The sequence below is a fragment of the Acinetobacter sp. WU_MDCI_Abxd143 genome (assembly GCF_025514195.1).
Taxonomy (GTDB): domain Bacteria; phylum Pseudomonadota; class Gammaproteobacteria; order Pseudomonadales; family Moraxellaceae; genus Acinetobacter; species Acinetobacter pittii_H.
In genome coordinates this window covers 1-57,671 of record NZ_JAHPTH010000008.1, presented here as the reverse complement: position 1 = coordinate 57,671, position 57,671 = coordinate 1, and the positions used below count along the sequence as shown (strand labels likewise).

Genomic DNA, 57,671 nt, shown 5'->3' with positions numbered 1-57,671 from the left:
CGCTGAACCTGAGCAAAAAGATGAGTTCAAAGAAGAGTTAGCACGTTGCTTAGAACAATTTGAACCAATCTTTTTAGAACACTATGGACAAGGTTTATGTCAAAAAATGGGTCTTCCTCATTTCCATAAAGACAGCCTTGATTGTAGTTTTGCGTTTTTAAGAATCTTACAAACTGAAAAACTCGATTACACTCAAAGTTTTATTCGTCTTCAAAATAAAGAATACAAAGCTTTACGAGATGACTGTCTTGATATTAGACAGTTTGATGAGTTTCTTAGCCAATATGAAAGCATTCGTGAACATCAAGATACTGATGAGCTGGATGCCAATATGCAAAAAGCAAATCCAGTTTATGTTTTACGGAACCACATGGCGCAGCGCGCTATTGAAGCAGCTGAACGCGATGATTTTAGTGAAGTAGATCGTTTATTTAAACTACTTAATCATCCTTACACAAGACAACCAGAGCTTGAGCAACCACAAGATTTAGGGCCGTTACCAAGTGATGTTCCAGATGTAGCAGTAAGCTGTTCATCTTAATATTAAAAAACTAAACTCTCTTAAGTCATTCTTAACACTTAAGAGAGTTCATTGAGTATAAAAAATAATATATGAAAATTAGCTCCATCATTATTTGCACACTTCTTATAGTTCCACTGGGAATCGCTTTTTATAATTATGAAAAATATTTACCGACTTTTACCTCAAGCCATCAAGCGCTCTCAAAAGAAGAAATATTAGAACTTATAAAGACCAAGCCAGTTACCTCAATTGAAGTGTTTAAAAACCAACGCCTACTTCTACTTAAAAATAATGAAGAGGTAATTCGGCAATATCCGATTCGTCTCGGCTTTAATCCTAAAGGACATAAACACTTTGAAAATGATGGTAAAACACCTGAAGGAATTTATTCTATAGATTGGCGAAACTCCAAAAGTGCGTACTATAAATCTCTGCATATTTCCTATCCCGATGCGAAAGATATTGCTTATGCCAAGCAACATAATCAACCAACGGGAGGAGATATCATGATTCATGGATCCGTTCCAAAATCCTTACTATCGATGCCTTTTAGCTCGAATTATATGCCCCATAAGGATTGGACCTTAGGATGTATCGCTGTTAGAAATGTAGATATAGATGAAATTTGGCAATTAGTGCCTAATCACACCAAGATTATAATTTATCCATAACTCTTTAAAACTATCCACATTTTCTGTGGATAACATTGTGGTTATCCACAGAATAACTTTTATAAAGACTTACTCTTCAGGATATTCGAAGCGATAACCTACACCATAAACTGCTTGAATCCACTCATGGCGGTTACCAGTTTCAGCCGCTTCACTAATTTTTCGGCGCAAGTTTTTAATATGGCTGTCAATCACACGATCGGCAACATCAAAGCTGTCCGGATTAATGTGATCCAATAATTGTGCACGTGAATAAACTTGCCCCACATGCTCTAAAAATAGCTCAAGTAAGCGAAATTCGGTTGGCGTTAAGCTCAACGATTTTTGTTGATACCAAATTCTTTGTTGTGCTTTATCGATGCGGAAAGAATCATTTTGCTCAGGCTCGGCCTTACGCTCTAAACGACGTAGCACAGCTTGTACACGAGCAACTAACTCTTTCGGACTAAATGGCTTACATACATAATCATCAGCACCCATGTTAAGACCTAATACTCGGTCAATTTCTTCGGTACGGGCAGTGACCATAATAATCGGTAAGTCTGACTGTTCACGAACTTTACGGCAAATCGTTAAACCATCCATTCGTGGAACCATTAAGTCCAGAATCATTAAATTAGGTTTACGTTGCTGGAAACTCGCATAGGCATCTTGACCATCATGAAACATACTTACTTCAAAACCGGCAGCTTCAAGATAATCACGCACCAAATGCGCTAATTCGACTTCATCTTCAACCAACATCACATGTTTCATGAGATATTTTTCCTTTTATATTTAACTCTGCTTTTTAAAAGTAAGTACACAACGTAAACCACCTAATGGTGAATGTTCAAAACTGAGTGTACCACCAAGCGCCTGCGCAATCTTACAAGACAAAGCTAAGCCCAGCCCTGTTCCACCTGTACTACGCGTACGCGAATCATCTACGCGATAGAAACGTTCACCTAAACGGGATAACTGCTCATCACTTAAACCATAAGGACTATCATCGACATATAACGTCCACTCTTGAGGAGTCTGACTTGTATGAATATGAATTTTGCCACCTGTTTCTGTGTAACGAATACTATTACTAATTAAATTAACAATAATCTGTTTAAACCGATCACGGTCTAATAATAGCGGAGAACTTGTTCCTTCAACTTGAATTTCGAGACCAGCCTGCTCAAGTTTGGGTTTAAAGTTTTCAACTTCTTGTAATACCACTTCCCATGGATTTACAGAACTCAAATAACACTTAAGCTGCTGAGCATCTGCCTGCGCTAAGTCTGCAAGGTCTTGGGTCAATTTTTTCAGACTTGAAACCTGACGCATCATTGCATCTAAATGTTCAGGGGTTGCTTTTCGAATCCCGTCTTGCATCGCTTCAATTTGCGCTTGCAATACAGCCAAAGGAGTTTTTAACTCATGAGAAGTATCGGCCACCCATTGACGTCGTGACTCTTCATGCTGATGTAAAATCTCTGCCAAATGGTTCAATTGAGTTGATAAATCACCTAACTCATCATTTCGCTTAATGACTACTTGATGTTGATAATTTCCTTTGGTTAATTCATTCGTTGCATTTAATAAACGCTGAATTGGCTTTTTAAAATAAGTCGCCATTAACAGCGCTGCAACTAGACTTGATAGTAAAGTTAAAGCATAAATTAAGAGTAAATAACGCTTTTGATTACTAAAGAAATTAATACTCAAAGCATCTTCTTTATCTAAAACTGGCTTTAAACCTAAATATCCAACAACTTGATTGTTTAAAATAATCGGGCGAAATGACATCTGATCTGAAGAAGGCGGTTCACCTACAACAAACTGGTGCCGTGCATCATATAAAGATAAACGGGAACTCAAACCCAAACGGTCTGGCAAAGCAATAAAACGCTTCTTCCCATTTTGGGTTTCAATATCTTTTAGGCTTCCCTTCTTTGACTTATTTTTATCATCACTTGGACGAAACTGGTTTGCACTTAACGGGAATCTTAGCCCTTCAAAGGGTTGATATTGAGAAGGTAAATTTTGCTCAAGCGTTCTTAACTCTTCATCACTAAAAATAGTATTTTTATTGGTCGGTGCAACTTGCGGTGAAATATTAATAAGGGCATGTTCATCGAAAGAATGCTGCTGTATGGCAATATCATATTGGCGACGAAGCCACCACTGTGAGAGACGATCATAGTCGTCAGGAGCTGCCGTACCTTCGATTTGTAAAATCTGTGCCTGAATCGCATTTCCCCAATCATGGTACACGGTATAGACATCACCCAAATTGGTAATGAGACGATCTAGCTTCTGCATTTCAACGTCAGCCACGTATTTGGCAAAGTTCTTTTGCATTGTCCAGTGCAAAACGCTCAAGCTTGCCGTCGCAATAAGCAATGTGGTGAGCAAGACTGTCAAAAATAACCGTAATGCAATGGGAACACGTAGAACGTTCAAAAGCACTCTCTCATTTTTACCCTATATTTTGCATTGTAACCAACAACGAAAAGAAAAACTCTCCATTGTTTCTACATCTTTATTATCTAATCTTTAACCCATCAGTAAACACAACATTAAAGGGCTTTAGATATGAAAATGACGGCAAAAATTGCATTATTCAGTGCGGCAATTGTAACAATGGGAAGTTTGGCTGCATGTCAATCGACAACTCAACCACCTAAACCAGAGCGTGGAATGATGAAAGATGGCCCACGTGAGGGTCACCACCGTATGAAGCACCGTGAGTTCACTCCAGAACAAAAAGCTGCATGGGAACAGCGCCGCGCAGAACGTCAAGCTCGCTTTGAACAAATCCAAAAAGCATGTGATGGTAAAGCGAATGGACAAACAGTAAATGTTCAAGTTGGAGATAAGACACTTGAAGGTACTTGTAACCTTCGTTTTGAACCAAAGCGCCCTCAACCACCAGTTAACGCTCCTGCTCCAGTACCAGCTCCAGCAAAATAATTCTAAAATTATGAAACAAAAAGGCGCCTATAGGCGCCTTTTTGTTTATACATAACTGTTTACGATTTTGACTATTTGTATCATATAAACATAACCAAAAGTGTTTACACTCAAAGCACTTAGCTAGTTTAAGCATTTTTTTCTTGACTTTGCAGTCACAAAGTAAAGGTCCTGAGGTGCTTGTGCAGTTATGCAAGTTGTTGCACGATGTAATAGTCCAAGGTGCCTCATGGCACATTCTCATAGATTAAGATTATAACTCTGGTTTCACCAGTATTGAGGAACCCGATATGCCACAATACAAAGCGCCCTTACGTGATATGCAATTTGTTTTGCATGAATTATTAAATGCTGAAGAACACTATGCAAAATTACCTGATTTCCAAGGTAACGTAAGCCGTGAATTGGTTGATCAATATTTAGAAGCTGCTGCTGACTTCTGTGAAAATGAACTTTCTCCTTTAAACCAAGTTGGCGACCGCGAAGGTTGTACTTGGAATGATGGCGTAGTCACTACTCCAACAGGTTTTAAAGAAGCTTATCAAAAATATATTGAACTTGGCTTTCCGTCTTTATCAGCTGAAGAACAATACGGTGGTCAGGCCTTACCTAACTCTTTAGGTATTGCAATTTCTGAAATGGTAGGTAGCTCGAACTGGGCATGGGGCATGTACCCAGGCTTGTCTCACGGAGCTGTACGTACATTAGAACATCACGGTTCTGATGAACAAAAAAATACTTATTTACCAAACCTTGTTTCAGGTGTTTGGACAGGTACGATGTGTTTAACTGAGTCTCATGCAGGTTCAGATTTAGGTATTATCCGCACTAAAGCAGAACCAAATGCAGATGGTAGCTATGCAATCTCTGGCGAGAAAATCTTTATCTCTGCTGGTGAACATGACATGGCTGAGAACATCATCCATATCGTTCTTGCTCGCCTACCTGGTGCACCAAAAGGTACTAAAGGTATCTCATTATTCATCGTTCCTAAATTCAATGTAAATGCAGATGGAACTATTGGTGAACGTAATGCGGTACGTTGTGGTTCTATCGAACACAAAATGGGTATTCACGGTAACGCGACTTGTGTCATTAACTTTGACCAAGCTAAAGGTTACTTGATTGGACCTGAAAACCGTGGTTTGAACTGTATGTTCACCTTCATGAACACAGCACGTATTGGTACTGCTGTTCAAGGTTTAGCAGCGTCTGAATCATCTTTCCAAGGTGCGTTGACTTACGCGAAAGAACGTTTAGCAATGCGTTCACTTTCTGGTCCTAAAGCTCCAGAAAAAGAAGCAGATCCTATTATCGTTCACCCTGCTGTTCGTAACATGCTTTTAACTCAAAAAGCGTTTGCTGAAGGCGGGCGTGCTCTTGTTTACTTACTTGCTCAATACGCAGATATCGTTGAAAAAGGCGAAACTGAAGAAGAGCGTAAGTTTGCTGACAACATCTTGTCTTTATTGACTCCAATTGCAAAAGCATTCTTAACTGAAACAGGTTCTGAATCTGCTAAGCACGGTGTACAAGTCTTCGGTGGTCATGGCTTTATTTCTGAGCATGGCATGGAGCAAATCGTACGTGATACACGTATTGCTTGCTTATATGAAGGTACAACCGAAATTCAAGCACTTGATTTGTTAGGTCGTAAAGTATTGCAAACTCAAGGTGCAATGCTACGTGACTTCACTAAGATCATCCATAAATTCGTAGAAGCAAACAAAGACAACGCTGCTATGAAAGAATTTGTTGAACCGCTTGCGGCACTTAACAAAGAATGGGGCGATCTTACTATGCAAATTGGTATGCGTGCGATGCAAAACCCAGATGAAGTCGGTGCTGCTGCTGTAGATTACCTATACTTCGCAGGTTATATCACTTTAGCTTACCTATGGGCTCGTATGGCGCTTGTAGCACAAGAGAAATTGGCAGAAGGTACAACCGATGTTGACTTCTACAATGCGAAAGTAACTACTGCTCGTTTCTACTTCAAGAAAATCTTGCCACGTGTACGTTCTCATGTAGATGTGATCGCTGGTGGTCTAGATCCATTAATGTCATTAGACGCTGAACATTTCGCTTTCTAACCATAGTTAGTTGCGATATGCAATGTTAAAAAACAAAAAAGGACTGCTCAGTTTTGACGGTCCTTTTTTTATAAAATCAATGATAAATTTACACTTTAAATTCCATATCCATTTCGTTTTACAGGATATCTAGCACAGGCCAATGTGCACAAAAAAGGTGAACGATTATGCCAATTTACAATGCTCCTTTAGCTGATATGAAATTCATCTTAAATGATGTATTTAAAGCAGAACAATTTTGGCAGTCTAATGAGAAACTCGCTCATGTAGATGCTGCAACAGCTGAAGCAATTTTAGAAGAAATGGCTAAATTTGCTCAGAACGTGACTCATCCATTAAACCGTACCGGTGACGAAGAAGGCGCTCGCTATGAAAACGGCGAAGTATTCACACCAGCTGGTTTTAAAGATGCATTTCGTCAATATGCAGAAGGTGGTTGGATTGGCTTAGGTGCCGATGAAGAATGGGGCGGTCAAGGCATGCCAAAAATGCTCACCGTTCTTTCTGATGAAATGTTATTTGCGACAAACCCATCATTTATGCTTTACCCGCTTCTTTCAGTGGGTGCAGGTATGGCTTTAAACAGCTACGCATCTCAAGAGCAAAAAGAGACTTATTTACCTAAGATTTATTCAGGTGAATGGTCAGGCACCATGTGCTTAACTGAGCCACATGCAGGTACTGACTTAGGTATTATCAAAACTAAAGCTGAACGTAATGAAGACGGCACTTATAACATTACAGGTACTAAAATCTTCATCACTGGCGGTGACAACGATCTAGTAGAAAACATCATTCACTTAGTACTTGCTAAAACTCCAGATGCCCCTGCTGGTTCACGTGGTATCTCGTTATTTATCGTACCGAAATACCTTGTAAATGAAGATGGTTCTTTAGGCGACAGTAACCATGTTGGCCCAGGTTCAATTGAACATAAAATGGGTATCAAAGCATCTGCAACTTGTGTAATGAACTTTGATGGAGCTAAAGGTTACCTCGTTGGTAAAGAAAACGAAGGTCTTGCAGCAATGTTCGTTATGATGAACTACGAACGTTTATCAATGGGTATTCAAGGTTTAGGCGCATCTGAATTTGCATATCAAAATGCTGCTCAATACGCGACTGACCGTTTACAAGGTCGTAGTGCAGCTGGTGTTCAATCACCAAACAAACCTGCTGACAGCATTTTAGTGCATGGTGATGTACGTCGTATGTTGTTAAACGTACGTGCAAACAATGAAGCATCTCGTGCATTTGCAGTTTATGTAGGTCAACAACTCGATATTACTAAATTCTCAACTGATGCAGCAGCAGTGAAAAAAGCCAATGACCGCGTTGCGCTTTTAACTCCAATTGCAAAAGCTTACCTCACAGATACAGCATTCCAAGCGGCTTTAGATGCTCAAATGGTATTTGGTGGCCACGGTTATATCCGTGAATGGGGTATGGAGCAATGTATTCGTGACCTTCGTATTGCTCAAATCTACGAAGGAACCAACGGCGTTCAATCTCAAGATTTAATTGGTCGTAAAACCATTAAATGTGGCGGTGCTTTCATCGCGGAATACATCACTGAAATTCGTGACTTTGCAAATACATTAGATGCGGATTTAAACTTTATTAAAGATGCAACTTTAGATGCTGCAACTGAAATCGAAGCAATCACTCAGTTTATTATTGAGCAAGCTGCTGAAAATGTAGAATTCCCGAACTCAGCTGCGGTTGATTATTTACATGCTGTCGGTTTACTCAGCTTCTCATACATGTTTGCAAAAATTGCAGCAGCAGCAAAAGATAAGTCTGGTGATTTCTACCAAAATAAACTTGCTTTAGCTCAGTATTTTGTTGAACGTATTTTGCCTGATATTGATGCGCGTATTGCTAAAATCAAAGCTGGTTCTGACTTAATTATGGGCTTTAGTGAAGATTACTTTACAAATCAAGCTTAATTAAGCTCTTCATAAAAACGCCTGAATAATCAGGCGTTTTTTGTTTCTGATCATAAAAACAAGAATAACTTTTAAGTTTTTAGCTTCTCGACCAAGAATTCGGCGGTAATATTAACACTTGGTAAAAGCCCTCGTCTTGTTAGCATTAATAAACTGGTCGTTACACTACCGGCAGACCAATCTGGCAAAACATTAATTAAACTTCCACTCGATAATTCATGAATACAAAAAGTTTCAGGTAAAAGTGTAATACCCAATCCCCTTTTTGCAGCCCCCTTCAACGTCTCCGATTCATTTGCTACAAAGCGAGTATTTGGCCGTACTATTTCTTTCTGACCATTTATATTTTGAAAATGCCATGGATTCATTTGCAACTCAGGCCATAAGCCTTGATGGTCCACTAAATCTTGTGGTGAATTAATTGAGGCTGTGTCCATTAAATAAGTAGGTGCTGCAACAGCAATAATTTTATCATTTTTAAGTACACGTTGAATTAATCCGGAATCCGGTAATGGTTGAAAATGACTACGGATCACGATATCAAAGTTTTCACTCATAACATCAACGTAACGATCAGTTACCTCTACTTGTAATAATAACTTAGGATAACGTTCCGCAAGTTCAGGCAAACAATCTGATAAAAGATACTGAGCAATAGGTACAGAAGCACTCAACCGGACTACACCACTTGGCTCTTGTTGTTGTATTAATAAATTTTCTTCTGCATAACGAAACTCATCTACTGCATTTTTGGCATGTTGATAAAACAGTTTTCCTGCTTCGCTTAAAACAAAACTACGCGAACTACGGTGAATTAACGTTAAGCCTAGCTTTTTTTCTAATATTGCAACACGCTTACTGATTGTTGATTTAGGTAAATTGAGCTGTTTAGCTGCGGCAGAAAATCCTTGATGTTCTACAGCAACAACAAAGAGATAAACATCATTCAAGTTTTGTCTAAGTAGCATTCTTCAATGTCCATATATGTAGACAATAAGTTTCATAATACCTAACTACTAGAAACTTTTCTGGCGACTTAAGATGATTTTACACATCACAAAAGAGTAATCATCATGTCTACTTTCACTTTATTTTATGGCGTCCCTTCTGGCTGCTCATTTGGTTCAATTGTTGCCTTGGAATGGTCAGGTTTACCTTATCAGCTCTGTAGAATCGAGATGCCGGCTCAGTGTAATACCGAGGAATACCGCCAAATTAATCAAGTCTGTGAAACACCTGCATTGCTCTACGATAATGGTAAAGTTTTAACGGAAAGCATGGCTATCTTGAACCATATCATGGCAAAAAGCCTGAATGCGGCTTTTCATTATGAGCAAGGAACAGAACAATTTAATCTTTTTAATCAGAAACTAGCTTTTTTGAATACGACTTTATTCAATGCATTTAGCCCACTCTGGTATAGTCTTGAACACTCTTCATCAGAAAGTAATAAACAAGCATTACGTGAATATGGAGCAGTCCAAGTTAAAAAAGCATTTACCGCTTTAGAAAATAGCCTGATAAATCAAACTTGGCTAATGGGCGATCAATTGTCTTTTGTAGACGGATACTACGCAGGTATCGCACGATGGTTGAAATATCATAATGTTATTGATATTGATCAATTTCCAAACTGCGAACGACTTTATGAACAATTACAAAATGAGGCAGCGGTTAAATTTGCACATGCAATTGAACAAGAACAATCCGTAAAGAGTACAGGTAACTTTTTAGGCCATATTCTCTTTGAAGATGTCATTCAACAATATAAAAATTTGAAATAGTCTTTGTATTTATAGTAGATCTCAGCTCAATACTTGACTTGAATTAAATCGTCATAAAAACGCCTGAATAATCAGGCGTTTTTTATTTTATATTTACTATTTCCATTGGCACAAAATTTGTTTAATTTCTAAATATTATGAAGTAAACAAAAGATCTCATTATGCCTGATTCTAAAAAATACGAACGGATACTTGACCGCTTCGGACATTACGCCGTAGAAGCCTTCCATTATTTAGCCTTGTTTATTATCGGGTGTATGGTGGCATGGTCGGCAGCCAATACCGTTTTTGAAATTCTGACTGTCAAAAAGTACGCTTCAATTGATGATATTTTATTATTATTTATCTACTTGGAATTGGGAGCAATGGTTGGAATTTACTTTAAAACCAATCATATGCCTGTGCGCTTTCTTATTTATGTTGCAATTACAGCCTTAACCCGACTACTCATTTCAGATATTCAACATGATCATAAAGCGGATATTGATCAAGTCATTATTACGGGCTCAATTTTGATTTTAGCCTTATCTATTTTAGTTGTACGATTTGCTTCATGGCACTACCCATCAGTAATGAAAGAGAAACACGCAAAAACCTCAAATAATTTGAAAACCCCTCAACCGCAAGATGACGAGTTAGCATAGAAAAAGGCCTCAAAATAGAGGCCTTTGTTATATTACATTTAACGAACTCGATAAATGTTATGTCTTGAGTCTACTAATAAGTATTGATTAGGGGTTTTAACCCAATGGTATCCACGTGGTGGCGCATATAAACGGTGCGCTCTCCAGTCCGAAACATAATAGCGGCTATGGCGATATTGGGTAGGAATACGTTCACCACGTTTAAAAGCAACATAGTTACCATAATGCTTACCACGATCAGAGTTTGACCAAACTGGCGCTCGGTGATCATTACGATAATCATGACGGCGGTCATCACGATGCTCATATCGATCATAGTTTTTACCATGTTTATTGTCCCAACGATGACCTGAATCAGCCATCGCGGTAGCTGATATACCTAACATCAATGTTGAAAGAACAAGAACGATTGGCTTTTTCATGGCCTATTTCCTTTTAATCTTGATATGGAGCTAGATTAGAAGACAGTCGAGGAGAAACCATGAATAAAACAGCTTTGATTGCTAAACTTTGTAATGACTATAAAGAAAATATGAAGAATCTGTATCTGTGCTACCATTAGCATTTTCAAACTAGGTCAATTGCTGTGTCTGAAATCAGTTTTGAGCGTCTTCATCAATTCTTTTGCAAAGTTCCAAGTGTACAAGAAGCCCGTATCATGGCTCATGGAGCAGATGGCGAACATGCTTGGTGGTTTAAGTTCAGTATTGACGTAGAGCATGCACTTGCATGGCAAACAGTTCAAGAACTAGGTCATGTTTTAAATTACCTATCGACGAATGAACGTCTGCCCACATTATTCTTTCCTGTTTCACCACCACCTTATATGAATGGTGAAGCCAAAGATTTTTTATCATGGATTATTCAGTGTAATCATCCGGAGTTTTCTCCAGATGTGGTCTGTGATTGGCTTGAAGCACGTTTGCCGAATCCTGTTGACGACGAGTCGCAGTGGAAAATTAAGACAGATTTGAGTGAAATAGAAAAACTTGATGATAAAGCGTTGGATCAATTGATTCCGCCAGCACCTTAAATCGGACTTATAGCACAGCCTTTGCTTACAGTGATGTTCTTATGTCTTTTGTATAGGCTAATGCCTCACTTTTGAGAGGTCAAAAGTGACAAAAACCTTTGTTTCACTGATGTTGCTTCCCTGCAACACAGTGAAACGGCGACATCCATGTCGCCAATCATCTTGCTATTTTTTGGAAAACTCCAAAGATAGTGATTAAAAAGTCGACAACCCTGACCATTCCATAAAACGATAAATCCAATACTTCACTTTAGACTCATCTGCATACTTCGCATAATCCACACTCATCTGTCTATCTTTTAGGTTTGACCACGAGGTATTGAAGTAATCTTGTGCATCTTTAAAAACTTGATCTTGAACTTTGCCAATGACCAACATATCCGTTTCAAGGTTATAATTTTTTAAATTACGGGCCGTAAAGTTGGCAGATCCTACGATCAACTCAGCGTGTTGGGTATTATATTTTAAGATCATTTTGCTATGGTTCTGCTCGCCATGGGTATCACACCAACGGATTGGAATATCAGCAGCATGTAGCTCTGAAGCCACCTGACGGTTTGGAATACCATTCTTTTGTCTACCAAATGCATCTTTATTTGGATCGAGTAAAACACGAACAATAACACCTCGTTCTTGAGCATTTTTTAGTGCTTGAATAATCTTACGTTCAGATAGATAGAACATACTTAAATCAAGATGCTCTTTCGGCTTCGCTGAGTTAATCAATTTCAATACAGATTCATAAATTGCGCCCTCAGTTAAAACTTGCACTTGAGGTTTAGTTACGTCTTTCTCAAAGTCACCTAAAATGAGCGATGGGGAGCTACTGCCTGACATTTGTGCAACTGCAGCTTCAGTTTGAAGAACATCAGCAGCTGTCGCCCCTGTTACAACCAACGCGACATTAGAGTGTCTAGAGCTGCCATCGTGTGGATTTGCTGAGGTCACCAATGACTTCCAACCAGCATCGGTATCAACGACAACAGTCTTACGGTGATTGGCCTTAAAATTAAATAAGTTTAAATAGCTGCGCAGTGTAATTTTTTCATCACCGAATGGATTTGGTAACCAGCCCTTTTCAGGGTTATTGCCAATATTTTGACAGCAGATGTACCAGAAGCCTGACCAGAATGGGCTAGAAGCACGCAAAGGGGCTAAATTCGTTTCAATCACATCAACACCTGCCTGACGTAACTGACGGTAGTGTTCAGGGCTGATACCACCGTATACCGAGTTAATCGGGTCGGTAATCATAACGATCTGAATTTGGCGATTTTGTCTTTTCTTACTTACTAATGCATCGGTTAGCTCTTGCATTAATGGTCTTTGCTTGAGTTTTGAGTCACCCACTTCTGAATTAAACAAGAACATATCCACCACAATCGTGGTTTTTGCCTCATCAATCATTTTCAAGATTTCATCAAAGATGTGCTGGTCAACCTGCTGTTGCCCTTTTGCATCAAGATAAGTTTTGTCTGCTAAAAATTTAACATCGGCATGTCTAAGCTTGCCACTAAAGTTAATCCCTTGTGGTAATGGTTTTACTGTGTGGTAAATCGCCGATGCAACATATGCAATAGCAACAACGCAAAGTAATACCGCCATATAACGACGCCCTGACCAATTTAACTTTTGATGAATTCGTTGAAAAATACGCATAAAAAAGACCTAACTTGATGGTTTCAAATTAGGTCTTTTGACTTGATTTTTCAAGTTTAGTTTCGTGTTAAAGCCTTAGAAACTAAAATCAACACCCACAGTAAAATTACGTCCAACTTGTGGAATATTTGATAAGAATGAAGCATGCTGATAAACCGTGTCATCTAACAAGTTATTTGCTTTCATATAAACACGGTAATCTGTTTTTGCACCATATTGTCCAGAGTATGCCACGCCAAGATTAAGCATGTTATAGCCTTCAGTTTCGGTCTCGTAAGCTGCGATCTTATCTTGATTAAAGACATGGTAGTACTCGGCAGAACCGCTAAAGCCATCGCCAAAATCTGCATCAACTTTAGTACCTAAACGTCCCGCTGGAATACGTGGAGCGTTACCCTCGGCATCAATTTTACCGCGTACATAGTCACCAAAAGCACTGATCTTGTATATTGGGGTAATTTGATAACCAATCTCACCCTCGGCACCATAGAAACGAGCTTTATCTTGAGTGTATTGAACTAAACGGAAGTCTTTATAACGGTCAAGGGTTTGCGCATAGATGTAGTCATCAAACCAGTTATGGTACACATGAAGATGATAATCGAGTTTGTCATTATCAAAATGCAAACCTAACTCAACATTATTCGATTTTTCCTTACTGAGTTGATCATTGCCTAACTCATAAGTATTCGTCGCAAAATGTCCACCATTTGCATATAACTCTTGAGCTAAAGGTAAACGCTCTTGATGTGAAGCGACAAAAGAAAGTTTATAGTTCGGTGCAAACTCCCAATTCGCAGCACCTGCGTAAGAAAATGCTGAACCATCAAAATCCTGTTTAGAATTATCGTCTACATCAATTTCTTGCTGATCTGCACGGGCAGAAAGCTCAAAATGTACGTCTTTCCATTGTTTATGTTCTAAAGCAAATACGCTCCACTTTTTGGTAGTGGTCGGGGCCATAAATGCTTCTTCACCAGTTAAATCTAATTTCTGTTGACCTAACTGTGCGCCAATTACCCCTTCCCAACTTGCAATCGGGTTATGTACTAACTCAATGCGTCCATCATAGCCTTTGTTTTGGAATCGGGTTGCAATTGCGCCCTCTTCAATTTCATCATGCTGATAGTCAGTATAGCTTGCTTGCGCACGTAACTTTTGGAAGCCTGCAAATGGATCATTTAACTCGGTTTTAAAATCGTAACGCTCAGATTTTAAATCAATCCATGGGCCGCCATGCTCGTGCTCATGTTCTTCATGCTCATGATCGTGAGCTTCTTCACCTTCTTCATGCTCATGGTCACCACAATGCAAATGCGGTCTTCCACCTAGATGAGCGCTACAACTTTCATATTCATGGCTATGCCCCGGTAAACCATACTGGTCTCGACGGTTACTATACGAAATACCCGTATAACCGCGATCATAAATCCAAGACAACCCCACATTCACTGAATCACCTTGTGCAAAGGTATTGTCTACACGGCGCTCTTTTTCACCTTCATGAATATAGTTTGGTGCAATATAGTTATTCGCATCACGTGTTAACCCCTCAACACGTAATGCAACTTGGCTTCCCAACCCTACAGTTACCCCAGCACTCGCCAGCTTTTCATCACTTCCAGTGTTGTAACGTAAGCCAACTTGTCCTTCATAACCATTTTCAGGCATTTGTGTAGGGATCTTGTTATCAATAACGTTGACTAAACCACCAACAGTTCCCGCACCAAACAATAAAGTAGAGGGACCACGAATCACTTCAACTTGTTTTGCGAGAACTGGATCTACTGTTACAGCATGATCAGGAGACAAAGTTGAGACATCCACATTTTCAGATGAATTTTGAAGAACTTTAACACGTGGTCCATCTTGGCCACGAATCACCGGACGACTTGAACCAGCCCCAAACTGATTCGCATAAATCCCCACCTCACTATTGAGCGCATCCCCAATAGTGGCGGCCCCTTCAGTCAAATGCTTTTGGTCAACTACAGTATCAGCGACTGCAAAATCTTTTGAAGTTTGCTCAAGGGGGTGCGCCTTGATGCGGATAGTTTCTAACTTCTCAACATTTTCATTTTCTGCTGCAAATACAGGTATGGATATGGCAGCCAAAATGGATATGGTCAAAATATTTTTATAGAACAACATGAGGTGATTCTCTGATCGCTACGCCTTTTGTTTTGTTATATTATAACATTTCAGTTGTTTTGCAATAAAAAACATTTCTAATCAGATGATTCGTTAGACTGGCCAATTAAATGATGTGAGTAATTCCTGTTTTATAATGCCTTTTACCATCTCTCATGCCGTTATCGCCCCTCCACTTGCTAAATTGAGCCGAAACACGTTACCCATTGCCGCCTTAGCAATTGGCAGTATGACGCCCGATCTTTACCGCTTATTTACAATGCAATCAGGTATGCTGACTCATCAATGGAAGGGGCTTTTCTACCCAAACCTTGCGTTAGGGTTATTATTCTGTGTCATTTGGTATTTACTTTACCGACCTGTGGTTTACCGTTTTTTTGGTATCCAACACGATTTAAAACTAGATTCTTTTAGACATTTTTTTAGCTTTTTTATTGGAATTATAATTGCTCTACTCATTGGTATAGCAACACATCTCATTTGGGATGGGCTTACCCACTCAGACTTTAGAACTTTTATATTTCAAGACTTTTTATCGCAAACTGTTCACTTGTTTGGCCGTCCTTATCCATTGCATCGCCTTCTTCAACTCGGTTCTTCTGCTCTGGCATTACCTTTTTTAGGCTGGATGAGTATTCATTACTATCAGCGCCATAAACAGCATTGGAAAGTAAATTATAAAATTAAAATTTTTGCTTGGTCTTTATTTGCTTTATCTACACTTTTAGGCTTATTTTCATTTTGGGACTATGCCCGTTATATTCCCCATGAGGTTTGGCATTCTGATACCTATTATTTTACTGGCCGCTCTATTAATGAGTTTATGCAAGGTTGGTTAAGTACGTTTAGTTTGGGATGTCTATTATTCTTATTTTTAGATGGACAACAAAGAATGGGCTAAATAGCTAAACTTGCTGCCAAATTGCTCATTTTTAGCTAAATTATAGCTGTTTTTTGATCTAGTTCTTGTGGCATGCCATTCAACAGGGCATAATCGAAAACTTATTTTTTTGACGGTGCGCGGTTTACGCATCCGTCTTTTCAGCCAATATAGTTTGGATAATCTTCATCATGATGCGAACTCATTACTGTGGCTCTTTAACTGAAGCCCAAATCGACCAGACCGTTACATTATGCGGTTGGGTACATCGTCGCCGTGACCATGGCGGTGTTATTTTCCTTGATATGCGTGACCGTGATGGTCTCGTTCAAGTGGTTATTGACCCAGATACTCCAGAAGCATTTGCAACTGCAGATAAAGCACGTTCTGAATATGTATTAAAAATTACAGGTCGTGTTCGTCGCCGTTATGAAGGTACTGAAAACCCAAATATGGTGAGTGGTCAAATCGAAGTCTTAGGCAAAGAAATCGAAGTTCTTGCTGCATCTGAAACTCCACCATTCCCATTAAATGATGACACTATTAACGTGTCAGAAGAACACCGTTTAAAATATCGTTTCTTGGACATCCGTCGTCCAGAAATGTTAGAGCGTTTACGCTTCCGTTCTAAAGTAACCAACTTGATTCGTAACTATTTAGATGATCATGGTTTCTTAGACGTTGAAACTCCGATTTTAACTCGTGCAACCCCTGAAGGTGCGCGTGACTATTTAGTACCAAGCCGTGTACAAAATGGTAGCTTCTATGCACTTCCACAATCACCACAATTGTTCAAACAATTGTTGATGGTTGGTGGTATTGATCGCTACTACCAAATCGCGAAATGTTTCCGTGATGAAGACTTACGTGCTGACCGTCAGCCTGAATTCACTCAAATCGACATTGAAACATCGTTCTTAAACGACGATGACATTATGGATTTGATGGAAGGTATGACTGTTAAATTATTTAACGACTTGCTTGGCGTAAAATTTGAAAAATTCCGCCGTATGCCATACAGCGAAGCAATGCGTGATTATGCATCTGACAAACCAGACTTGCGTATTCCGTTAAAACTCGTTGATGTTGCAGACTTAATGCAAGAAGTTGAGTTCAAAGTATTTGCAGGTCCAGCTAAAGACCCTAAAGGCCGTATTGCAGCACTTCGTGTACCGGGCGCAGGTTCATTAACACGTAGTCAAATTGATGAATACACTAAATTTGTCGGTATCTACGGTGCAAAAGGCTTAGCGTACATTAAAGTCAATGAAATCGAAAAAGGAATTGAAGGTCTTCAATCTCCTATTGTTAAATTCATCGAACCAATCGTAATGCAATTGCTTGAACGTGTTGGCGCTGAAAATGGCGATATCGTATTCTTTGGTGCGGACAAAGCTAAAATTGTAAATGATGCAATGGGCGCCCTTCGTGTCAAAATCGGTCATGACTTGAACCTTGCGACTTGTGAGTGGGCTCCACTTTGGGTTGTTGACTTCCCAATGTTTGAAGAAACTGACGATGGCAAATGGACTTCTGTTCACCATCCATTCACATTACCTAAATCTAGCGTAGAAGACGTGAAGAGCAATCCAGGCGAAGCACTTTCTGTTGCTTACGACATGGTATTGAACGGTACTGAAGTTGGTGGTGGTTCACTTCGTATTTACACATTAGAAATGCAAAAAGCGATTTTTGAAGCGCTTGGTATTTCCGATGAAGAAGCAGAAGAAAAATTCAGCTTCTTACTCAATGCGCTTCGTTACGGTGCACCTCCTCACGGTGGTTTGGCATTTGGTCTTGACCGTTTAGTAATGCTTATGACTGGCGCGACTTCAATTCGGGATGTTATTGCGTTCCCTAAAACGAAAACTGCTGAATGTCCACTTACTCAAGCACCGGCTCCTGTGGAAGCAAACCAGCTTCGTGACTTGGGCATCCGCTTACGTGAACAACAAAAGAAAGAAGCTTAATTGCTCTTTAATAAAAAACCCTGCAATTGCAGGGTTTTTTATTAGAAATAAGATATATATTCGACTTACCTAAGCTATGCTTTGCGAATAAGCTGGTCAGTGGCATAATAAGGAGCTTTTAATTTAGAGGTCAGCTTTATGGCTATGCGCCCAGATGTACGACGACATGCTTTAGTCGTGATTGTATTCTCCCTCGCACAATGGTTTTTCATGCGCTACATCCTTGCGAATGAATTATTTAACCTCACGACGAACCAACGTATTCTTTATTTCTGTGTAAGCAGTTTAGTCGGTGCATTACTTATCTTTGTTGCACTGATTTATATGGTGCTCAAAGGTAATGCGGATAAAAAGTAATGCAAAAGAAACTGCTCATCATTGGTAAACGCAGCGGTATTTTGCAGTGGTACGAAAATATTCTTGCTGCTGCCCATCAAAGCCCTGATTATGAAATCCAAGGCTTTGCCTTAAATCATAACAATACCACCGATCGGTTTCTGAAAAAGCTATTACCAAACAAAGATATATATACGGCAAATTTACTCAAAAAGAAACTGCAAACGTTTCAGCCAGATTTGATTCTCATTGCCGATCTTTTTTATTTTAATGATCATTTACTGCAAGTTTTGGCAGACTTTCCATGCAAAAAAGCACATTGGATTGGTGACTTTTTTGATGAACGCTTATTAAAATCTAAAGACGTCATTGATTTATATTGCTTTACCGATTCTAGCTTTATCGAAGATGCGAGAGCAATGGGACTAAATCATGCCATTTATCTGCCTCTTGCTTATAATCCAAATGTCTTCTTTTCTAGCAATGAACAAAAAGATGATCGTCTTTTATTTGTAGGCGCATGGTCGCCTGATCGACAAGAGCTCATTGAACAGATTCCCCTTCCCCTCACTGTCTATGGGAAAGGATGGGATAAACTCAGCAAATCAAACAGTATTGTTCACCCTCACAATATTCCTTTGACTGAAGTTGCCGAACTCTACAGAACGCATCGTTACATCTTGAATGTCATTAACAAGAAAAATATTCGTCAAGGTATGAATATGCGTTGTTTCGAAGCTCCGGCTTGTGGTTGTATTTTGGTAAGCGAGTATGTTGAAGATCTAAACTATGCTTTTGATATCAAAAATGAAATTATTTCATTTGAGAATCCGCAAGAATTGCAATTGAAGTTAAAAGATCCAATAATCAGCGCTGAAGCAGCCATGTATAAAGTTCAACAGAGTCATACTTATAAAAATAGGATAGAGACCGTCGTTGACTTATTGCTTCAAGCTTAAGTTTTAGCTTTTTTAATTTTGTATAGGCCACCCTCACGTGTTTGTTAGTGTTATTGTTCCAAGTTATAACCATGACCAATATTTAGAAGACAGAATTGAGAGCATTCTTAACCAAAGCTATTCGCAATTTGAAGTGATTCTTTTAGATGATCTATCACCCGATCATAGTGCCGAAATTTTAGCGAAATACAAAAGCCATCCGAAAGTTTCACATTGCATCATCAATGAACAAAATTCAGGCTCAACATTTTGCCAATGGAACAAAGGCATGCATCTAGCAAAAGGCGATCTGATCTGGATTGCAGAGTCTGATGATGTTGCCGACTTACAATTTTTGGAAAAATTAGTCCCTCATTTTGAAAAAAATCCTAAGCTTGTTCTTGCCTACAGCCAATCTCATCGAATGAATGCACAAGGTGAAGTCACGGGTTCATGGAAAGATTTTACTGATCAAGTTGATTCAAAATTATTTGAAAATGATTTTGAAATGAATGGTCTCGAATATATCGAAAGATTTTTAAATGCTCAAAACACCATTCCAAATGCCAGTGGTGTCATTTTTAAAAAACAGACTTATTTCGATGTAGGTGGAGCTAATCCAAGTCTACGCTTTATTGGTGATTGGGAAATTTGGGCAAAAATCGTATCGCAAGGTGACATCTTCTTTACGCATGAGTGTTTAAATTATTTCCGCTACCATGACACCAGTGTTATTGCCCAAGCCAAAAAGAAAAAAGATCATTTTGAAGTAAGACGGCAAGTGATTTTGCTCCGCCAAAGCATGTCTCAATTCTTAAAAGACTATTCCAAGACACATCCAGAAGCCAAAAAGGCTTACTGTATTAACCAGCAGAGCTTATCTAAAGAATTGAGAAAAAATGCTTCTTTGGCAATTCGTCGTCGCTATTATGATCGAATTATTCCAACGAGTATCACTGCACTACAGACTCTACCTTTTTATGTTGTCCCTTTTTACATACTCAAATTACTTATTCAGTTCATTTTATCAACCTGTTTAGTCGCACCATATAAAATAATATTGAAACAGCCTCGATAAAAAAAGAGGAGATAAACTCCTCTTTTTTTATGCTTTAAATGCATCTGCAATCTGATCTTTATCACTCACCAACACCTCACCAACCTCATCAAGAGGCCAGTTAATCGCTAGTGTTGGATCATTCCAAATAATAGCGCCTTCACTTTCTTTATTGTAGTAATTGGTGGTTTTGTACAAAAACTGGGTATTGTCTTCAAGTGCGATAAAGCCATGAGCAAAACCTTCCGGTATCCAAAACATGGTTTTATTTTCTGCACTCAGTTCAACACCAACCCATTCACCATAAGTTTTTGAGTCAGGTCGAATATCTACCGCAACATCCCAAACACGACCTTGTACAACACGTACCAGTTTTCCTTGCGCATAAGGTGCATTTTGATAATGCAACCCACGTAACACACTCTTTTGAGACAATGAATGGTTATCTTGTACAAAAGTTGGAACAGGCAAGTTTAATTGTTCAAGTGCTTGTGCAAAACGTTGCTGATTAAAGCTTTCCATAAACCAGCCGCGATCATCACCAAATACATTTGGATGTAGAATCAAAAGCCCTTCTATTTTAGTCGTTTCAACCTGCATTTGACTCTTCCCAGATTTTTTTCAAATATTGACCATATTCTGTTTTTTTCAAAGCTTCAGCACTTTCTAAAAGTTTCTCTTTGCTAATCCAACCTTGATTGAAACCAATTTCCTCTAAACATGCGACTTTTAATGACTGACGCTTTTCTACAGTATAGATAAAGTGACCTGCTTCTAAAAGCGATTCATGCGTGCCCGTATCCAACCATGCAAACCCTCGCCCTAAAAGCTCCACATTCAATGAACCATCTTTCAGATATGCATTATTGATGTCAGTAATTTCAAGTTCGCCACGTGCAGATGGCTTCACTTGTTTAGCAAACTCTACAACACGATTGTCATAGAAGTACAAACCCGTCACGGCATAAGGTGATTTTGGCTTTAATGGTTTTTCTTCAATGCTGAGAACTTTTCCAGTTGGGTCAAACTCGACAACACCAAAACGCTCTGGGTCTGTCACATGGTAACCAAATACTGTTGCACCATGCTCTCGATTACTCGCAGCTTCTAATTGTTTGCCAAAACTTTGACCATAGTAAATATTGTCACCCAAGATCAAACAAACATTATCTTGACCAATAAACTCTTCACCAATTAAAAATGCCTGTGCCAAACCATCTGGAGAAGGTTGTACTTTATAAGTAAGTTCAATACCAAATTGAGAACCATCACCGAGCAGTTTTTCATATTGGGGTAAATCTTCTGGTGTCGAAATCAATAAGACTTCACGAATACCGGCAAGCATCAATACAGACAATGGATAGTAAACCATTGGTTTATCGTAAATTGGCAAAAGCTGTTTCGATACACCTTTGGTAATTGGATGTAAGCGTGTACCTGAACCACCCGCTAAAATAATACCTTTACGTTTGAGACTCATTTATTTAATAGCTCCACTATGGTTCGCTTTACACCATCTTGCCAGTTAGGTAGACAGAGTTTAAAAACATGCTGTATTTTTTGGTTGTTCAATCTTGAATTGTGTGGTCTGGTTGCTGGTGTTGGGTAAGCCTTTGTTGGAATTGGATTAACCTTTTGTACAATCAGCGCCTGTCCTAATGACCGTGCTTGCTCAAATACATAACTTGCGTAGCCAAACCATGATGTTTCACCACTCGCCACCAAATGATAGACACCAGCTTTACTCACATCGGCTACGACTTGAGGAATAGCATGTGCAGTAATATCAGCAATTAGCTCAGCAGAAGTTGGAGCACCAATCTGATCATCAATAATCGACAACTCTTCACGTTGCTGAGCCAAGTTCAACATCGTTTTCAAGAAGTTTTTTCCTTTACTTGCATAGACCCATGATGTTCTGAAAATTAGATGCTGACAGCCACTCTCAACAATTGCCTGTTCGCCTAATGCCTTGGTTTTACCATAGACATTTAATGGTGCAATTGCATCTGTTTCAACAAAAGCTGTTTCACCTGCCCCGTCAAAAACATAATCGGTAGAGTAATGCACAAATAAAGCTTTAATTTGCAAACATGCATCGGCTATAGCCTTTACAGTTTGATGATTCACAAGATCAGCCGAATCCTGCTCAGTTTCAGCCAAATCAACAGCTGTATAAGCAGAAGCATTAACGACTACATCGGGTTTTAGCGCCACAATCGTGTCAAAAATTGCCGATGGTTGAGTCATATCGCCAGATAGACCATTTAAACCATGACGGTCTAATGCAACTACCTCGCCCAAAGGAGCAAGCGCTCGCTGTAGCTCCCACCCAACTTGTCCATTTTTTCCAAGCAATAAGATCTTCATAGTTATCCTTGATATTGCTTGTTTAACCAAGACTGATATTCGCCACTTTGAACGTGTGCAACCCATTCAGTATTACTTAAATACCATTCAACGGTTTTACGCAGGCCCGTCTCAAACGATTCTTGCGGAACCCAGCCTAAGTCATTTTTAATTTTTGTCGCATCAATTGCATAGCGCACATCGTGACCTGGGCGATCTTTGACATAGGTAATTAAATCTTTGTACTGTGCTACACCTTCCGGCTTATTCGGTGCCAATTCTTCAAGTAATGTGCAAATCGCATGAACAACTTCGATATTGGCTTTTTCATTGTGACCGCCAATATTATAAGTTTCCCCAACCACACCTTGCGTTGCAACAGTAAAGAGTGCTCGTGCATGGTCTTCTACAAATAACCAGTCACGAATTTGCTGACCATTGCCATATACAGGGAGTGGCTTGGCTTGCAAAGCATTTAAAATCATAAGCGGAATCAATTTTTCCGGGAAATGAAATGGCCCATAGTTATTTGAACAGTTGGTCACCAACACCGGTAAACCATAAGTACGGTTCCATGCACGGACTAAATGGTCTGAGCTGGCTTTGCTTGCAGAATATGGTGAACTTGGTGAATACGATGTTGTTTCGGTAAATAGGTCGTTTGTACCTTCTAAATCACCATAGACTTCATCGGTTGAAATATGATGGAAGCGGAATGTTTCCTTTTTTGAACCATCAAGGGTTAACCAATAAGTACGGCTTGCTTCCAACATTTGGTATGTACCAATAATGTTGGTCTCAATAAAAGCATAAGGTCCTGAAATTGAACGATCTACGTGCGATTCAGCAGCAAGATGCATCACTACATCAGGTTGAAAACTTTTAAATAATTCATCTAAAGCTGTACGGTCACAAATATCGGTCTGAGAAAACTGATAACGTGGGTGATCGGCAACAGAGCTTAAAGACTCTAGATTTCCCGCATAAGTGAGCTTATCGACATTTAATACTTCATGTTCAGTATTTTGAACAATATGACGAACCACCGCCGAACCAATAAAACCTGCACCACCAGTAACCAAGAACTTCATAATAAATCATGTAACTCCATTTTCTTAGTCACGGATTTTATCACCTATTTCCTATTTAATTTAGCGTTAACCTCAGAAAGCCCTACGCAGTTTGACCATTATTACAAAAAATAAAATATAAATACTTAGCTAAACTTATTTGTCCAAAACCCGATTTAACTTCCGAGTTATTTCGCTGGTATGATCTTGCATCTCTAACTCTTGAACAACCTGAGAGATTTGATAAGAATCTGAAACAGTTAATAAATATAGCCAATGTTGCTGTGCTAAAAACTTTAATTGGTGCTTAATCTGTTCATCCTGCATGGACTGCTCATCATAAAGTACCAGCAACTTACTTCCTGACATGACCACTTCTGCCACCATCGAAGTCGAGTCCGGACTCGTTAGAATCCAGTCAGCTGCTTTAATATAATCTTTGATATCACAGCTTTGGCCTTGTGCTACCCATGTTAACTGGTCATGAGGCTGAAAAATGCCGTACTGCTCAGCAAGCTGCTGTAATTCTTTTTCAAAAGTAATCGGTGTTCTTCGTGATGTTGTCAGTAGCAATCTCGCTGTAGGATATTGCTTTCGAACCTGCTGTAAAACAGTTGCCCATTGTGCCGCTTCACCAATTTTTACTGTTTTAGTGTCAGCACCAATCAAAATTGCAATCGTTTGCTCAGCATTTTGAATACCCAAATGTTCCCGCGCCCGCTCACGTGTTAGAGGTAAAGCACTCATTTTATTCGGTGCAATTGGATAATAAAAATAATGAGGCAATACGGCTTGTTGCTCATGAATGGTAAATACCACATCAAACAAGTCAGCACGAATCCCCCGTAATGAACTTGCGACCAGATTTTTTACAGGCTGATCTTTGAGCAAATGTTGTTTGAGCAATAGATTGGCAAGTAGAGTGTTTCCCCCTGCCGATACAATATAAGCAACCTGTTTCTGCTCTAATGCACTTAGGGTTTGGGAGTCAAGAAAATAACGTAACCACTCTGTATTTATTGAAAACTTGATCAATAACTTGAGAACACGATACAACCATTTTTTAGGTAGATTTAATTGAACCCATTCCACCTGATAATCTTGTTGTTGATTCAGTAGCTGAACTATTCCTTGTGTTTGAGTTTCATGGCCTGCTTTACCATCGGTCAACGCTAGGATGAAAGGTTTTTGTTGTGTCATCAATCCATCATCCTATGCTGAAAGCAATGATTGATAGACTTGGACCGTATGATCAATCATTTTTGTAAAAGTCAGTTGTTCCTGTGCCAGAGCATAAGCCTTTTTAAAACTTGCTTCAGGGACTACCACATCCAAATAGTTTTGAATCACTTGTTGCAATGCTTCAATATTATTTGGTTCACATAGAAACTCAACAGGAATAAACTCAGCCATCATTCCGACATCAGTTCCTAACACAGGACGTTGAAGCAATAAACTTTCAGCAAGTGTATACGGACCCCCTTCACGCAAGGAAGACACAATCAAAGCCTCATGGTCTGTAATCAATGGGTGAATATTGTCGCTATACCCATACAAGTGAACCCGATCAGCTAATTGGTACTCTTGAATCAATTGCTCTAACTTTTCTCGTTCTTCACCATCACCAACAATAGTTAATTGGTGTGAAATGTTCCGCCAAGCAGCCAGTAAAAGATCGAAACCTTTCACTTCATTTAAACGTCCAATGGCAATAAATTTTCTATTTTTTACAAATGATTGAGCAGGCATATTCAAAGAAATACCATTATAGACCACACTGAGTTTTTCCGGCTGCCCCACAATCTGCGCGAGTCGCTTACTCACACAAATGATATGATCAAATGCTAAGTAAGAATCAATCTTTTTCTTTGCACCATGGATAGTCACCACACAAGGGAAATCAAAACCTGCAATCATGCCTTGCAACAGTTTGGCCGTTTTAGAAGCATGAGCATGTAGCACTTGTGGTTCTGTCCCCAATATTGTTTTTTTTAGCAGATACTTCGTCCACGGGTTATAACGACTGCCACTCATATCAAAAGCAACAAAGTTTACCGAACTTTCCACCTGACTTTGATATTTCTGATGTGCAATTAAAGAAACTTCATGTGCTTGTGATAAACCAGCAGCCAGCTCAAGTACATGCTTTTCTAAGCCACCTTCCTCATCACTTGCCATCACAAGCGTAATTTTCATGATTAGCCCTCACGCGTACCAAGTTTTAAACGAAGCTTGACGGCGAATAATGAATCTTTTCCGCTGATCTTAATACGTTGTAGTTGCATAAAGTCCGGCTGTTCATCATCAATGCCTTCCATTGTGGTCACTGCATTGCTATACCCTGACTGTTTTGCCAGTTTAACATCTCGGTCTGAGTAAATACCAAATGGATAAGCAAAACTGGTTACTGGTTTTTCTATCAGTTGTTCAAGCCACTGCTTTGAATCTGATAGTTCTTTTAAACAATCCGTATCATCCAGTTTGTTTAAATTAGCATGCGTTAACGTATGTGAACCAATTTCAATCAGTTCGCTATCTGCCAGTTGCTTGACTTGAGCATCATTCAACTTAGCCTCACGCATGAGTTCACCACTATTATGATGTTCTTTTTTATAGGTTGACCAATCACGATCATGACGATCAACCACCACATATATGGTTGCCTTGGCCTGATATTTTTCTAAAATGGGATAAGCATTTTGTAAGTTGTCTAAATAACCATCATCAAAGGTAATGGCAACTGTTTTGGCTGGGTGCTTTCCCCAGTTCTCTTGCAATTCGTGCATCGTTACAAAATGGAAGCCTTGCGCTTTCATCCAGGCAACTTGCTTTTCAAACTCAGCGGGCTTGACCCGAAGCTTATTAAATTTGGCACCATTAATATGGTCTCGTACCATGTGATACATCAATACACGTGGTCGATTCCAATCCACTGCTGGCTTCCACCACGCATACTTATAGCTAAATAACACAATAAGCAAGACCAGTAAAATCAGGATATAAAACACAATGCCAAACTCATTATTTCGCTAAAAGATATGTTGCCACACGGTCTGCTTCTTTAAAAGCATAAGGTTGTGGCAACTGTACGACACAAGTATTCTGTGAAATTAGTTGTGATTCTATCATTTGATCAATCGAGTGCGTAATTCTATCGTCTTTCAACCGATCGATTGCTATGACCCCTACGCGACAACCCGCAGTAAGTGCTTCAAAAACCATAGAAACACTATCTTCTGTTACCCATACAGCTTCTGCTTTTTGCATCTCTTCAAAAATCCAGCCTTGAGGTGTTTGCTCAACCGGAAATATTTGTAAATGCTGGGCAAAACTTTGTTGTCTTAAAATATCAATAAACTCTGCTGGTGTTCGACGTGAAGTGGTCAGAATAATTTCAGCGTCTGGATTATTCTCAACAATTTTTTGAACACTGGTTAATACTTTATTTTGGTTCCATTGATGTCGTTTAGATGAACCACCTAAAGCGATTAAAACTCTCGCGGTTTGATGGCGATTTTCATTACGGATGGGGTTTAATGCACCACGCGTGACAATCACATGGTTATCGGCGTGAATACCGTCATGCTCCGGAATAACAGCATAATCAAAGCAAGCTACAGGTAAGTTAGGCTTCATCAAAATAATGGTTTTTGCTTTTCTAAAAATTTTGCCGAGCAACCAGACACGAAAATGTGTGTGGCTTCCCACTCCAAATATAAAATCGGGCACTTGTTTAAATAAGGATTTTTTTGAAGAGAAGAGTGTCTTAATTAAAGAAATAATAGGTAAATCAGCAATTAAGACCTCTTCAAAAGTTGTTTCTGGCTGTTGTCTTTGCATTGCCTGAAACAAGCCTAATGCTTGTGAGCGGTGTCCTGCCTTTCCATCAGACACATAGACAATATGCATAGAAGCTCCCTAAGCCAAAAAATAAAAAGGCGAAACTTATGTTCGCCTTTTTATGTTAACGGATTAACTTATTTTACGTAAGTTAACCAGTGTTCATATTTCGGATTTCTACCTTGAACCGCATCAAAGTAAGTTTTTTGGATTTCAGTGGTAATTGGGCCACGAGTACCCGAACCGATTTGACGGTCATCGTATTCACGAATTGGTGTTACTTCAGCAGCAGTACCTGTGAAGAATGCTTCGTCTGCAATATAGAATTCGTCACGTGTAATACGGCGCTCAACAACTTGGTAACCAAGATCTCTAGCGATTGTCATTACAGTTTGACGTGTAATACCATCAAGCGCACCACCAGCGATATCTGGAGTGTGTAAAACGCCATCTTTAATTAAGAATACGTTTTCACCTGAACCTTGGCATACATAACCTTGTGGGTCCATTAACATTGCTTCATCGTAACCAGAATGTGCAACTTCTTGGTGAGCAAGAATTGACAACGTGTAGTTACCAGATGCTTTTGCTTTACACATCGTCACGTTTGGATGATGGTGAGTAAATGATGACGTTTTAACGCGAATACCTTTAGCCATCGCTTCATCACCAAGGTATGCACCCCACGCCCATGCAGCAACAGCGGCATGAATCGTGTTATTTGTTGCTGCAATACCAAGTTTTTCTGAACCGATCCAGATCAACGGGCGTAAATAGCAAGAAGCTAATTTATTTTCACGAACAACATCAATTTGTGCTTGTTCAAGCGTTGCTTGATCATACGGCACTTTCATTTGATAAATTTTTGCTGAATTTAACAAACGTTTTGTGTGGTCTTGAAGACGGAAAATCGCTGTACCTTTAGGTGTTTCATAAGCACGAACACCCTCAAATACGCCCATACTGTAGTGTAATGTATGGGTTAAAACGTGAATCTTTGCATCACGCCAATCAATTAATTTTCCATCTTGCCAAATAAAACCATCACGATCAGCCAAATTCATGGAACACTCCAAATTGTTATAAAATCATTCACTATCCAACTCAACCGAGGCGGTTGGGTCTATTAATCTTTGCCATAAATTGCAAACGACCGCACGGGTACTACGCCAGTCCGCTGCGCTGACTTGCATGGATTGATTTGCAAGGGCTAAACGGTGGCTTTCGGCACGTTCACTAAGATAGGCTCGAATTAATGCTGTGGCATCTTCACTGGATAAGCAGTCTGCTTTAGCAGCATCTTCTAATATTCTTACATTATCAGAATAATGGGCGAGATCGGGTTTCGTCCCGCTCCATGCAAGTACAGCATACTGTGCCATAAATTCGATATCGACGATACCACCTGCGTCCTGTTTTAAATGAAAAATACCATGTTTTTTTTGTTCAGAAGACGAACCTAGGTGATCTTTCATTTTCTGACGCATTTTCAACACTTCTTCACGAACATAAGCCTCATCTCTAGATTGAGTCAATATCTCGCGGCGAAATATTTCAAATTTCTGGCAAAGCGCTTCATCGCCAGCAATAGAGCGTGCTCGAACTAATGCCTGATGCTCCCAAAGCCATGCACTTTTCAACTGATAGTGCTCATAGGCTTTCAGACTCGTTACCAGTAAACCTGCCTCACCTGAAGGTCTTAAGCGTGTATCAATTTCATAGACACGACCATCTAGCGTTTGCGTAGTCATCAAAGACATAAACTTTTGAGCAACACGCATAGCAAATTCAAAGCCACTAATTGACTTGGTTCCATCCGTATCAGCTTGTTCATCTAAGTAATGAATAAAGACAAGGTCTAAGTCAGAACCATAGCCCAGTTCAATCCCCCCCACTTTGCCATACCCAATGACAGCAAAAGCTTTGTAGTCGAGTGAGCAGCGTTTCCCATCAACGTCCTTTGGGTAACCATGACGCTTCGCCACTGTCTGATAAGCTAAATGGAGAGTTGCGTTTACACTGACTTCAGCAATATCAGTCAATGCATCAGATACTTTCATTAATGGGCTTTCAGCTAACACATCACTTGCAGCAACAGTTAACACATTGCTCTTTTTAAACAGGCGAAGTGCTCGCATTTGGTCTTCGACCTGATCAATCTCAATACGAAGCAATTGCTGACGTAATGAGTCTTCTAAGTCCTTACGTTTTGGTAACTCAAAATCCATCGATAAGAACTCATCCAGCAGTACTGGATATTGCGTTAGCTCTTCACAAATCCACGGACTCACCGTCGCCATTTTCACTAAGCGTTGCAGTGCCCCCTTACTTTCAATCAACATCACCAAATACACGGTTCGACGCATGACTGATTCAATCAGTGGCATTAAGCGCAACAGTGCAGTTTGTGGTTGTTCTGATTGCAAGATGGCTTCAATTAAATGAGGCCAGAAGGTTTTTAAACGCTGCACAGCATTTGAAGGGAGTTTCTTAAGTGCATGACCATGCCAAAACTCATGAATCAGATTTCTCGCATTGTCATCCAACACTTCATCTAACTGCTGCTCTAACTGTCCGAAATTTTCAGTTGCTGCATTAGAGCTGGTATCTTCAATGAGCTGCTTAAATTGAACTTTTACCTTTTGACGTTTCTCATTAAGAACATCAAGAAACTCATTCCAGCTAGCGAAATCTAAGGTATCAATAATGCGTTGTCTTAAGTCCAATTCTTCTGGTAATAATTGGGTTTGCTGATCGTTGAGAGCTTGAATTGCATGTTCAACACGGCGTAAGAATAGGTAAGCATCTTCAAGTTCTAATACAGCTTGTTTTTCTAATAAGCCAGCTTCACCAATGTGCTCAAGACTAACTAAACATTGACGGTCTTGTAACTCACGTTTAGACCCGCCATAAATAAGCTGGAAGACCTGAACAATAAACTCAATTTCGCGAATACCACCCGCTCCGAGTTTAATATCATCCTCAATATGACGACGTAAGACTTCGCGCTCAATCATCGCTTTCATATCACGCATGGCAGCAAAAGCGGTGTAATCGACATAACGACGAAATACAAAAGGACGTGTCATTTCCAATAAGTCTTGTCCTTCTTTTCCCCCAGTGACAACGCGCGCTTTAATCCAAGCATAGCGCTCCCACTCACGGCCATGTTGACTTAAATATTTTTCTAAAGCTGCATGACTAATCGCTAGTGCCGAACCGTCTCCCCAAGGACGCAAGCGCATATCAACTCGAAATACAAAACCATCGGCAGTAATGTGTTCAAGCAAATAAATGAGTTTTTGTCCCCACAAAATACAGAACTGCTGTACATCAATACATTTGCGACCGTTGGTTTCACCTTGCTCATCAAAGGCAAAAATTAAGTCGATATCACTCGACAAGTTAAGCTCTTGAGCACCAAGTTTACCCATGGCAACAACAATCAAATCTTGAACTTTGCCAGAGTAACTCACAGGTTCACCGTGTTTCGCCACAAGTGTGACACGCGCAAAATCCTTTGCTGCACAAATACTGGCATCGGCAAAATCAGAAAGTTCACGAGTGAGTGTGACAACATCAGTCAGCTGATTGGCATCCTGCCAGATCCAGCGGAACATTAAACGGCTACGTAAAATGCGCATTCCGCGCATCCAAAGCGTTTCATCAGCAATCCCATCTAGCGTGGTCTGTACAAACTGGTAAATCTGTTTGGTCGAGAGCGGTGCAGTAAATTGATCTATTTGATAATCTTGTTCTAAAACAGCTTGATGCAAACCTAAAACTTGTTCTGCGTACTGACTGGCACGCAATGTTTTTTGTAACTGCTCCGCATTCATATAAAAAGCTCTTTTCCTCGTACTCTGTTTTTAGTTATAGCAGTTCGAGTAGTGGTAGGAAAAGGGATTAGACTAATTTTGCTTCTGATGAAGAATGATGTTCGGTATGTACTTCATGACTTTCTTGAGCTGAAGGTAATAGAACTTTAAATGTCGTTCCTACCCCTTCTTTAGAATCAACAGTAATTTGCCCCTGATTAATCTCGACAAAACGCTTGCAAAGACTCAAACCCAAACCAGCACCTTTTTCCCCTGCAGTGCCTTTAAAGCTAGCAGTAATACGTGGATGGAATAAATTTGCCATTTGTTGTTCGGTCATGCCTAGACCTGTGTCTCGAACAGTAATTTCTACATTTGTATCCGCTTGTTGAGCTTCAATAAAGACTTTGCCTGATCCATCAACATCGGTAAATTTCAGCGCATTTGATACCAAGTTTTGAATTACAGAGGTCATCATATTGATATCGGCGTAGATGTTTAAATCATCCGGAACAGCATTGACCAGTTCAATATTTTTCTTTAAAGCTAAAGTGTGCAATACATCGCAAACGATATTGCTGACTTGTCTAAGTTTAAAGTTAATCGGGTGATAGACAAAACGCCCACCCTCTGCCATCGCCCATGTCAGCAAACTTTCAAGTAAGTTATAGGTCGACTGTGAGGTGTCATATAAATAGTCTGCAATATTTTGAATACTAGATTCATCTAAAGTTTCACGCTCTTTAGCGAGTACCTCAGAAAATCCGAGCAATCCATGAAAAGGCGCACGTAAGTCATGCGAAATAATCGAGAAAAATTTTGTTTTACTCGAATTAAGTGCCACTTGTTGCTCGTATAATTCATTTAACTCTTCGTAGTTAAACTTCAACTCGACTTGTTGCATAAAACTAGAACAATAATCGAGCAATAATTGAATATCATCATCTTCAAAAGTTGACGCATCATCATCGAAAAAGACAGCAAACCCCATTGAGGTTTTATCAGGGTGTAAAAGATGCACGGCCAATGCCCTGCTGCACTCAATATTTAATTCTTTTAAATAGTTGATTAAATTTTGATATGAAGGATGTAAGTGATTAATGGTCTGTTGTTTGGCGAAGCACTGTTTTAAATGCTTTGATGGTTTAAACGAGATTGCCGTCATGCCTTCAGGGCAACGGTGCCAAAAGTAGGGTTCCTGATTAAAAGTCAATAAGGCTTTTTTACAATTCAAAAGACGAAGACTAAACCGGAAAAATTGTTCGATGTAGTTCTGCTCGGCGTTTAATCCAAGCAACAGAGATATCCTACAAGCACTTAACTGCTCAACCTGATTTAGTTCTAAACGTTGGAATGTCATTGCCCGCCTCACAGATTTTGTCGTTTTTGGTCGGAACCGCTCTCAAGAAATGTACTTATAATCATTATGATCTACTACAAACTTTAACACAGTACATTAAAAGAGCAACGATCTTTTCAAAATAGAAATGTGAAGTTTCAATTAAAGGTTTTCAGATACATAAAGTGGGTATGCTTGAGGAAAATACAACAAATATTTGAAGGTAGACAGTTGTATGATGTTAGAAATGCGAGTTCAGAATACCATTAAAGATGGTCAAAAATATTATTTTGAATACGAGGTTAGATTCTTACTCAGTTTCGCTTTTATCAAACGTGTTTGGTATTTAAACAAGAACTTCTTGAGCTTAAAAAATGAAAGATTTTTATAAGCTCTAAATTTATAGCTAGAAATTCGAGTCCGACCCTCGGGATCAAATACTCATTTCATAATTTCTTAAGCTCTATCTACTTTTTATACCCAACAAAAAACCCCTAAGCCGTTAACTTAGGGGTTTTCGTAGAATCATAAGATTCTGAATATGGTCCCGAGGGTCGGACTCGAACCGACACGTCATCTCTGACAGCGGATTTTGAGTCCGCCGCGTCTACCAATTTCACCACCTCGGGAGAGGAAGTATGTTTGTGTTGCGTATATTAGCGCGTTTGTAAAACTTGTCAAACCCTAAGTGAATATTATCGTTCACTTTTAGATCACTTAAACATTTTTCATGATTTAGGCCATAAGCACAGCCATAAAAAAGCGAAAAAGTTTATACTAGGCCCAATTTTTGCGGTGTTTTTTCTAAATATGCAACTGTCTGACTTTTCCTTTGAATTACCTGATGAACTTATTGCCCGTTACCCTCTCGAATCACGTAGTGCTTCGCGGTTGTTGCACCTAGACTCAAAGGGTCAATATCACGATCACATGTTCACAGACATTATCGATCTGTTCGAAGAGGGTGATTTGTTGGTGCTTAATGACACCAAGGTCATGAAAGCTCGACTTAAAGGAAAACGCTCTACAGGCGGTGCGATTGAGATTTTGGTTGAGCGTATGCTGAACCACACTACAGCGTATTGTCATATTAAATCTAGCAACTCACCTAAAGCAGGTGCGGAGCTTTTTGTTGGTGCAGACAATATTCCTGTGATTGTACGTGGCCGTCACGAAAATTTATTTGTGGTTGAGTTTTCACAGCCAATTTTGCCTGTTCTTGAGCAATATGGTCAGTTGCCTATTCCGCCTTACTTTAACCGTGAAGCAGAAGAAATTGACACTGAACGCTATCAAACGGTTTTCCATAATCCTGAAAAAATTGCCAGTGTTGCAGCACCTACTGCGAGCTTGCACTTTGACGAAGAGTTACTAGCAAAGTTAGAGCAAAAAAATGTTCAAAAATCTTTTGTGACTTTACACGTCGGTGCTGGCACATTTATGCCTGTTCGTACTGATGACATTACTAATCATGTCATGCACAGTGAATGGTGTGATGTACCTCAAGAAACCATTGATTTAATTTTGGCGACTAAAGCACGCGGCAATAAAGTAATTGCGATTGGTACAACTGCGACACGTGCTTTAGAAAGTGCAGCTCAAGCTCATGGTGGTAAAATTGCAACTTGGACTGGCGACACGCAAATCTTTATCTATCCAGGTTATGAGTTCTGCATCGTAGACCGTTTAATTACTAACTTCCATTTACCAGAGTCTACTCTACTCATGTTGGTGTCAGCACTTTCAAATCGAGACAACATTTTAGCTGCCTATGAACATGCAGTTAAAAGCCGCTATCGTTTCTTTAGCTATGGTGATGCAATGCTGATTGATAAGCTAGAAGTTTAAAAATTAAAGCTGGGTTAAACCTATAAGTTGATTCGAGATTTAACCCAGCTGATCTAGATACTATTTTAATTAATAAAAAAATTTATGAATCCTATCTTCCAGAAAGTTCGAAATACTTTTGATAATCAAAATACGCACAACAAAATTACTTTAAAAAATATTGAAGCGTTAAGAAATTTACTTAATCAGGAATTACCACCTGAGTTGCTTATTCATTCATTAAAGAATTGGGCAGGCACCCAACAACTTGATATTCGAAATTATATTTTTTGGAATGCTACAATTTTCGCCTTAGTTTGTATGGCATTAGGCTTTTTAATCTCGATTTACTTCTTCCCTTTCGCCATTCTTGCGATCTTTTATGGTTTTTACCATAGAGCGTCAACGGCCGAACTGATTTGCCTACTTCAAGATATCCAAATTTATTATTATGAACATAAATATAATTTCAAATTTGCAACTGAAGATAACCTAACAAAAGAAGGAACATCCGCTTCAGACTTTCCTTTGTTTAAGTTAGGCAATCAACAAAATTCAGTTTTAACTGCAATACACGGCAAGTGGCAAGTAAGAGAAACAATTCATCCCTATAAAATCTTTAGATACCATTATATCAATCGAGAGATGGCTTATAATTCAAAAGGTAAATGGGAACTAAAAGATGTTAGCTATAATTTATACGGCGTCATTTTAGAGAATTTTCCAGTTCGCGGAGTCAGTATTTCAAGTCAACAGAAAAAGGCTTGTCGCTTAGGTGTAGCTTGGGAATCAAGTGATATCCGTTTTAATCAAAAATATCAACAGAGCGGAATTAATGAGTTGGATTTAGTAAAGTTTCTAAGCCCTGACCGTTTGTTATTATTAGAAAAAATGTTGGAAGATTTTCCTGGGGATTTCTATGTACACCCTGAAACATCTGCATTATGTTGGCTCTGTAATGTAAATCTTTTACGCCAGCAAAGTTTATATGGCGCTAGTGTACGCGAGCTTGCCGAATGTCTTACAACACTTTCAATGCCAGAGTTTGAGCAATTTGCAAACACATTGCAGCATTTCATTAATGAAACTCAAATGCCGAAATCATAAAAGTAATTATTTATAACTTATTTCTATTTATCTCATTCAATTTAAAAGATAATCTAAAAATAGCACTTTATGATAATGACCTCATTACTTCCATGCCAATTGATACCTTACAAGAAGCTCTGCATATAAGACGTAAGAAAAATACACAGGTTTTTCGCAATATTGCTCGACTTTGGGATGCTGGACAAAAGTCACAAACAGATCAAGAGCTCTTAAATGCGTTACATCCATGGCGTGAAGATCCTAACCTTCGTTTTGTTAATGTATTACCGTATTTGTTAGGTATTTGCAGTATTACGACTTTATTATTTGGATACTTTTTTCATCCTCATATTCAATATATTTTGATCCTCTTATGGGCATTTTTAACTGGTTTTCTGGCCTATTTGCTCTATGAACCGCAAAAACCTCTAAGCGAAGTCATTCACTATTTAGAAGAACGTATCACTACTTTACGTTATGGATTACGGTTTCAACAGTTACCGGCCTATCTTCCTATTCAATCTCAACCAATTTTAGTCTTAAGCAAATTAAAGCAACACTTTCCACTGTTTAATCGGGGTAATAAATCTAATGAAATTAATCAGTTTGCTTCCACTACGTGGGATGATGGCATTACGGAACATCAAGTTCTGCTGTTCAAATATCACTATGTAAATAATTTACCCATTCTTCAAAATCAAGATAGTGATAAAAAAATAGTTAAAGAGATCCATAGAGATCTATGGGGCGCTTTTATATTTCAAATGCCTGCATTAGGTATTGCTATAAGTAACCAACGTTCTCGTTTTTTTACTCCCTACAGCAGTAAATGGCAAAGTAGCGATATTTTAATTAACCAAGAACTTAATATTTTCGGGGTTAATCAACACCAGTTAGCCAACGAAGTCAGTCCGAGTTTAACTTTAAAATTAAATGATTTTTTTCAGCACTTTAAAGGTGATTTAATTTATCATCATGAAGAGCAAATTTTGTGTTATCTCGGTGAACAAGATCTTTTTCAGACCACCAGCAAGCAAATTGAAATTCATGATGTTTCAACATTACGTGGACACTTACGTACCATGACTATACCGCAATATGAAAAATTTCAGCAATTAATGCTTAATTTAATTAAATAAATCTCTCGTAGCGCTGAACTGGCAACTTATCAAAAAATAAGAAGTTAAAAGGCTCAATGAGAGAATAAAAATAAGAGGAGTGAAAATGACAGGTTTATTTATTTTCTTGGGGATATTCGTCGTACTGATTGTCTGGGGCGTTCACATCCGTAACACCATCGTACGTTACTTTAATGCGACTAAAAGAGCTTGGGCTGAAGTTGCCAATTTCGAGCGTCAAAAAGTAAAGACCTTGGAATCTCTCGAATCAACGCTCAATCAATATACTCAGTTTGAAAAATCGACATTGGAAAAAGTCACTGAATTACGTCAGCAAATTCTTAATTTAAATGTGAATAACACTGATATTTCTCAGCTACAACAGATCGAGAAAATGAGCCAAGAACTTATTCGAAGCTTAAACGTTGTTGTTGAAAATTATCCAGAGCTTAAAGCTGATTCACTCTATAGCAAAATGATGGATGACATTCAGGAACAGAATGAAAATGTTGGTGCAGCAATTAGCATTTTTAACCGCAATGTCGAGCTGTTCAACAACCAGATTGAAGTATTCCCTAATAATCTTATTAACACTTTAACTTTATCCAAGAAAGCGATTCGTCCTTTTAAGGATAATCTTGTTAATGAGAATTTTGACTATAAACCTAATTTTTAATAGGAAGAAAATAGTCTCCAAGTTATCGGAAATTTATCTATTTTATAACCAGCTACATTTAGTAGTAGAACTACGTCGCAGAATCAAGGAAAATAGCCCTCTTTTTAGCAGCGAACTGTTTCTTCGCCTCTGCTCGTGTTCAGGATTTTTAGATGAAGTTTGAAAAATTAGGTCAGTCGGGGCGCGCCCGTCGTGGTCGTTTAACTTTAGAGCATGGTGTTGTTGAAACACCTGTTTTTATGCCAGTGGGGACTTACGGCACAGTCAAAGGCATGTTACCTCGTGACATCGAAGACATTCAGGCACAAATTATTTTAGGAAATACGTTCCATCTATATTTGCGCCCAGGTCTTGAAGTGATTAAAGAACACGGCGGCCTGCATGACTTTATTAAATGGAATAAGCCAATTTTGACTGACTCTGGCGGTTTCCAAGTTTTTAGTCTTGGTGCAATGCGCAAAATCAAAGAGGAAGGTGTTACTTTCCGCTCACCGATTGATGGTTCAAAAGTATTTTTATCTCCTGAAATTTCTATGGAAATTCAGCAGGTCTTGAACTCTGACATCGTGATGATTTTTGATGAATGTACACCTTACCCTGCGACACATGAAGAAGCTCAAAAATCATTGCAGCTTTCTTTACGCTGGGCAAAACGTTGTAAAACCCATCATCATGATGAGCTCAAAAATCACAATGCTCTATTTGGCATTATTCAAGGCGGTATGTATGAAGACTTACGCGATGAGTCTTTAAATGGCCTTTTAGAAATCGGCTTTGACGGTTACGCAATTGGCGGTTTATCGGTAGGTGAACCTAAAGAAGAGATGATCAAAGTTTTAGATTATCTACCAAATAAAATGCCACATGACAAACCACGTTATTTGATGGGCGTTGGTAAACCAGAAGATATCGTTGAAGCAGTGCGCCGTGGTGTCGATATGTTTGACTGTGTAATGCCGACTCGTAATGCTCGAAACGGTCATTATTTTGTCACTGATGGTCTGGTACGTATTCGTAATAGTAAATATCGCCATGATCAGAGCCCGCTCGATCCACATTGCGATTGTTACACTTGTAAGAACTTTACCCGTGCTTATCTATTCCACCTTGAAAAATGTGGAGAAATGTTAGCATCTATGCTCGGTACTATTCATAACTTACGTTATTACCAACGTTTGACTGAAGGTATGCGTGATGCATTAGACAATGGCACATTTGACGAATTTGTTCAGGACTTTTATGCCCGTCGTGGTTTAGAGGTTCCACCATGTCCGGTTGATGAATAAGCTAGATTTGCGCTCAACCTCAAGACAAGGTAAATTGCAAAACGAATTAGGATTATGTCAGTTATCTGACTCATATTTTTAACTTTAGGAAATCAAAATGAGCTTTTTAATTTCTGCTGCTCATGCAGCACCAGCAGCTGGCCCAACTAATGGTATTTTGCCAAACATCTTGATGATTGTCGTATTCGTTGCAATCTTTTATTTCTTAATTTGGCGCCCTCAAGCAAAACGCGCTAAAGAACACCGTTCTTTAATCGAGAGCTTAGGTGTTGGTAGTGAAGTTGTTTTCGCTGGCGGTTTAATGGGCAAAGTAACCAAAATTGAAGGTGACTATGCAGTTGTTGAACTTAGCCGTGGTGTAGAAGTAAAAATTCAGCGTGCCAGCGTAATTTCAGTATTACCTGAAGGCACTCTAAATAACCTTTAATCATAAAACAGTCGTGCTTTAGCACGGCTTTTTCATTTAAGAAGAAAGCGAATGCGTTACCCTGCATGGAAATATTTACTGATTCTGGTTGTTCTGGTAATCAGTACATTATACGCACTGCCGAGTCTATATCCGGATGAGCCCGCTGTTCAAATTTCCGGTGCCAAAGCTGGTACCCAAATTGATCAAAGTGTGGTGAAAAAAGCAGAGCAAATTTTAAAAACAGCAAATATTGCGAGCCATGACAATACTTTTACAAATAATGCTGCCCTATTGCGTGTGAGTTCATCTGAAGCGCAGTTAAAGGCAAAAGAAGTATTACGTCGTGACTTAGGTGATGAATATGTTGTCGCCCTAAACCTTGCACCAACCACACCGGAATGGCTGCAAAAGATTGGGGCAAAACCAATGAAACTTGGTTTGGACTTACGTGGTGGTGTCCACTTCTTGCTTGAAGTAGATATGGACAAAGCCGTTGCCCAACGTATGGAAACCTCTGCCACCGATTTGCGTCGTCAGTTCCGTGAAAACAAGATCAAATTTAATAGTCTTGCATTAACCAATAATGTGATCACTGTTCAATTTGCTGACAATGCTGACCGTGATGCAGCAATGGATTTTTTACGTCGTAATGGGAATGAATATACCCAACAGGCATTAGCAAGCTCTACAGGTTCTACTTTAAAGCTTACTTATACCGATGTACGTCGCCAAGAAATTCAGTCATATGCGGTAAATCAGAACTTAACAACATTACGTAATCGTATTAACGAACTTGGTGTTGCAGAAGCATTGGTACAAAGTCAGGGTAGCAACCGTATTGTTGTTGAATTACCGGGTGTACAAGATACAGCAGAAGCTAAACGTGTTTTAGGACGCACTGCGAACCTCGAATTCCGTTTAGTTTCTGACTTAAATGATCAATATATCGATCCATATACGGGTAAATATAATGGTCAACCTTTACCTCCGGGCACAGAAGTTTTTGCTTATGAGTCTCTAGATAGCGGCCGTCAACTCTTGTTGCAACGTAACCGAATCTTGACTGGTGAGCGTGTTCAAAATGCAAGCTCTGGCTTTAGTCAGGACTCTGGCGGTGCCGAAGTAAATATTACGCTCGACAGTGCTGGCGGTAAGCTGATGTCCGATGCAACCCGTAATGCTGTTGGTAAACGCATGGCGGTATTGTTCATCGAGAACAAGCAAAAAATTAACTATGTCACAGATCCAAAAACTGGTGCACAAACAGAAGTTCGTACGCCATACACTGAGTCTGTAGTCATTAACGCTGCAACAGTTCAAGCTGTTTTAGGTTCGACTTTCCGTATTACCGGTTTAAGTTCTCCTCAAGAAGCATCTGAACTTGCATTAATGCTTCGTGCTGGTGCTTTAGCTGCGCCAATGTACTTTGTTGAAGAGCGTGTAGTAGGTCCAAGCCTTGGTCAAGAAAATATTGATAAAGGTGTATTGTCTACTCAAATCGGCTTCTTGCTCGTTGCAATCTGGATGGTGGTTTTCTTCCGTGTATTCGGTTTAATCGCGAATTTTGCTCTTGTGTTTAACTTGGCAATGATTTTAACCGTAATGTCATGGATTGGAGCTTCTCTGACCTTACCGGGTATTGCTGGTATCGTTATTACCATTGGTATGGCGGTCGATGCGAACGTATTGATATGTGAGCGTATCCGAGAAGAAATGCTCTGGGGGGCCTCACCCAAACAGGCCATTGTGGCCGGTTATGATCGAGCCTATAACACCATTTTTGACTCGAACTTAACCACGTTCCTTGTTGCATTCATCTTGTTTGCAATTGGTACAGGCCCAATCAAAGGTTTCGCCGTGACATTAATGATCGGTATTATTTGTTCGATGTTTACTGCAATTACAGTAACTCGTGCAATCGTACAAATCATTTATGGCAAACGTCGTAATTTGAAAAAGTTGAGCATTTAAGGAGATCGATGATGACTAAAGTGACTCAACAAGATTCAAAACAATATGGTCGTCCGGATGATGCAAAAATCATCCCATTTATGAAGATTGCTAAACCTGCGGCGATCTTCTCGATCCTTATTACTTTGGCGAGTATTTTCTTTATTGCGACTAAAGGTCTTAACCTCGGTTTAGACTTTACAGGTGGTGTTTCAGCTGAGCTTAACTATGCTCAACCAGCCAATCAGTCTGAAGTTATTCAGGCACTCGATAAAGCTGGTTTTAAAGATGCTGTAGTACAAACCTTAGGTAGTAATAAAGACTTACTTGTGCGCATGCCAGTACAAGAAGTTAAGGTTGAAGACCTTAATAATGCGATTACTAAAGCAGTGCAGTTACCAAATAATACTGCCGAAGTTCATAAAGTGGACTCTGTTGGTGGTCAAGTTGGTAACGAACTCTATGTTCGTTCTGCTGGTGCCGTTGCACTTGCACTTATCTTAATGTTGATCTACGTAACCATCCGCTTTGAGTTCAAACTCGCGATGGGTGCCGTAATGTCTTTATTCCACGACATCATCATTATTATTGGTGCTTTTGCATTATTCCAATGGCCATTTGACCTTACAGTGTTAGCTGCAGTACTTGCTGTTATTGGTTTCTCGCTTAACGATAACATTGTAGTGTCAGACCGTATCCGTGAAAATTTCCGGAAAATTCGCGGTGCGACTCCTCGTGAAATCGTTGATATTGCGTTAACTGAGACTTTACGTCGTACCATTCATACATCAATGACGTTATTGCTGGTTGTTCTAGCGATGATGTTCTTAGGTGGCGATGGTCTACACTGGTTCTCTGTGGCAATGTTTGTTGGTGTATTTGTTGGTACTTATTCTTCGATTTATATCGGTACTGCATTTGCATTATGGCGTGGTCTTAACCGCCAAGACTTCATCGTTCAGGTTAAACCTGAATTTGAGGATGAAATTCCTTAAGCTGTCTAAATTAAGACAAATAAAAAAACCGCGATTCATTCGCGGTTTTTTTATTTGATTCAAAAATTATTTATTTACGGCGCAGGGCATCCGAAATTGCTTCAACCAATTGTTGAGAAATTTCTTGCTTAGATGCTTTCTCTAACTCACGCTTTTTCATGTGATAGCTTTCAGCAAAGAAAACTGTCATCGCATTCTCATCAGAAGCAAACCCAATATCAGCACGTGATACATCGTTACAGGCAATCATGTCTAGTTTTTTAGCAACAAGTTTTCCTGCCGCATATTCTTCAACATTCTGCGTTTCGGCGGCAAAGCCCACCATAAATGGACGTTTTTCCTGACCTGCGATTGTCGCCACGATATCTGGATTTTTTACAAGGGAAACATTCAACTCATCCCCTGCTTTCTTAATTTTATGCTCAGCAACTTCTGCTACGCGATAGTCTGCGACTGCGGCAGTTGCAATAAAAATATCGCAGCCTGTTTCTAGAGAACTCATACTGACGTCAAGCATTTGTCGTGCTGAAGCAACATTTACACGTTGAACACCATTTGGCGTATCTAAACTTACAGGTCCAGCAATCAGAGTCACTTGCGCGCCAGCAGCATAACAAGCAGCGGCTAAAGCAAAGCCCATTTTTCCAGTACTATGGTTTGAGATATAACGCACAGGATCAATCGCTTCACGTGTCGGCCCAGCAGTAATAACTACTCGCTTACCTGCCAACAGCCCAAATTTCTCAGCGATGGCACGTTGAGCTTGATGGAAATAGCCTGCAACTTGGCGAGCAATTTCTTCTGGCTCAGGCATACGGCCTAAGCCGACATCACCACAAGCCTGCTCACCCGCATCCGGCATGATCACATGTACGCCATCTTCGACTAAGGTTTGCAAATTACGTTGAGTTGCTTTAGCCGCCCACATTTGCTGGTTCATCGCCGGAGCTACCCAGACAGGAGATTTTGTTGCCAAAAACACCGTGCTGAGTAAATCATCTGCCAAACCATTCGCAAATTTAGCCAATGTGTCACAACTTGCAGGTGCGACTAGTAATAAATCAGCCCAACGTGCTAATTCAATATGTCCCATACCTGCTTCAGCCGCTGGGTCTAGAAGTTCAGTATGAACAGGATTACCAGAAAGAGCCTGAAAAGTTAATGGTGTAATAAATGCCTGCGCACCATGTGTCATCACCACTCGCACGTCAAAGCCATAATCTTTGAGACGGCGGACTAAGATGGCACTTTTATAGGCAGCAATTCCGCCAGTAACAGCTAAAACAATGTTTTTATGAGGAATAACGCTTAGATCAAAGCTCACGAACAGGATACCTTTCTGTTGCAGTGGCGCTCACAATAGCATTAAATACGCGCAGACCCAAGATTGATTGGGCAAACAAAATAAAATTTTAAGCGAATAATGCTGGGGAATATGAATACTTCTATTAAAAATTGGCCTGAACAAGAACGGCCAAGAGAACGGTTATTACAACAAGGTCCACAAAGTCTATCAGATGCTGAGCTACTGGCGATTTTTCTTCGCTCAGGTTCAAGGCAATATTCAGCAGTCGAGTTATCTCGTTTACTCATTCAGCACTTCGGTAACCTTAATGCAGTGTTTGATGCCTCATTTAGTGAGTTAACTCAATTTAATGGCATTGGGGCAACGAAATATTCACAATTGCTGGCAGTCAAAGAACTTGGACGGCGTTATCTCAATCATCACTTCCAGACAAATAATCTCAGCCTCCATTCATCAGATCTAGTGTTGGATTATCTGCGCTATGAACTAAAGGGTGAGAAACAAGAAGTCTTTGCTGTTTTGTGTCTAGATCCAGAACTAAGAAAGCTTCATTTTAAAAAGCTATTCTTTGGTTCAGTTCAGCATTGCGCAGTTTCGGTCAATCAAACCTTACGCTACGCCTTACAGCAACATGCTTGCCAGCTCGTTATTGCACATAATCATCCATTTGGTTCAGCACAACCGTCTTCCGAAGATATTGCCTTAACTCAGCAACTTGAACGGGCTTGTCAGCTTGTCGAAATTCGTCTGCTTGACCACTTTATTATCTCACCTGAAGGGAGCTTTTCCTTTGCTGAACAACAACTGCTCAACCCAACAACAATATCAGTTCAATGATATTGACAAAGTAACACTAAGCCTAGAAGATCAAAACAAAAATAGCGATGTTTAAAATAAAATGATTGTTCGGGAACAGCCTAGTATTTTCAAAGTATTATTCTCTTGGCGAGGCACAATTTTACCCAAAATTTTGCCATCCCTAGGCGTTGTGATGCTGATCTCGGCAATCATTGGTGGAGTCGAATACATCAATCTTTATCGCTTTCCAGAGATTCCTTTGGTTGGCTTCACGCTCATTGGTGTCGTACTTTCTATTTTCCTAGGATTTAAAAATAGTGCATGTTATGACCGTTGGTGGGAGGCCCGAAAATTATGGGGCGTTCTAATTGCAACTTCACGCCATTTTGACCGCGATTGTCGTATTTTAACTCAAGCTCGCCGTGAGCGTGTTATTCAACATGTGATTGTTTTTGCTAATGTATTGCGTGACCGTTTACGTCGTCAGACGGCGAACCCAACTGAGTTAATACAAACCAGTGGTATGAGTCAGCAAGCACTCACTCAACTCTACCAACAAAATAATGCTCCTCAGTACACACTCAGTCTCATTCACTGGGAATTGTTGCAGGCACTTAAAGAAGGTGAAATTTCTGACATCATCTATGCACAAATGAATAAAAATGTTTCAGATTTAAGTGTTGTACAAACTGGCTGTGACCGGATTGCCAATACGCCCATTCCATTTGCCTATTCAGTTTTACTCAACCGCACAGTCTATTTTTTCTGTTTTATGTTGCCTTTTAGTCTTGGGTCATTACTTGGATTAGCAACGCCTTTACTAGTTGGAATTTTGGCATACACATTTTTAGGTCTAGATGCACTAAGCTCTGAAATTGAAGAGCCATTCGGTACGCAAAGTAATGACTTACCCTTAGATGCTATGGTACGTAGTATCGAGATTGAACTTTTAGGGACGCTCGGTAAACCTACTCCACCACCAATTCAAGCTCAGGATAACAACCTACTGTAGAGTTTAAACAAAGCGCTCCCAAATCCCATGCTGCTTATCGGTAGGTTTAGGCGTATTTCCTAGTTTAATCCATGGCATATTTTCACCATGAAAATCACTGCCAATAGAAACCGCCAACTGATATTGTTCAATCATTCGATCAATCATCTGACGAGTAGATAGAGGTTCCATTGGTGGAGGTAACTCAATTGCATCTCCACCTGATGTCGCGAACAATTCAATTAAATAACGAACGTTAGTTGCAGATAAATCATAACGGGTCGGATGTGCTAATACTGCGAAGCCTTTACTTTGATGAATCACATCAATGGTTTCTTTTAAGCCTAATCCTTCAAACTTTACAAAAGCACGTTTTCCTTCTTTTAAGAAACGATCAAATGCTTGTTGAGGACGAGTCACGACACTTTTCTCGACCAATGTTTTAGCAATGTGAGTTCTTGTTACCCTATCCGCCTGATGTTCTACTTTAGCAAGAACATCATCATAAATCTGAAAACCAATACATTTTTCTAATAGCTCACAAATCACTTTAGCTCTTTGCGCTCTAATTCTTTTTTGTTGTTCTAATGCTTCTAAAATTGGTGCTTCATCTTGCATATTTAAAGCAACAATATGTACACCATAACTCTTCTTAGTGCTTGGGCGCGACCACTGACTAGAAATTTCTGTGCCAGAAATAATATTTAAATCATGATCTTGTGCAGCAATTTTTGCACGCTGTAACCCATCCATTGTATCGTGGTCAGTCAAAGCCAACATATGCAAGTTCACATCTATAGCAGCTTGCACCAGCAATTCTGGAGACAAAGTTCCATCAGAAATATTGCTATGTGTATGTAAATCTATGCCTTGCATCTTTTATACTATGCCATTCGCCAAACCTGATCAGATACTCTAACATGAAAGCACTTCTGGACTTTGTTCCATTAATTATTTTCTTCTATTTATATAAAACAGTTGATCCAACTGACACCCAGCATCCTTTACTGAAACTGATCGGGTCTGCTGGTGGTGCCGATAATAATAATATTCTTGTAGCGACTACTGGCTTAATTATTTCAATGCTTGTGGTATATGGTGCCCTATTCGTTTTCCAAAAATTCCGCTTAGACAAACAACAGTGGTTTGTATTGTTTATGACTGTCATTTTTGGTGGTATCACCCTCATGTTAAGTGACGATTTCTATATTCGTCTCAAAGCTGCGATTTTAAATTTAGTTTTCGCAGGCGCATTCTTGATTTCACCTTGGTTTGGTAAAGATCGTAAACCACTCATTCAACGCTTATTTGACCCGATTTTAGATTTGAGTGAAAAAGGTTGGAAAAATCTCAATTTCGCTTGGGCAGCGATGTTTGTCGTGATGTCTTGTCTACATGTTTTCTTCGCATTTTTATTTCACGGTGGAAAATATTGGGGCGAATTTACTGCATTTGGTGACATGATCGTGATGTTTTCATTTATCATTATTCAGTTCATTATTTTACGTAAACATTTTAAGTCACCAGATGCTTAAAATGCTTCCTGATTAATTATAGAGATACGATTACATGCCTTTTTTTGTTCTAAGCTGTACCGATAACGAAGGAACTTTAGAAAAACGCTTGGCAGTACGCCCTCAGCATATCGAACGCTTACAAAAACTCGATGATGAAGGCCGCCTTGTTGCAGCGGGTGCTATGCCAAAAGATCCTAATGATCCGCAAGCAGGCTTCTTTGGTAGCACCATGATTGTTGAATTCGACAGTCGCGAAGCATTAGATGAATGGTTAAAAGAAGAACCGTTTCTTAAAGAAGGCATTTATGCTCACGTTGATGTAAAACCGTTTAATAAAGCATTTCCAAAAGGGTAATCGCATGCAGCTTGCAATCAAAAGCTTTCTTGGCTTGTGTTTGATATGTTCAACTGCTGGAGCAGTTGAACCTGCTGCGACACCAGCAACTCCGTCTCCAAGTGCGCCTTCAACTCAAGCCGCTAAACCAGCTCCAACATCGGCAACTGGAGTCAAAACAGCACCAACTGCAGCACAACCACTTACAGCAGAACAGCTCGCAAAGAATAAGCAACAGCAAGACGCAAAAATCAAAGCTTTAGTTCAAGATCAAGCCTCTCGCTTAAAGCAGTTAGAGCATGCCAATCTTGAAGCATTGGCTCAGAACCAAGAGTTGCAGTTAAAAAATGATAATCTCTCTGTTCAGGTTCAAGTCTTACAAAGCGAACGAAGTGCGCAAATGTTTTTATATGGCGCTGTTACCTTAGCAGGTGGCGTATTGCTAGGTTTCTTTATTGCTAGTTATATTCATACAAAACGTCGACGCCAGTGGTAATCCCAAGCGATCTATTAAATTCAATGAACGTATCAAACCGTATCCAAACAGCAGAGCTGGACTGGGAATTCGTCGATGGTATCGAGATTCCCATTTCTAAACAATTTGGTGATGTCTACTTCTCTAAAGATAATGGCCTACTTGAAACACGACATGTTTTTCTAAATGGTAATGACTTATCAGAACGATTAGCCAATTTAAAAGATTTTGAATATTTCAGTGTAGGAGAAACCGGTTTTGGTACGGGTTTAAATATTCTTGCACTCTGGCAACTTTGGCAGGAAGTCCGTCCTAATAATCAAAGCCATTTACATGCAATTAGCGTGGAAAAATTTCCATTAAGTAAAGCTGATCTTATTCGCGCTTTAAATGTCTGGGATGAACTTAAACCGTTTGCAGAGCAGTTAATTGAACAATATCCCTTGCCTATTGCTGGATGTCATCGTTTAACTTTCCCTAAAGAACGTTTTAGCATCGATCTATGGCTTGGAGATGCGCAAGAGATTTTCCCAAGCATGGCTAAAACTAAAGCTGTGAATGCCTGGTTTTTAGATGGCTTTGCACCATCTTGTAACCCAGACATGTGGGAACAAAATGTTTTAAATAATATTGTCCGTCTTTCAGGTTATGGCACTACATTCGCCTCTTTTAGTGTTGCTGGCATTTTAAAACGTGGACTAAAAGCACATGGTATCGATATTTCTCGTCCACGTGGTTTTGGCCATAAACGAGAAATGCTCAAAGCAGTCTGGAAGCTGCCTGAATCTGATCAGGGTTCCACAGAATTAGGACAAACCCACGCATTGGCTACAGAGCAACAGCATATTGCGATTATAGGGGCTGGTGTAGCAGGTTTAAGCACGGCGTGGGCATTTGCAGCACGTGGCCACCAAGTGACCTTATACGAGCAAACCAATCCGTTATCGGGCGCGTCTGGAAACCCATTGGCATTACTTAATCCGAAACTATGCCCAATTGAACAAAGTCATGAACATCTCATGACCTTAAGTTGGCAACATGCTTTAAATTTTTATAAAAATTTCAAAGCATTCCGCCCGCTTCAAATCCAGCAAATTGCATTAAAAAATGCAGATGAACTTCTTGATTTGGTAAATCAGTATCCAGCTCAAGTTGTTACCAACTCAGCGAACTCACTTGAAACTGATTACTCAAACATATTACTAACTGAGGCTGGCTCTGTCTCACCACATCAATTACGTGATGAAATTTTGCAGCATCCATGTATCAATCTCAAAATTGCTCATGTCACAGCACTTATTTCTTCTGAAAATAAAGTTCAATTGCAAACCAATAATGAAATTATTGCAGAAGCAGACCATGTTGTTGTGTGCTGTGCTCGAGAAAGTGCTGCTTTATTTGACAGCTATCCACAGTTAAAACCAATACGTGGACAAGTCAGCTGGGTTGATAATACATTTGCTCCTCTACCTTTAAATGAAGCGTATAGCTATGGCGGCTATTGCATGCAACTTGATGCTTCACAAATGATTTTAGGTGCGTCTTTCTACCCAAATCGTGAAGATCAAGATGTACTTCCCGAAGACCATGTGCATAACTTTGAATTAATCCACAGTGTATTCCCTGAATATGCTGAAAAGTTACCATTACCTTCGACATGGCAAGGCCGTGCATCTATACGGGCTCAAAGCTTGGATTATTTTCCTCTGGTTGGAAAAATGCAGGAGAATAGCCGAATTGCTACTTTTGCTGGGCTTGGCTCTAAAGGCTTCTTATTTGCACCCCTGTGCAGTGAAATCTTAGTTGCTCAAATATTAGGAGAAGCTTGCCCGGTACCGGACCGCCTATTACAAAAATTGAATCCTCAACGGTTTCAAAAGAAAGTGAAACCTAAAAAGCCTTATTTTAAACCGCAATAATTCACTTCAATAAAAAAGCACCCGAAGGTGCTTTTTTTTATGCGCCCTGCTCTAGAGGCAAGCCGGCATCACGAGCTGCACGTGTCCCGCCCATCAGCACGACATATTCACGCGAGGCATCCAATCCTTCTAGTTTCTCAGCTGCACGAGGAGCTTTGCTACCACCACCACATAAAATATAAATCGGCTGACCCGCAGAGACCTGGTTCAAAATATCAGCATTCAAATCATTAATTGGGCGATTCACCGCACCTTTAACATGCCCTTCTGCATAAGCATTAGTATCACGGACATCCCAGATAACAGCATTTTCTGGGAACTCAAATGTTGTAATTTCTTGTTTACGGATCATTGTGCACTCCTTTGATGTAAACAACACTTGGCAAATGAAGAAAACCCTCTTAGCATCTCAAATATTCTTTCCCTTTGTAAAGGTCTAAACTATGCCTTCTTTCGATATTGTCTCTGAATTAGAGTTATTTGAAGTTAATCATGCTGTACAAAACACACAAAAAGAGATTGCCACACGCTTTGACTTTCGTGGTCACGATGTTTCTATCGAATTAAATGAAAAAAATAAAGAAATCAAAATCAGTACCGAAAGTGATTTCCAGTGTGAACAAGTTTATAACATGTTAGAAAATCATTTTTATAAACGAAAAATTGATGTTCAAGCACTTGATCCACAAAAAGCCTCTGCTTCAGGCAAAAATTTTGTACAAGTCATTAAACTTAAAGACGGTCTTGACTCTGATACTGCAAAAAAAATTAATAAAGCCATTAAAGAAAGTGGTGTTAAAGTGCAATCTTCTATTCAAGGCGACAAAATTCGTGTAACTGATAAAAAGCGTGACACTTTACAACAAGTTATGACTTTTTTACGTGAACAACAATTCGGTGTGCCATTACAGTTTAATAACTTTAAAGATTAATATCTTGTCGGCCATTTAAAGCTAAGGTAATCCCATGTCTCAATCCAACCGTCTATCAAAACTGGTAAAAGCAACTTCAAAATTCCCTAAAGGTATTCGGAGCACGCTTTGGAGCAAGGCGTTTGGTCGTATCGTGCCAATGGTGGGTACAGCAAACATCCGCTATCTGGAAGTAGACTCAAACCACGTTACTGTCCGTTTAGATAACCAAAAAAATATGCAGAATCATATTAAAGGCGTCCACGCTGCGGCTATGGCGCTTTTAGCAGAAACTGCAACGGGTTTTCTAACCGGTTTACATATTCCTGATAATCGAATTTTATTAATCAAATCATTACATGTAGATTATTTAAAAGTGGTTGAAGGCGGTTTGACTGCTACAGCGACATTGTCTGCTGAACAACAAAAGTTTATTGCAGATAATGAGAAAGGTGAACTTGTGATTCCTGTTACTGTGATTGATGACGCAGGCAATGAGCCAATTCAATGTCAAATGCTGTGGGCATGGTTACCTAAACGTAAGAAATAATAACTAATCTAAAGTATTTTTAGATGGTTATTTACCTCAAGATATAAAACTAATATTTTATATCTTGAGGTTAAAAATGAAAAAAATACTAATTCTTTCCTCTTTATTTACCAGTTTAATATTTACAACAATAAGTTCTCACGCGACTGAACCTCACATTAAAGCCAGTAAAGTAACTTCGGCTAAATCAGAAGCTCTTGATAAAGTAAGTGCTCAAAACAAAAGAATAGTGACCGACTTTTATGAAGGTGTCTTTTTAAAACATAAAGTCAAAGAATATGCAGACCGCTATATTGGTCAACAATACATTCAGCACAATCCTAATGTTCCAGATGGGAAAGCGCCTTTTGTTAATTTCTTCACTGAAAAATTCCAAAAGAATCCGCAAGCTAAAAATGAGATTAAACGTGCAATTGCTGAAGGTAATCTTGTCGTTTTACATGTTCATTCCACTGAAAACGAAAAAGACAGAGGAAGAGCGATTGTTGATATATTCCGTGTCGAAAATGGAAAAATCGTAGAGCATTGGGATGTGATACAAAATATTCCTGAGCAAAGCAAAAATACAAATACGATGTTTTAATTTCTAAAAAATAGTTTTTCTTTTGAATAAAATTAAAGCCTGAATACGTATATTCAGGCTTTCTAATTCTTATTGAGTTTCTAAAAACTTTTGTTTCGCTTCTTCAGGTATTTGACGCTTATTACCTTTTACATCTACTGCTACGAAGGTAAACACTCCCTCTGTAATGCGTATTGGCTCACGAGAGTCATCATGACTATCCCAAACTTCAATTTGCATCTGAATAGAAGTATTTCCAACTTTTAAGATTTTGGTATAGCAACTAATGACAAAGCCAACTTTTACCGGAACCAAAAAGGTCATTTGATTAATAGAAATCGTAGCACAGCGACCACGACTGAAACGTTCTGCGTGAATTGCTCCAGCCAAGTCCATTTGTGACACAATCCATCCACCAAATACATCACCACTCCAGTTTGTATCTGCTGGCATGGCAATCGTTTGTAAGGATAAAATTCCTTCTGGTTTGGTATAAGCTTCTGACACCTTAGCTCCCGAAATTCGTTTGAAGTTGTTGATCGAGCCACTGTTGCAATTCAGGCGCACGTAATGCCCCGCTAATACGCGCGACCTCTGTCGTTTTATTCATTAAGACAAGTGTCGGAATACTTCTCACATGAAAAGCTTGGCTCAAGCGAGGAGATTCTTCGGTATTAATCTTGGCAAAGATAACGCCTGGATTTTGTTTTGCGACCTGCGCAAAATGTGGAGCCATCATTTTACAAGGTCCGCACCATTCTGCCCATAAGTCTATAAGAATAGGTAAATCACTATTCGTGATGTAGTTACTAAAATTCTGCTCATTTAGCTCAATTGGTGCAAGCGGTAGTAATGGCTGATGACATTGCCCACAACTTGGTTGCTCCGGAAGTTTTTCTTCTGGAACTCGGTTTTTAGCACCACACGATGCACATACAATAATCATTTACATCACTCCTATATGCTGATGTAAAAATTCTAATTGGGTTGTCACTGCTTTTTCAAACCATGAACCGTGATAGATATCAAAATGTTTCATATCCCATTCATGATAACTCACAAAAGGCGCAATATTTGTGGCAGCTTCACGGCTTGACTCAATAGGAATAAGTGAATCTTTTTGGGCTGCAATAAATAAAACTGGAATATTAATCTGACGTACAACCTGAATTGGACGGTATCGCATCAAATTAAAAAAGACGCGAGCAGGGACTTCCCCGCTCCAATAATAATCAGGATTTACAATCGATAAATAGCCATAATAACTATCTGCTGTAGGCATAAAGCATAAGTTATGTTGATCAACAACAGGTAATCTCTTTGGATTAAGCCCCATCTTTGATCCCATATAATCCTGACTTGATAGCTTCAATGCTTGAGGATAGCGCTGCAAAGGATAGAGCTTGGCAGTTTCAGCGCCATCTACATAGGGAATTTGTACTAAAACTGCTTGAATATTCTTTAACTCAGAAGCTAGGCTTAGCGCATATCCCCCACTTAAAGAAGTTCCCCAAAGCACAATCCTTCGGTTATCTACAAGTTTACAAGTCGAAGCATATTGAATCACTGTCTTCCAATCTTCTAATTGTGAATTGATGGAGACCATTTCTCTAGGCTTGCCAGTACTGCCGCCCCAATATCTGTAATCAAATAAAATAACAGCGTAACCTGCTTGAGCAAATCGCTGGGCATACTGAATAAGTTTAAATTGACGCAATCCGGCAAAACCATGCGCCATGATAATTACCGCAGATTTATTATTTGTTTTTGGAATATAAAAGTCAGCTGCGATCATTTCCTGATCACATGGAACATATAAAGGCTCAACCGTATAAGCGTGCATATGTGCTCCGTGGCATTATGGTCGAAGTAATGAATTTACAAAAAACATCCTGATCGCCTTTTAAAAATCTAGAGCTGTTCTATGACATAAGTTTTATCTATGTAGGAACAACATTTTAGTGTCTTGTATCTCAGGTTAAGCTTAATGCTATGATACAGCATAAGAGGTTTTGTTAAATTTTGGAGTGACGAAATGTCAGATAATGTTGGTTTCGCAGGTCAAATTGGTCCAGAACACGTTGGCCAAGTTGTAGAAAAAGGATTTAAATCTATTATTAATAACCGACCAGATATGGAAGGCGGCCCAGAACAACCTACAAGCGCTCAGATTGAAGAAGCAGCACGTCAAGTAGGCTTAGACTATGTCTATCAACCTGTTGTAGCTGGACAAATTACTGAGCTAGATGTACGTACTTTTGCCAATCATTATAATGAATTGCCAAAACCTGTGCTGATGTTCTGCCGTACAGGAAACCGTTCAAATAATTTATATCAATTAGCAAAACAAATGGATTTGTTAGACGACTAAATTTAAGAAATTAATTCTCTTGAAAACCCTATTTCTTATTTCAAGTAGGGTTTTTGATAAATTATTTTGCATATCTCTGCATGAACTCAACAGAACTAAAAATAATATTAATTTAGAGTATTCATATCTTTTGATTCATTTATTAATTTTTCTATGAATAAATTTATATTCGTTCTTTTAAGCTGTTTAATCGTTAGCGCATGCTCCTCGATGCAAGTACGACCGACAGTAGGTGTAACTATGGGTACACGCATTTAAAAAAGAAGCAGCTTACATGCTGCTTCTTTTTATATTACTTACCATTTGCACAATTTGGATCTATTCCATATGGGCTTAATATATTCGGGGCAATACCATCACTAACAGTGACATCCTTTTTCAAATAATCTAACGTAAGAGATGTAGACCCTTTAATTAAAGTTCCCGAAACTGTAGATTTAGCCGTTAGCTGAACAGTTAACCACGATGCATATATTTTAGGATATTGAATCTTAAGGTCAAAGCGTCCGTTCCCGTCTGTTGTATATTTATTATTGGTTGCAGCAGTACCAGCATTATTAATATACGATACAACTTGAACTGTAGAATTTTCTTTAAGCGGCTTTAATTGATTAATAACCTCACCATTAACATTTACCGCTTGAACCGGTGAAGTACATGCGACTCTGATAGCAGGAAGATATTCATCAGGTTTACCGTCCACAGGATTAGAGGTGTCAAAAAAATCAAATGCTCCTTTATAATAGGCAAGAGCATTAACTCCCATAACTACATCTTGATTTGGTATCGGCTTACCATCTACATCAGTTACTTGTACTGAGATATTTTTATAGTAATAGACTCCATCCGTTGTATCTTCCATAGTTGTCGGATTATATGCTACAGCAATTGCACCTACTGCTACTGGCACATCAGAATTAACAACATCAAGTTTATAGGTATAAATTTTTGTTGATTGTCCAAAGTTAGCTTCTAAAACAAGATCATCTGTTACAAATTGAGCAGCACTATATGATGAGGATCTTTGATTTTCATTAAAAGATAAAGTATAGGTGATCTGGCCATTTGCATCAGTTTGAGTTGCATTTGGTGTAAATCTAACACCGTTTGAGACTGAGTTTTTAACTTTAAGTGTGATCGCTTGATTTGCTAAAGTTGCACCATTTGCATCTACAGCTGTTAATGTAATAGTTGTCTGATCACCTCTAACATTTAAAGAGGTCTTTGTAGCATCAAACAACACGATACTTGTGGTATCAGCTTCAGCGCTACTATTATTTCCTGTAACCGTTACAGTCTGTTCCTGAGTAAGCGTACCATTATTTGTAGAAGCAACTAATTTAAAACCATTTTTCACCAACTCATTTATCGAACTCGATGTTTTTGGTGTTTTTATAATATAAACAGTATTACCCGCCGCATCTGTAGTTTGAGTTGATACACCCTCTATAGATAAATTATTTGTTGGATCCTCTAATTTCAAACTAACTTTAGTACCAGCCACACCACCTTTATTTATATCTAGAGCTCTTACAGTAACAGTTAGAGTATCATTCGTCGCTGCAACTGATAATTTATCTAATTCTATCTTTAAAGCTGTAGCAGTGGCCTGCTGCGATCCACTGTTATTACTTCCAGATGATGAGTTACTATTTGATGAGCTATTTTGATAATAACCATCACTACCTCCCCCACCACAACTTGCTAACATAATTGATACAGCAATAGCTGACAACTTCAAGGTAAGTTGTTTTTTATACATACTTTTCATTTCCCCAATCTTTCCTAAAGGTATAAGATTTTTTAATTATTTATATTATTAGTGTAATCATATTCACCTTACTCTGTAAACATAAATTACATTATGTTTTATTATGTAACTTATTAAATGGAAAATTTATAGATACTGGGATTTATAATGTTCGATATCATTATTATTGGCGCAGGTACTGCTGGTATTAGCGCATATAAAGAAGCCGTTAAACATACTAATAATATTTTAATTATAAATGATGGACCATGGGATACCACTTGTGCTCGCGTAGGCTGTATGCCAAGTAAAGTCCTCATTTCAACAGCCAACCGCATGTTTGATATTCAAAATGCTCAAGAAGTTGCTTTAGACGTATCTGCAAAGATTAATACAGATCAAGTGATGCAACATGTGCAGACCTTACGTGACCGATTTACGCAAGCAACTTTAAAAGATGTAGAGCAATGGCCAACTGAGCATAAAATTTCTGGCAAAGCACATTTTATTGATACCCAAACTGTAGAAGTTAACGGTAAACAATATCAATCAAAAAGTTTTATTTTGGCGGTTGGTTCTACTCCTAGTTATGATCAAACTTGGAAGCAAGAACTAGAGCATCGGCTTATAACCACAGATCAAATATTTGAATTAGAAACACTTCCTAAATCCATTGCTGTAATTGGTAGCGGTGTAATTGCTCTTGAGATTGCCCAAGCTATGCATCGGTTAGGGGTAAAAACTACAATCTTTGCTCGTAGTAAACGAATTGGGATATTGACTAGTTCTAGACTTCAACAGCTTGCTCAAGAAGAGCTAGGAAAAGAGTTAACAATACTATTCGAAACATTGCCAAGTGAGGTTAAAGTCAGTGAGGAAAGTGTTTTATTAAACTATAAACTTGATGGAACAGAGAAAACTCTCAAAGTTGAATATGTTTTAGCTGCAACAGGGCGTACAAGCTTACTCAATACTTTAAAACTAGAAAATATTGATAATTCATTCAAAGATATTAAGTTATTACCTATAAATGCAAAAACCAAGCAATTAGATACATATCCAATTTTTGTTGTCGGTGACGCTTACACCTCAACGCCACTACAACATGAAGCAGCACATGAAGGTAAAAAAGTTGTTTATAACTGTTTAAATTATCCACAGGTAAACTCAGTTAAGACACTTACGCCATTGGGAATTGTCTTTAGTCATCCTGAAATGGCGATCGTAGGTCAAAGTTATAAGCAATTAAAAGATGAAGGTATAGATTTTATTATAGGCGAGGCCTCTTATGAACGACAAGGAAGAGCTATAGTTCTTGGAAAAAATAAAGGTGCTATTGAAGTTTATATTGAACGGGAAAGCCAAAAACTTTTAGGTGCTGAGCTATTTACAGAAGCAACTGAACATATGGCCCATTTATTAAGCTGGATAATCGGTGAAGAATTAACGCTAAATGATATTATAGAGAAACCCTTTTATCACCCGACTTTAGAAGAAGGTCTTCGAACTGCTCTAAAACATGCCCGTAGACAGTTAAAATAATAGCTTATAGAAGAACCTTTTATCAATTAAAATTAGCTCTTCTATATTTAACCAGTTTCTTCTAACTGATTACATTTTCGTTCTACGTTTTTCTGTATAAAATCAATTTTAATATTTAAAGAATGTAGGAATAAATTCCACACAATAAAAAAACACCCCCATTCATTGGAATGGGGGTGTTTAGAATAATGAGCTGGCGATGACTTACTCTCACATGGGTAACCCCACACTACCATCAGCGCTAA

Annotated in this window: 57 protein-coding genes and 1 tRNA gene (1 of these 58 running past the window's edge); 32 read left to right on the top strand and 26 right to left on the bottom strand. The window is 39.1% G+C overall.

The genetic code is table 11. The features are described from left to right. A protein-coding gene (locus tag KTI79_RS14010) for a protein adenylyltransferase SelO (RefSeq protein ID WP_086265219.1) crosses the window boundary here: on the top strand, window positions 1–541 show its 3' portion. 902 nt of this gene lie to the left of the window's left edge; the window shows 541 of its 1,443 coding nt (coding positions 903–1,443); its start codon lies beyond the left edge, outside the window; the stop codon is at window positions 539–541. Window positions 542–612: 71 nt separating this feature from the next. After that, window positions 613–1,194 (top strand): murein L,D-transpeptidase family protein, encoded by a 582-nt coding sequence (locus tag KTI79_RS14005; RefSeq protein WP_086265220.1) that lies wholly within the window; start codon window positions 613–615, stop codon window positions 1,192–1,194. Window positions 1,195–1,263: 69 nt separating this feature from the next. On the opposite strand, the gene KTI79_RS14000 is transcribed toward KTI79_RS14005, so the two are convergent. Both KTI79_RS14000 and baeS read right to left on the bottom strand, forming a co-directional pair. Further along, window positions 1,264–1,950 carry a response regulator gene (locus KTI79_RS14000; RefSeq protein WP_002116101.1) on the bottom strand — a complete coding sequence of 229 codons (687 nt, stop codon included), beginning with the start codon at window positions 1,948–1,950 and terminating at the stop codon, window positions 1,264–1,266. A gap of 21 nt (window positions 1,951–1,971) precedes the next feature. Then, entirely contained in the window at window positions 1,972–3,630 is a 1,659-nt protein-coding gene (gene baeS, locus KTI79_RS13995; RefSeq protein ID WP_044100323.1) for a sensor histidine kinase efflux regulator BaeS, read from the bottom strand. Window positions 3,631–3,762: 132 nt separating this feature from the next. Between baeS and KTI79_RS13990 the strand changes: the two genes are divergently transcribed. The 3 genes from KTI79_RS13990 (at window position 3,763) to KTI79_RS13980 (ending at window position 8,182) form a co-directional block, all read left to right on the top strand. Next, window positions 3,763–4,140, top strand: coding sequence for a hypothetical protein (locus KTI79_RS13990; protein ID WP_086265221.1), 378 nt, complete (start codon window positions 3,763–3,765; stop codon window positions 4,138–4,140). 290 nt (window positions 4,141–4,430) lie between these two features. Beyond that, complete coding sequence (locus KTI79_RS13985) at window positions 4,431–6,233, top strand: acyl-CoA dehydrogenase C-terminal domain-containing protein (protein WP_046811894.1); 1,803 nt, start codon at window positions 4,431–4,433, stop codon at window positions 6,231–6,233. Window positions 6,234–6,400: 167 nt separating this feature from the next. Beyond that, the gene (locus KTI79_RS13980) at window positions 6,401–8,182 is read left to right on the top strand and encodes an acyl-CoA dehydrogenase C-terminal domain-containing protein (RefSeq protein WP_086265222.1); all 1,782 of its coding nucleotides are present in this window, start codon (window positions 6,401–6,403) and stop codon (window positions 8,180–8,182) included. Window positions 8,183–8,253: 71 nt separating this feature from the next. On the opposite strand, the gene KTI79_RS13975 is transcribed toward KTI79_RS13980, so the two are convergent. Continuing rightward, window positions 8,254–9,132: a LysR substrate-binding domain-containing protein gene (locus KTI79_RS13975; protein ID WP_086265250.1), complete on the bottom strand. Its 879-nt coding sequence runs from the start codon at window positions 9,130–9,132 to the stop codon at window positions 8,254–8,256. Between the two features lie 123 nt (window positions 9,133–9,255). Here KTI79_RS13975 and KTI79_RS13970 point away from each other — a divergent pair, with 123 nt between their 5' ends. After that, a complete protein-coding gene (locus KTI79_RS13970) occupies window positions 9,256–9,966 on the top strand; it encodes a glutathione S-transferase family protein (protein WP_086265223.1) in 711 nt (236 codons plus the stop codon). A gap of 161 nt (window positions 9,967–10,127) precedes the next feature. After that, window positions 10,128–10,610, top strand: a complete 483-nt coding sequence (locus KTI79_RS13965) for a phosphate-starvation-inducible protein PsiE (RefSeq protein WP_086265224.1) — start codon at window positions 10,128–10,130, stop codon at window positions 10,608–10,610. 38 nt (window positions 10,611–10,648) lie between these two features. On the opposite strand, the gene KTI79_RS13960 is transcribed toward KTI79_RS13965, so the two are convergent. Then, entirely contained in the window at window positions 10,649–11,032 is a 384-nt protein-coding gene (locus KTI79_RS13960; RefSeq protein WP_086265225.1) for an RcnB family protein, read from the bottom strand. Between the two features lie 164 nt (window positions 11,033–11,196). On the opposite strand from KTI79_RS13960, the gene KTI79_RS13955 reads away from it, so the two are divergent. Beyond that, window positions 11,197–11,643, top strand: a complete 447-nt coding sequence (locus KTI79_RS13955; protein ID WP_002116392.1) for a hypothetical protein — start codon at window positions 11,197–11,199, stop codon at window positions 11,641–11,643. 195 nt (window positions 11,644–11,838) lie between these two features. Here KTI79_RS13955 and KTI79_RS13950 read toward each other — a convergent pair whose 3' ends face one another. Together KTI79_RS13950 and znuD are read right to left on the bottom strand one after the other, a co-directional pair. Next, window positions 11,839–13,302, bottom strand: coding sequence for a phospholipase D family protein (locus KTI79_RS13950; protein ID WP_086265226.1), 1,464 nt, complete (start codon window positions 13,300–13,302; stop codon window positions 11,839–11,841). A 75-nt stretch (window positions 13,303–13,377) separates the two neighbouring features. Continuing rightward, complete coding sequence (znuD, locus tag KTI79_RS13945; protein ID WP_086375822.1) at window positions 13,378–15,453, bottom strand: zinc piracy TonB-dependent receptor ZnuD; 2,076 nt, start codon at window positions 15,451–15,453, stop codon at window positions 13,378–13,380. A 136-nt stretch (window positions 15,454–15,589) separates the two neighbouring features. Here znuD and KTI79_RS13940 point away from each other — a divergent pair, with 136 nt between their 5' ends. The 5 genes from KTI79_RS13940 (at window position 15,590) to KTI79_RS13920 (ending at window position 20,655) form a co-directional block, all read left to right on the top strand. Beyond that, on the top strand, window positions 15,590–16,354 hold the full coding sequence (locus KTI79_RS13940; RefSeq protein WP_045900295.1) for a DUF4184 family protein: 765 nt from the start codon (window positions 15,590–15,592) through the stop codon (window positions 16,352–16,354). A 170-nt stretch (window positions 16,355–16,524) separates the two neighbouring features. Further along, the gene (aspS, locus tag KTI79_RS13935) at window positions 16,525–18,303 is read left to right on the top strand and encodes an aspartate--tRNA ligase (RefSeq protein ID WP_000986451.1); all 1,779 of its coding nucleotides are present in this window, start codon (window positions 16,525–16,527) and stop codon (window positions 18,301–18,303) included. Between the two features lie 138 nt (window positions 18,304–18,441). Beyond that, entirely contained in the window at window positions 18,442–18,660 is a 219-nt protein-coding gene (locus KTI79_RS13930; RefSeq protein ID WP_001251491.1) for a hypothetical protein, read from the top strand. After that, the gene (locus KTI79_RS13925; protein WP_001170031.1) at window positions 18,660–19,598 is read left to right on the top strand and encodes a glycosyltransferase; all 939 of its coding nucleotides are present in this window, start codon (window positions 18,660–18,662) and stop codon (window positions 19,596–19,598) included. The genes KTI79_RS13930 and KTI79_RS13925 overlap by 1 nt, the downstream gene beginning before the upstream one ends. A gap of 37 nt (window positions 19,599–19,635) precedes the next feature. Further along, window positions 19,636–20,655: a glycosyltransferase family 2 protein gene (locus KTI79_RS13920; protein ID WP_000498151.1), complete on the top strand. Its 1,020-nt coding sequence runs from the start codon at window positions 19,636–19,638 to the stop codon at window positions 20,653–20,655. 27 nt (window positions 20,656–20,682) lie between these two features. On the opposite strand, the gene rfbC is transcribed toward KTI79_RS13920, so the two are convergent. From rfbC to KTI79_RS13860, 12 genes are all read right to left on the bottom strand, one after another. Continuing rightward, the gene (gene rfbC / locus KTI79_RS13915) at window positions 20,683–21,234 is read right to left on the bottom strand and encodes a dTDP-4-dehydrorhamnose 3,5-epimerase (protein ID WP_001195721.1); all 552 of its coding nucleotides are present in this window, start codon (window positions 21,232–21,234) and stop codon (window positions 20,683–20,685) included. After that, window positions 21,224–22,114 (bottom strand): glucose-1-phosphate thymidylyltransferase RfbA, encoded by an 891-nt coding sequence (gene rfbA, locus KTI79_RS13910; protein ID WP_000054001.1) that lies wholly within the window; start codon window positions 22,112–22,114, stop codon window positions 21,224–21,226. Before rfbA ends, rfbC begins: the two co-directional genes overlap by 11 nt. Then, a complete protein-coding gene (gene rfbD / locus KTI79_RS13905) occupies window positions 22,111–23,004 on the bottom strand; it encodes a dTDP-4-dehydrorhamnose reductase (protein WP_000698332.1) in 894 nt (297 codons plus the stop codon). Before rfbD ends, rfbA begins: the two co-directional genes overlap by 4 nt. 2 nt (window positions 23,005–23,006) lie before the next feature. Continuing rightward, the gene (rfbB, locus tag KTI79_RS13900; RefSeq protein ID WP_086265228.1) at window positions 23,007–24,074 is read right to left on the bottom strand and encodes a dTDP-glucose 4,6-dehydratase; all 1,068 of its coding nucleotides are present in this window, start codon (window positions 24,072–24,074) and stop codon (window positions 23,007–23,009) included. Between the two features lie 135 nt (window positions 24,075–24,209). Beyond that, window positions 24,210–25,253, bottom strand: coding sequence for an ELM1/GtrOC1 family putative glycosyltransferase (locus KTI79_RS13895; protein WP_000193719.1), 1,044 nt, complete (start codon window positions 25,251–25,253; stop codon window positions 24,210–24,212). A 12-nt stretch (window positions 25,254–25,265) separates the two neighbouring features. Further along, a complete protein-coding gene (locus KTI79_RS13890; protein ID WP_086265229.1) occupies window positions 25,266–26,249 on the bottom strand; it encodes a glycosyltransferase in 984 nt (327 codons plus the stop codon). A gap of 2 nt (window positions 26,250–26,251) precedes the next feature. Continuing rightward, the gene (locus KTI79_RS13885; RefSeq protein WP_000499405.1) at window positions 26,252–27,061 is read right to left on the bottom strand and encodes a polysaccharide deacetylase family protein; all 810 of its coding nucleotides are present in this window, start codon (window positions 27,059–27,061) and stop codon (window positions 26,252–26,254) included. Between the two features lie 13 nt (window positions 27,062–27,074). Continuing rightward, entirely contained in the window at window positions 27,075–27,962 is an 888-nt protein-coding gene (locus KTI79_RS13880; RefSeq protein WP_086265230.1) for a mitochondrial fission ELM1 family protein, read from the bottom strand. Window positions 27,963–28,030: 68 nt separating this feature from the next. Continuing rightward, window positions 28,031–28,957 (bottom strand): branched-chain amino acid transaminase, encoded by a 927-nt coding sequence (locus KTI79_RS13875; protein ID WP_086265231.1) that lies wholly within the window; start codon window positions 28,955–28,957, stop codon window positions 28,031–28,033. 24 nt (window positions 28,958–28,981) lie between these two features. Next, window positions 28,982–31,732 (bottom strand): bifunctional [glutamate--ammonia ligase]-adenylyl-L-tyrosine phosphorylase/[glutamate--ammonia-ligase] adenylyltransferase, encoded by a 2,751-nt coding sequence (gene glnE, locus KTI79_RS13870; protein WP_086265232.1) that lies wholly within the window; start codon window positions 31,730–31,732, stop codon window positions 28,982–28,984. A 67-nt stretch (window positions 31,733–31,799) separates the two neighbouring features. Continuing rightward, window positions 31,800–33,071: a sensor histidine kinase gene (locus KTI79_RS13865; RefSeq protein WP_086265233.1), complete on the bottom strand. Its 1,272-nt coding sequence runs from the start codon at window positions 33,069–33,071 to the stop codon at window positions 31,800–31,802. A gap of 521 nt (window positions 33,072–33,592) precedes the next feature. Then, window positions 33,593–33,679: transfer RNA gene (locus KTI79_RS13860), tRNA-Leu, on the bottom strand. A gap of 181 nt (window positions 33,680–33,860) precedes the next feature. On the opposite strand from KTI79_RS13860, the gene queA reads away from it, so the two are divergent. From queA to secF, 8 genes are all read left to right on the top strand, one after another. Further along, window positions 33,861–34,898, top strand: coding sequence for a tRNA preQ1(34) S-adenosylmethionine ribosyltransferase-isomerase QueA (queA, locus tag KTI79_RS13855; protein ID WP_086265234.1), 1,038 nt, complete (start codon window positions 33,861–33,863; stop codon window positions 34,896–34,898). Window positions 34,899–34,982: 84 nt separating this feature from the next. Beyond that, window positions 34,983–35,984, top strand: a complete 1,002-nt coding sequence (locus tag KTI79_RS13850) for a hypothetical protein (RefSeq protein WP_086265235.1) — start codon at window positions 34,983–34,985, stop codon at window positions 35,982–35,984. A gap of 92 nt (window positions 35,985–36,076) precedes the next feature. Then, complete coding sequence (locus KTI79_RS13845) at window positions 36,077–37,105, top strand: hypothetical protein (protein ID WP_086265236.1); 1,029 nt, start codon at window positions 36,077–36,079, stop codon at window positions 37,103–37,105. 85 nt (window positions 37,106–37,190) lie between these two features. Then, entirely contained in the window at window positions 37,191–37,760 is a 570-nt protein-coding gene (locus tag KTI79_RS13840) for a LemA family protein (protein WP_046813346.1), read from the top strand. 152 nt (window positions 37,761–37,912) lie between these two features. Continuing rightward, window positions 37,913–39,046: a tRNA guanosine(34) transglycosylase Tgt gene (gene tgt, locus KTI79_RS13835; protein ID WP_002116306.1), complete on the top strand. Its 1,134-nt coding sequence runs from the start codon at window positions 37,913–37,915 to the stop codon at window positions 39,044–39,046. A gap of 97 nt (window positions 39,047–39,143) precedes the next feature. Further along, window positions 39,144–39,473: a preprotein translocase subunit YajC gene (gene yajC / locus KTI79_RS13830; RefSeq protein ID WP_002116168.1), complete on the top strand. Its 330-nt coding sequence runs from the start codon at window positions 39,144–39,146 to the stop codon at window positions 39,471–39,473. A gap of 51 nt (window positions 39,474–39,524) precedes the next feature. Next, the gene (gene secD, locus KTI79_RS13825) at window positions 39,525–41,426 is read left to right on the top strand and encodes a protein translocase subunit SecD (RefSeq protein ID WP_002116237.1); all 1,902 of its coding nucleotides are present in this window, start codon (window positions 39,525–39,527) and stop codon (window positions 41,424–41,426) included. Window positions 41,427–41,434: 8 nt separating this feature from the next. Continuing rightward, on the top strand, window positions 41,435–42,400 hold the full coding sequence (gene secF / locus KTI79_RS13820) for a protein translocase subunit SecF (protein ID WP_025470453.1): 966 nt from the start codon (window positions 41,435–41,437) through the stop codon (window positions 42,398–42,400). A gap of 70 nt (window positions 42,401–42,470) precedes the next feature. Here secF and coaBC read toward each other — a convergent pair whose 3' ends face one another. Continuing rightward, window positions 42,471–43,724 (bottom strand): bifunctional phosphopantothenoylcysteine decarboxylase/phosphopantothenate--cysteine ligase CoaBC, encoded by a 1,254-nt coding sequence (gene coaBC, locus KTI79_RS13815; protein WP_002116235.1) that lies wholly within the window; start codon window positions 43,722–43,724, stop codon window positions 42,471–42,473. A 99-nt stretch (window positions 43,725–43,823) separates the two neighbouring features. Here coaBC and radC point away from each other — a divergent pair, with 99 nt between their 5' ends. Both radC and KTI79_RS13805 read left to right on the top strand, forming a co-directional pair. Next, window positions 43,824–44,543: a RadC family protein gene (radC, locus tag KTI79_RS13810; protein ID WP_086265237.1), complete on the top strand. Its 720-nt coding sequence runs from the start codon at window positions 43,824–43,826 to the stop codon at window positions 44,541–44,543. 61 nt (window positions 44,544–44,604) lie between these two features. Further along, window positions 44,605–45,516, top strand: a complete 912-nt coding sequence (locus tag KTI79_RS13805) for a bestrophin family protein (RefSeq protein WP_069141498.1) — start codon at window positions 44,605–44,607, stop codon at window positions 45,514–45,516. A gap of 3 nt (window positions 45,517–45,519) precedes the next feature. Here the strand turns inward: KTI79_RS13805 and KTI79_RS13800 are convergent, their stop codons facing one another. After that, the gene (locus tag KTI79_RS13800) at window positions 45,520–46,371 is read right to left on the bottom strand and encodes a PHP domain-containing protein (protein WP_086265238.1); all 852 of its coding nucleotides are present in this window, start codon (window positions 46,369–46,371) and stop codon (window positions 45,520–45,522) included. Between the two features lie 44 nt (window positions 46,372–46,415). Between KTI79_RS13800 and KTI79_RS13795 the strand changes: the two genes are divergently transcribed. The 4 genes from KTI79_RS13795 to mnmC are packed head-to-tail and all read left to right on the top strand — an operon-like array spanning window position 46,416 to window position 49,740. Next, the gene (locus KTI79_RS13795) at window positions 46,416–47,030 is read left to right on the top strand and encodes a septation protein IspZ (RefSeq protein ID WP_033850634.1); all 615 of its coding nucleotides are present in this window, start codon (window positions 46,416–46,418) and stop codon (window positions 47,028–47,030) included. Window positions 47,031–47,064: 34 nt separating this feature from the next. Further along, on the top strand, window positions 47,065–47,367 hold the full coding sequence (locus KTI79_RS13790; RefSeq protein ID WP_068612022.1) for a YciI family protein: 303 nt from the start codon (window positions 47,065–47,067) through the stop codon (window positions 47,365–47,367). Between the two features lie 4 nt (window positions 47,368–47,371). Continuing rightward, window positions 47,372–47,842 (top strand): hypothetical protein, encoded by a 471-nt coding sequence (locus KTI79_RS13785; protein ID WP_068612020.1) that lies wholly within the window; start codon window positions 47,372–47,374, stop codon window positions 47,840–47,842. 23 nt (window positions 47,843–47,865) lie between these two features. Beyond that, a complete protein-coding gene (mnmC, locus tag KTI79_RS13780) occupies window positions 47,866–49,740 on the top strand; it encodes an FAD-dependent 5-carboxymethylaminomethyl-2-thiouridine(34) oxidoreductase MnmC (RefSeq protein WP_086265239.1) in 1,875 nt (624 codons plus the stop codon). 37 nt (window positions 49,741–49,777) lie between these two features. Here the strand turns inward: mnmC and KTI79_RS13775 are convergent, their stop codons facing one another. Continuing rightward, window positions 49,778–50,092, bottom strand: coding sequence for a rhodanese-like domain-containing protein (locus KTI79_RS13775; protein WP_002116171.1), 315 nt, complete (start codon window positions 50,090–50,092; stop codon window positions 49,778–49,780). A 91-nt stretch (window positions 50,093–50,183) separates the two neighbouring features. On the opposite strand from KTI79_RS13775, the gene KTI79_RS13770 reads away from it, so the two are divergent. The 3 genes from KTI79_RS13770 (at window position 50,184) to KTI79_RS13760 (ending at window position 51,784) form a co-directional block, all read left to right on the top strand. Beyond that, window positions 50,184–50,672 carry a YajQ family cyclic di-GMP-binding protein gene (locus KTI79_RS13770; RefSeq protein WP_032055429.1) on the top strand — a complete coding sequence of 163 codons (489 nt, stop codon included), beginning with the start codon at window positions 50,184–50,186 and terminating at the stop codon, window positions 50,670–50,672. Between the two features lie 34 nt (window positions 50,673–50,706). Further along, window positions 50,707–51,201 carry a DUF4442 domain-containing protein gene (locus KTI79_RS13765; RefSeq protein WP_005804736.1) on the top strand — a complete coding sequence of 165 codons (495 nt, stop codon included), beginning with the start codon at window positions 50,707–50,709 and terminating at the stop codon, window positions 51,199–51,201. Window positions 51,202–51,277: 76 nt separating this feature from the next. Next, a complete protein-coding gene (locus KTI79_RS13760) occupies window positions 51,278–51,784 on the top strand; it encodes an ester cyclase (protein WP_086265240.1) in 507 nt (168 codons plus the stop codon). Window positions 51,785–51,853: 69 nt separating this feature from the next. Here KTI79_RS13760 and KTI79_RS13755 read toward each other — a convergent pair whose 3' ends face one another. The 3 genes from KTI79_RS13755 to KTI79_RS13745 are packed head-to-tail and all read right to left on the bottom strand — an operon-like array spanning window position 51,854 to window position 53,606. Then, a complete protein-coding gene (locus KTI79_RS13755) occupies window positions 51,854–52,270 on the bottom strand; it encodes an acyl-CoA thioesterase (RefSeq protein ID WP_002116010.1) in 417 nt (138 codons plus the stop codon). A 1-nt stretch (window position 52,271) separates the two neighbouring features. Next, window positions 52,272–52,709 (bottom strand): thioredoxin TrxC, encoded by a 438-nt coding sequence (trxC, locus tag KTI79_RS13750; RefSeq protein WP_005050212.1) that lies wholly within the window; start codon window positions 52,707–52,709, stop codon window positions 52,272–52,274. Next, the gene (locus KTI79_RS13745; RefSeq protein WP_005064153.1) at window positions 52,710–53,606 is read right to left on the bottom strand and encodes an alpha/beta hydrolase; all 897 of its coding nucleotides are present in this window, start codon (window positions 53,604–53,606) and stop codon (window positions 52,710–52,712) included. 192 nt (window positions 53,607–53,798) lie between these two features. On the opposite strand from KTI79_RS13745, the gene KTI79_RS13740 reads away from it, so the two are divergent. Further along, window positions 53,799–54,134, top strand: coding sequence for a TIGR01244 family sulfur transferase (locus KTI79_RS13740; protein WP_002116083.1), 336 nt, complete (start codon window positions 53,799–53,801; stop codon window positions 54,132–54,134). A gap of 292 nt (window positions 54,135–54,426) precedes the next feature. On the opposite strand, the gene KTI79_RS13735 is transcribed toward KTI79_RS13740, so the two are convergent. Continuing rightward, the gene (locus tag KTI79_RS13735; protein WP_086265241.1) at window positions 54,427–55,905 is read right to left on the bottom strand and encodes an Ig-like domain-containing protein; all 1,479 of its coding nucleotides are present in this window, start codon (window positions 55,903–55,905) and stop codon (window positions 54,427–54,429) included. Between the two features lie 147 nt (window positions 55,906–56,052). Between KTI79_RS13735 and KTI79_RS13730 the strand changes: the two genes are divergently transcribed. Continuing rightward, complete coding sequence (locus KTI79_RS13730) at window positions 56,053–57,426, top strand: dihydrolipoyl dehydrogenase (protein WP_086265242.1); 1,374 nt, start codon at window positions 56,053–56,055, stop codon at window positions 57,424–57,426. Window positions 57,427–57,473: 47 nt separating this feature from the next. Here KTI79_RS13730 and KTI79_RS13725 read toward each other — a convergent pair. After that, on the bottom strand, window positions 57,474–57,671 hold a 198-nt coding region (locus KTI79_RS13725), incomplete at its 5' end, for a hypothetical protein (protein ID WP_213034783.1).

Coding starts and splice junctions, on each gene's coding strand:
- KTI79_RS13790 (WP_068612022.1), top strand. CDS start 47,065: ATGCCTTTTTTTGTTCTAAGCTGTACCGATAACGAAGGAACTTTAGAA.
- rfbC (WP_001195721.1), bottom strand. CDS start 21,234: ATGCAGGTTGAAACGACTAAAATAGAAGGGCTTTTGATTCTACATCCA.
- yajC (WP_002116168.1), top strand. CDS start 39,144: ATGAGCTTTTTAATTTCTGCTGCTCATGCAGCACCAGCAGCTGGCCCA.
- glnE (WP_086265232.1), bottom strand. CDS start 31,732: ATGAATGCGGAGCAGTTACAAAAAACATTGCGTGCCAGTCAGTACGCA.
- KTI79_RS14000 (WP_002116101.1), bottom strand. CDS start 1,950: ATGAAACATGTGATGTTGGTTGAAGATGAAGTCGAATTAGCGCATTTG.
- trxC (WP_005050212.1), bottom strand. CDS start 52,709: ATGATTATTGTATGTGCATCGTGTGGTGCTAAAAACCGAGTTCCAGAA.
- KTI79_RS13730 (WP_086265242.1), top strand. CDS start 56,053: ATGTTCGATATCATTATTATTGGCGCAGGTACTGCTGGTATTAGCGCA.
- KTI79_RS13980 (WP_086265222.1), top strand. CDS start 6,401: ATGCCAATTTACAATGCTCCTTTAGCTGATATGAAATTCATCTTAAAT.
- KTI79_RS14005 (WP_086265220.1), top strand. CDS start 613: ATGAAAATTAGCTCCATCATTATTTGCACACTTCTTATAGTTCCACTG.
- KTI79_RS13850 (WP_086265235.1), top strand. CDS start 34,983: ATGAATCCTATCTTCCAGAAAGTTCGAAATACTTTTGATAATCAAAAT.
- KTI79_RS13840 (WP_046813346.1), top strand. CDS start 37,191: ATGACAGGTTTATTTATTTTCTTGGGGATATTCGTCGTACTGATTGTC.
- KTI79_RS13940 (WP_045900295.1), top strand. CDS start 15,590: ATGCCTTTTACCATCTCTCATGCCGTTATCGCCCCTCCACTTGCTAAA.
- KTI79_RS13890 (WP_086265229.1), bottom strand. CDS start 26,249: ATGAAAATTACGCTTGTGATGGCAAGTGATGAGGAAGGTGGCTTAGAA.
- KTI79_RS13880 (WP_086265230.1), bottom strand. CDS start 27,962: ATGCATATTGTCTATGTGTCTGATGGAAAGGCAGGACACCGCTCACAA.
- radC (WP_086265237.1), top strand. CDS start 43,824: ATGCTGGGGAATATGAATACTTCTATTAAAAATTGGCCTGAACAAGAA.
- rfbA (WP_000054001.1), bottom strand. CDS start 22,114: ATGAGTCTCAAACGTAAAGGTATTATTTTAGCGGGTGGTTCAGGTACA.
- KTI79_RS13925 (WP_001170031.1), top strand. CDS start 18,660: ATGCAAAAGAAACTGCTCATCATTGGTAAACGCAGCGGTATTTTGCAG.
- KTI79_RS13865 (WP_086265233.1), bottom strand. CDS start 33,071: ATGACATTCCAACGTTTAGAACTAAATCAGGTTGAGCAGTTAAGTGCT.
- KTI79_RS13875 (WP_086265231.1), bottom strand. CDS start 28,957: ATGAATTTGGCTGATCGTGATGGTTTTATTTGGCAAGATGGAAAATTA.
- KTI79_RS13970 (WP_086265223.1), top strand. CDS start 9,256: ATGTCTACTTTCACTTTATTTTATGGCGTCCCTTCTGGCTGCTCATTT.
- KTI79_RS13990 (WP_086265221.1), top strand. CDS start 3,763: ATGAAAATGACGGCAAAAATTGCATTATTCAGTGCGGCAATTGTAACA.
- KTI79_RS13760 (WP_086265240.1), top strand. CDS start 51,278: ATGAAAAAAATACTAATTCTTTCCTCTTTATTTACCAGTTTAATATTT.
- KTI79_RS13775 (WP_002116171.1), bottom strand. CDS start 50,092: ATGATCCGTAAACAAGAAATTACAACATTTGAGTTCCCAGAAAATGCT.
- KTI79_RS13795 (WP_033850634.1), top strand. CDS start 46,416: ATGAAAGCACTTCTGGACTTTGTTCCATTAATTATTTTCTTCTATTTA.
- KTI79_RS13785 (WP_068612020.1), top strand. CDS start 47,372: ATGCAGCTTGCAATCAAAAGCTTTCTTGGCTTGTGTTTGATATGTTCA.
- KTI79_RS13950 (WP_086265226.1), bottom strand. CDS start 13,302: ATGCGTATTTTTCAACGAATTCATCAAAAGTTAAATTGGTCAGGGCGT.
- KTI79_RS13745 (WP_005064153.1), bottom strand. CDS start 53,606: ATGCACGCTTATACGGTTGAGCCTTTATATGTTCCATGTGATCAGGAA.
- rfbB (WP_086265228.1), bottom strand. CDS start 24,074: ATGAAGTTCTTGGTTACTGGTGGTGCAGGTTTTATTGGTTCGGCGGTG.
- KTI79_RS13800 (WP_086265238.1), bottom strand. CDS start 46,371: ATGCAAGGCATAGATTTACATACACATAGCAATATTTCTGATGGAACT.
- tgt (WP_002116306.1), top strand. CDS start 37,913: ATGAAGTTTGAAAAATTAGGTCAGTCGGGGCGCGCCCGTCGTGGTCGT.
- KTI79_RS13930 (WP_001251491.1), top strand. CDS start 18,442: ATGGCTATGCGCCCAGATGTACGACGACATGCTTTAGTCGTGATTGTA.
- KTI79_RS13985 (WP_046811894.1), top strand. CDS start 4,431: ATGCCACAATACAAAGCGCCCTTACGTGATATGCAATTTGTTTTGCAT.
- KTI79_RS13845 (WP_086265236.1), top strand. CDS start 36,077: ATGCCAATTGATACCTTACAAGAAGCTCTGCATATAAGACGTAAGAAA.
- KTI79_RS13960 (WP_086265225.1), bottom strand. CDS start 11,032: ATGAAAAAGCCAATCGTTCTTGTTCTTTCAACATTGATGTTAGGTATA.
- znuD (WP_086375822.1), bottom strand. CDS start 15,453: ATGTTGTTCTATAAAAATATTTTGACCATATCCATTTTGGCTGCCATA.
- KTI79_RS13735 (WP_086265241.1), bottom strand. CDS start 55,905: ATGAAAAGTATGTATAAAAAACAACTTACCTTGAAGTTGTCAGCTATT.
- KTI79_RS13965 (WP_086265224.1), top strand. CDS start 10,128: ATGCCTGATTCTAAAAAATACGAACGGATACTTGACCGCTTCGGACAT.
- KTI79_RS13765 (WP_005804736.1), top strand. CDS start 50,707: ATGTCTCAATCCAACCGTCTATCAAAACTGGTAAAAGCAACTTCAAAA.
- KTI79_RS13895 (WP_000193719.1), bottom strand. CDS start 25,253: ATGACACAACAAAAACCTTTCATCCTAGCGTTGACCGATGGTAAAGCA.
- KTI79_RS13770 (WP_032055429.1), top strand. CDS start 50,184: ATGCCTTCTTTCGATATTGTCTCTGAATTAGAGTTATTTGAAGTTAAT.
- secD (WP_002116237.1), top strand. CDS start 39,525: ATGCGTTACCCTGCATGGAAATATTTACTGATTCTGGTTGTTCTGGTA.
- aspS (WP_000986451.1), top strand. CDS start 16,525: ATGATGCGAACTCATTACTGTGGCTCTTTAACTGAAGCCCAAATCGAC.
- mnmC (WP_086265239.1), top strand. CDS start 47,866: ATGAACGTATCAAACCGTATCCAAACAGCAGAGCTGGACTGGGAATTC.
- secF (WP_025470453.1), top strand. CDS start 41,435: ATGATGACTAAAGTGACTCAACAAGATTCAAAACAATATGGTCGTCCG.
- KTI79_RS13805 (WP_069141498.1), top strand. CDS start 44,605: ATGATTGTTCGGGAACAGCCTAGTATTTTCAAAGTATTATTCTCTTGG.
- queA (WP_086265234.1), top strand. CDS start 33,861: ATGCAACTGTCTGACTTTTCCTTTGAATTACCTGATGAACTTATTGCC.
- rfbD (WP_000698332.1), bottom strand. CDS start 23,004: ATGAAGATCTTATTGCTTGGAAAAAATGGACAAGTTGGGTGGGAGCTA.
- KTI79_RS13740 (WP_002116083.1), top strand. CDS start 53,799: ATGTCAGATAATGTTGGTTTCGCAGGTCAAATTGGTCCAGAACACGTT.